The organism is Fervidicella metallireducens AeB, from assembly GCF_000601455.1.
GTDB classification, from domain to species: Bacteria; Bacillota; Clostridia; order Clostridiales; family Caloramatoraceae; genus Fervidicella; species Fervidicella metallireducens.
The window spans coordinates 1-45,146 of sequence record NZ_AZQP01000021.1 but is presented as its reverse complement, the minus strand read 5'-3'; the positions used below and the strand labels follow the sequence as shown (position 1 = coordinate 45,146).

Below are 45,146 nucleotides of genomic sequence, written 5' to 3'. Positions count from 1 at the left end.
CCACTTTTCCTTTGAAAATATTATAATAACTGCCATTAAAATTGTACCTAAAACTACACATATATCTGCAACATTAAAAACTGGCCAATCAAAAATATCCTTTATATAAAAGTGAATAAAATCAACAACATAACCCCTGAAAATTCTATCAATTAAATTTCCTATGGCTCCACCAATTATTAAAATTAAGCTTAACTTAAAGTAATTACTTATGTTTTATTCTTTACTAAATAATAAATCATTAAAATTATTACCACTGAAGTAATTCCAATTAAATAAAATTTTTTCCCTCTGAAAATACCAAAGGCAGCACCCCTGTTTTCTACATAAGTAAATGAAAGTATTCCATTTATAATTTCTATTGAGTTTATTGGAGCTAACTTCATCATAGCTACATACTTAGATATTTGATCTAAAAGAATTATTAAAATTATGAACAAAAATTCCAAGCTATTCACCTCTTTTACTACATTTTTACTATCTAAATCATAAAACAAGACTTGCACTGTTGCAAGTCTTTTATTTTTACTTAAATTGTTTTTTATATTGCTGGTTGCTGACATTATCAATAGCTTCTACTGTTCCACTTATCAAATTGTCATCGTAGTTGTGTGGGCTTCCATTTACCCAATTAAAAGAATCTACTGCTTGTATGGTATCTTCTCCATCATATCCGTTATATTCTTTATCAATATCTTTAAAGCTTCTTCCAAAGGGATATGTAAGCACTCTTTCTTCCACTGGTCTATCGTTATTATACGTATTATAGTCAGGTTTTTTGTTTTCACAATTAATACATGTGTTACAATATGGAAGAAACTCTAACCTTTCAATATCTATATCATTCCCACACAATTCACATTTTCCGTAATTCCCATTCTTTATTCTTTCTAGTGCATCATCAATCTGATGTAAAATGTTTTTTTCATTGTCATATAAAGCAAAATTTTCTTCTTTATTTGTAACTTCAGTAGCCATATCAGCATGGTGGTTGTCGATACTGGAAAGTTCTGATGTATTATCCTTTTCATTTGAATTCAGTCCATGCTCCTTCATTTTTATTATTGTATCTGTTACTTTTTCCTTCTCATGTAAAAGCTTATTTTCAAAATATTGAAGTTTATTACGTTCCATAATTTCACTCCTATCTTATGTTTAACTGTACTAACTTTACAACCTCAGTTATAATGCCACCTATAATAGGTAAATTTAATATTACAAGTCTTTGTAAAAAATACAAAACTACAGCTCCTAGTATTGCAAACCCTACTGCTGCTCCAAAGCCCCTTGCTAAACCTGCAAAGAAATTAAGGGTAATCATTCGTCCAGGGTTTAACATTAAATCCACATATTCTCCCAATCTAGCTTTTTGAAGCTGAATAGCTACTTTTTCCATCTGTTCTTCGTATATCTCGTAATCATTGTTCATTAATACCCCTCCTAATATATTGTGCCTAGTTATATACAAAAATATTTAAGATGTTTTGGGGATTAAATTTTTTATATATAATAAAAAATGGCTATCGCATCAGCAGTTAAAAAATACAAATGCAACAGCCACTTTAAGTTTTTATTAATCTTTAAAACGAAATCTTTATTTTAACTCAGTATTTATAATATTGTATAGTTTAAGTACTTGATGGTAAACATTTTCAAATTCTTTAAAGTTTAATGATTGAAATCCATCTGAAACTGCTTTATCCGGTTCTGGATGAATCTCCAAGATCAATCCATCGGCACCTGCCGATATTGAAGCTAAACTCATAGATTTAACAAGTTCTCTTCTTCCTGTTCCATGACTTGGATCTACTATAATTTTTAAACCCGTTTTTTGTTTTACCACAGGCACACAATTTAAATCCAGAGTATTTCGTGTATAAGTCTCAAATGTTCTAATACCACGCTCACAAAGAATAATATCGTCGTTTCCTTCTAAGGCTATGTATTCAGCTGCATTTAACCATTCCTCAATTGTAGCTGCCATTCCCCTTTTCAACAAAACTTTTTTCTTTGTCTTTCCTACTTCCTTTAATAAAGTATAGTTATACATATTTCTAGAACCTATCTGAATAATATCAATTACATCTAATGCAGAGTCTAAATCTCTTGCGTCCATAATTTCTGAAACTATTTTCAGTCCATACTTTTCTCTTATTTCCTTTAATATATCTATTCCTTCTTCCTTAAGTCCCTGAAAGCTGTAAGGAGAAGTTCTTGGCTTAAAAGCTCCGCCCCTTAAATATTTAACTCCAAGATTAGTCAGAAAAGCTGCTGTCATGTCCATTAATTGGAAATTTTCTACACTGCAAGGACCTGCAATTATAATAGGGTCTACATTGGATTTTTTTATAGTATCTTTTTTAGTTATTTTCTTTAGTTTCACCAGTTTATCACCTACATACAATTAATCATGTTTTTTAATATTCCAATTGAATTACTAATCGCTATATTCTGGAATGTTTGATAATCCATCTGTGCACTTCCATCAGCTTTATCTGATATCGATCTAATTACCACAAAAGGTATATTATTCATAAAACATGCATGCCCGATAGCTGCACCCTCCATTTCAACTGCAAATGCATCAAACTTCTCCCTGAAAAATGTTATTTTTTCATGATTAGCAATAAATTGATCTCCTGATATTATTCTTCCTTTAAACACCTTAAACTTATCCATTTTTTCTGCTGCATTTATTGCTATTTCAACAAGCCTTTCATCTGCCTTAAAAGAGAAGCTTTCCAATCTTGGTACTTGACCTATGTCATAGCCAAAGGCAGTTGCATCAACATCATGATGTACTAAATCTGTTGAAATAACAACGTCTCCAGGATTAATGTTAATATTTACACCACCAGCAATACCTGTATTAATTACCATATCCACATTAAAGTCATCTATTAAGATTTGTGTACAAATTGCAGCATTGACCTTTCCAATTCCGCTTCTAACCACAACTACTTCTTTACCTAAAAATTTACCCATATAGAATTCAAGACCTGCTTTTTTCTCTATCCTATCAACTGCCATTTCCTCTTTTATAGCTTGAACCTCTTCTTCCATTGCGCCTATTATACCAATAACCATTATATCAAAGCCTCCCCTTTAACTCATTTAGACACTCAATTATCTGATCGTTTGTTATATCCGTTGTAATTATAGCATGACCGACTTTGTCAGGCAAAGCAAATTTTATGTTATTTGATATTTTTTTCTTATCCTTTTGCATTATACCAATAATTTCTCCATAATTAATATTTTTATTAAAATAAGGGAGTTTAAAGAATTCTATTAGTTTTCTTAGACTTTCAAGTTCTTCCCATTTTAAATAACCTATTTTGTAAGATAAATATGATTCTAGATACATACCAATTGAAACAGCTTCACCATGTGATAACTGAAAATAGCTTAAACTTTCAATTGCATGACCTATTGTATGACCAAAATTTAAAATCTGTCTTAAATTTAAATCCAATTCATCTCTCTCGACTATGCTTCCCTTAATAGCTGCACTTTTATTAACAATATAAAGCAATTCTTTTGTTTTTCGTTCCTTTATATTAGACTTGTTTTTAAGGATAAATGAAAATAAACTTTCATCACACGCATATCCATATTTAATAATTTCAGATATACCACTTTTAAATTCTCTTTCATTCAATGTTTTCAGGAAATTTATATCTATATATACAAATTTCGGCTGATAGAAGGTACCTATTATATTTTTCAGTCCTTTATAATTAAACCCATTTTTACCACCTATACTACTGTCACATTGAGCCATAAGGGTTGTTGGAACCTGAATAATATTAATTCCTCGCATAAATGTTGAAGCTACAAATCCAGATATATCACCAACAACACCACCTCCTATGGCAGCAATATGTGTTTCCCTGTTGACATTAGCTTTTAACAGCTCATTATAGATACTCACTACAGTATCTAGGGATTTACTCTCTTCCCCAGGCTTTAATATTTTGATTCCAATTGCTCTATCTTTTAATTCATCTATAAACTTTTTATGATTGTTATATACATTTTCGTCGGTAATTATAAAAATGTTTTTTATGCTTTTATCTTCCAATAACAACTTAAAATCAAGACTACAATTACTTATATAAACACTGTATGGCTTTGTTGCATTTACTTTAATTTCATCCATCAATATCCCTTCTCTAAGCAATATGGATAGCATTATATGCTATCCATATTAATTTTGTTATTTTAAATTCTCTACACATTTTGCACATATGGTTGGATGTTCATTATCCATTCCAACAGTCTCACTAAATGTCCAACATCTTTCACATTTTTCTCCCGGTGCTTGTGTCACTACTACTTTAAGCTCTTTATTCATTTCTGAAGCATAAGCATCATTTGGTGCCGAAAGAGTTCCCTTTATAAGTTCAAGCTTTGAAACTATAAATATTGTTTCTAAATAACTTCTGACACTTGTTAAATAGTCGAAAGTCTCTCCATCTGCGTATATTTCTATTTTTGCATTTAACGAACTTCCAATTATTTTATTTGCCCTTGCAGCTTCTAGTGCCTTTGAAACCTCAGCTCTTATATCTATCATTTTATCCCATTTTGCTTCTAATGCTTCGTCTACATATTTATCTATATATTCAGGCCAAGGGGCAAGCAATACACTTTCAAGGGAATCACCTTTGCCATGAGGCATATGTTTCCATATTTCTTCTGATGAGAATGACAATACAGGCGCTATCATTTTAACTAATGCATTTAAAGTTTCATACATAACTGTCTGTGCAGCTCTTCTTTCCTTTGAAGTAGCTTTTGAAGTATACAATCTATCCTTTATTATATCCAGATAAAAGTTACTCATATCTATTACACAGAAATTATGAATATCATGATAAAGAACATGAAATTGATAATTTTCATAAGCCTCAGTTACATCCTTAATTAAGTGTTGCAGCTTAAGTAATGCCCATTTATCAAGTTCATTCATATCCTCATAATTTACCATATCTGTATCTGGGTTAAAATCATAAAGATTTCCAATCATATATCTTCCAGTATTTCTTATTTTTCTGTAAACCTCTGATAACTGTTTTAAAATATCTTTTGAAATTCGAACATCAGTCTTATAATCAGAAGAAGAAACCCATAGTCTTAAAATATCAGCACCATATTCCTTTATTACTTCAAGTGGGTCAATTCCATTACCAAGTGATTTTGACATCTTTCTTCCTTCACCGTCAACAACCATTCCATGGGTAATAACTGTTTTATATGGTGCAGCTCCCCTGGCTGCAACAGCAGTTAAAAGGGATGATTGGAACCATCCTCTATATTGATCATTTCCTTCAAGATATAAATCTGATGGCCAAGTTAATTCTTTTCTCGTTTCAAGTACACCTGCATGACTTGAACCTGAATCAAACCATACATCCATTATGTCACTTTCTTTTCTAAAGTCAGTACAGCCACATGAACATTTTGTTCCTTCAGGCAACAGTTCCTTTGCTGATAATTCATACCATGCATCAGCACCCTTAATTCTAAAAATATCAGCAACCTTCTTTATTGTTTCACTATTTATTATTTCCTTTCCACATTCTTGACAATAAAATATAGGAATTGGAACCCCCCATGTTCTTTGTCTTGAAATGCACCAGTCTCCTCTATCTGCAACCATATTTGCAATTCTTTCTTCACCCCATTCAGGTAACCACTTAACAGTTTTGATTGCTTCTAATGCAGCTTCCTTAAATCCATTAATTGAAGCAAACCATTGCTCAGTTGCCCTGAATATTATTGGTTGTTTACATCTCCAACAATGTGGATAGGAGTGAACTATCTTTTCCTGTGCTAATAAGGCTCCGCTTTCTATCAGGTCTTCAAGAATAACTTTATTTCCTTCTTTATATGTTAAACCTTGATATTTTCCAGCCTGTTCTGTGAATCTACCTCTGGCATCTACAGGATTTAGAACTTCTAATCCGTATTTTTGTCCTATCATAAAGTCCTCTTGACCATGTCCTGGGGCTGTATGCACACAACCAGTTCCTGAATCAAGGGTTACATGCTCTCCATTTATTACTAAAGAATCTCTGTCATAAAATGCATGTTTACAAGTTTGTCCTTCAAGCTCACTACCCTTGAAAGTAGCTAATATTACCTCATTTTCAAGTCCAGCTGCCTTCTTTACGCTCTCAAGCAGTTCCTTTGCAACTATATAAACCTCGTCTTTAAATTGTGCAAGCACATATTCAAAATCTGCACCTAAACATATTGCTAAGTTAGCTGGCAGAGTCCATGTGGTTGTAGTCCATATAACATAGAATACTTTTTCTTTATCGATGTTTAGATTGTCAAACAAACCTTTATCATCTTTCAATCTGAATTTTACATAAATAGAATTTGATTCTTTATCTGCATACTCTATCTCCGCCTCAGCTAACGCAGTTTCACATGAAGTACACCAGTATACAGGTTTTAATCCCTTATATATATATCCTTCTTCGGCCATTTTACCGAATACCTCTATTTGTTTAGCTTCAAATTCTGGGTGAAGTGTAAGATATGGGTTCTCCCAATCTCCAATTACTCCAAGTCTTTTAAACTGCTCTTTCTGTCTTTCCACCTGGCTTAAAGCATATTCTTTACACATCTTTCTAAATTCAACAGGTGATACTTCGTTTTTGTTAACACCTAATTTTTTTATGGCTTGAAGTTCAATTGGCAGCCCATGTGTATCCCAACCTGGAACATATGGTGTGTAGTATCCTCTCATTGTTTTATATTTATTAATAATATCCTTTAATACCTTGTTTAAAGTATGTCCTAAATGTATATCCCCGTTGGCATATGGAGGTCCATCATGCAATACGAATGTAGGCCTTCCAGTATTTTTTTCCAGTGTTTTTTCATAAATATTCTTTTCATCCCACTCCTTTAATATGTTAGGTTCCTTCTGTGGTAAATTTGCTCTCATAGCAAAATCTGTTTGTGGTAAATTCAATGTTTTTCCGTAATCCATCTATCCATACCTCCTGTAATAATATTTTGCAAATAAAAAAGCAGACCTTCCCCCTGGGGCGAAGAAATCTGCTCGCGGTACCACCCAAATTTATAACTTTAATGATAACGGCCATTGGAGAAGGCCGGCACAGCTTACTAAATTCAGCCTGCAACTCAAGGGTGATTTTCAATAGATAATTATTTATGGGCTTTCACCTTTCCCCACTCTCTGTAAAACATACATCTATCTACTCTTCCCTGTCAATGTTTTTAATCTTTAAATATTTATCCATAAATATACTATAAATACAATTACATGTCAACTATTATTGCTTCTCTATACCTAAATCAGTTGCAGATTTTTCAATGGAATCCATTTGAGCTTGCAGTAAGCCAACAAACCTGGATTTAAACATATTAAACTGTTGTTTTAGTATTTCATATTCTTTATTTATTTCTGCAACTCTGTCTTCAGCTTTTTTTATTATCCCTGCGGCTGTTTCCTGTGCATCTTTTATTATAAGTTCAGCTTCCTTTTTTGAAGATTCTTTTGCCTGTTCTGCAGCTGATTGAGCCAATAATAAAGTACTTTGAAGGGTGCTTTCCATATTGGAATAATGTTCAAGTTTTTCATTTAATGCAGCTGCTTTTTCTTTGTTCGTTATATTTTCTTTATAAAGTTTTTCATATTCCTCAACGATCTGCTCTAAAAATTCGTCTACTTCATCTATGTCATACCCTCTAAAAACCTTTTTAAAATCCTTGTTACTTATTTCATTTGGTGTTATAGCCATTTTACCCCTCCTATATGTATTTTTTAATTTGATAAACTAATCTTCCACTTTTTGAAGTCTTTATAAAGCTATGGACTATAAATCTTCCAAATCCTCTTATTGATATTATGTCACCTTCAGATACCTTAAAAGAAGTGTCCTCTATAACGCAATGATTGAGCTTTACATCTCCACTTTTAACCTTACTAGCTGCAAGACTTCTTGACAAACCAGTAATCTCCGACACAAAACAATCTAATCTAGTTGAAGCAACATTAACATTGGTGATCTTAAATTCCTGTACTCTCTCCCTAGCTTCATGTACAGGTATTTTATTTACTTTAACTCCTGTATGTTTAATTTTATTTAAATTTAAGCATACATAATCACTGATTTCTCTACTGATCCAAATTTCAGCTCCATCACTATATACATTTATATCTCCAATTTTTTCCTTTTTTATTCCTAATGATAATAAAGTTCCGAAATAATCTTTATGCTCCAATTTTTCAAACTTCATATTTGCAGTTATCTTAATTACCTCTAAAGGAATATCTCCTTCATATTTGTAACTACTAATAACTGCCATCGCTCTTTCAAAGCATCCCTTGCTACCGAAAAAATTCACACACAAATCTTCAGACTCACACATCTTACTAAGTAATATCTGTTCATCTGGTCCTAAAAAACTGGTGAAAACTGGTTGCCAGCTTTCCTTTGCCCTTTTAATTTTGCCATATAACTGCTTTGTTTTCTCATTTTGTTCTTCGTTTTTTGTTATATACAAATTCATATTTATCTATCCTATCTAAATAAATCTTCTAAAGAATTCAAGAATAAGAAATGCTATCATTGGCGATAGATCAACTGGCAAATTCGGAAAGATCTTGTTTTGCAATTTATAACAGGGATATAGTATCGGATTAACTATTTTTCCTATTGATTCTATTATCCAATGATTTCTAAAATCCGCAAACCAAGATGATAAAACATAAATAAAAATCAATGTTTCAAATAATGATATAAACTTACTTAATAATACCGATAAAGTATATCCCAAGGTTATTCCCCCTTATCAGTTTAGAAATTCAAAAAACCACCATTATTTATCTGTTGCCTTAATTCATTAGATATTTCTACATTATCAGGTGCTATTAGATAAATTGACTTTCCTACCTCTTGGATCACACCATTTAAAGCATAACATGCACCACTAATGCTATCCAGCATTCTCTGGGATAATTTTGCTTCAACTTCAACTATATTCATCACAACAATTCTTCTTGATTTTATACAGTCAATTATTTCCATGACATCCTGCATCTCCGTTGGTTTTTTTAAAACCACCTTAGCCTGTGAATTTGTTTTAATGCTTACTATTTTATTTTTACGAGTGTTCAAAAGCTCTGGTTCTTCAAAATCAGACTCTTCTTCAATAATTTCCTGTCTTTCAATAATTTCATCATCTTCTTCATCTACTAAACCCATAGCACCGAAGACTTTGTTTAATGGTTTCATCAATTTATTTGACATAATTAAACCTCCTTACTATAATTCCTTGAACCAAAAATTCCTGTTCCAACTCTAATAATATTAGCTCCCTCTTCAATGGCTATTTCATAATCTGAAGACATTCCCATTGAAAGGTACTTAATATCAAAGTTACTATAATTATTAACCTTTATTTTATCGAATATTTCCTTCATTCGTTTGAAATATTCTCTCGTCTTATCCTTATTATCGGTTGCAGGAGGAATTGTCATTATACCTGACACTAAAATATTTGAAAACACACTTAATCCCTCCATAAATGAGTAGATATCTTCCTCAAATATCCCCGACTTACTTTCTTCTTTACCTATATTGATTTGTATAAGTACTGGCATTACTTTTTTGATTTTCTCAGCACGTTTATTAATTTCTGCTGCAAGTTCAATACTATCCAGTGAATGTATCATCTCCACTTTATCTATAATATATTTAACCTTATTGCGCTGCAAATGACCTATCAGATGCCATTTTGCATCAGGAACCTTATCATATTTTTCTAATAGCTCTTGAACTTTGTTTTCACCAAAAACATTAACTCCACATTTTTGTGCCTCAAAAACAGCCTCTACTGGATGGGTCTTACTAACTGCAATAAGCATAATATCATCTCTTTTTCTTCCAGATCTTATTGCAGCATTTTCAATATTTTTGAAAACTTCATTTAAATTTCGTGATATATTCATGATACCACCTCTTTATCTAACTTTTTTTCCCGTTTTTAAACCATCAGGATTTATAATAACTTTATCAAATTCTAAAATTTTCTTTCTAGCCTTCAAATTAGGCTTATAACGGCTATGTCATTTCCCTGATAAATAATATCTACTTTTCTAAATTCAGCATATCCATTTTTCTTTATAAAAACACCTTTACTTCCGTCCTCTTCACATACAGCCTCTATTGGCACAATTAAGCCTTATGCCTAGATTTTATTATATACCCAGAAAATGTTCTATGCAAATTCAAAATATCAAAATCACTTCTAAGTTTAAAAACAATAAAATCACCATCTGTATTTTTAACTTTTCTAAAAACTTCAGCCATATAAATTTTTTCATTAACTGATATTTCTTTTACCATACCCCTTTTAAAATATCCACTATCCTCAGGCATCACCTTTACACAAATGTACCATGTACTATTATTTACTATCTTTATGCCTTCACTTAATTCATTATTTTTCATCTTTTTTATTTCTTCTTCTGAAATTTCAGCAATATTGGTTAAATTATATTTATTCTCAAAACCATCAATTTGATAAAGTATCATTCCTGCCTCTGGAGAATTAATGCCATTTGAAATTTCTTTATCTTTTGCTATCCTCTCACCATTTTTATATCTAAGTTTAAAGCCATCTAATTTACCATTATAAACAACGTATTCTTGAGTAAAATAAAAACCATCTATTTGTATCTTTTCCTCATATGTAGAATATCTGACCTCTTCTGTTTTTACATGCTTACCTGCAAAGTTTATAGAAAAGATTAAAAATATTAGTACAAATATTGGAAAGAAACCTCTATATATAAATTTATTTTTCTTCATGATTCACCTCCATCGCTTTACAGAATATATTCTTCAAATATTGCTAATATCCTTCAATTTTTTATCCGCTAATGTCAAAATTTCTTTTTTACTACTTGTGCTTAATTAATTATTTAATTTGATAATTATAGAAATTAGGAAAGTGAAGGAGATTTAAGGAGATTAGAGGAGTCTTAAGGAAAGATTATACCATTTACTTTAATCTCAGATAATTCAGTCTAAATGAGCTTAATTCTATATAAGCAAGTTTGTGTTTTTATATCCACGATGTTATCATATAATTACAGATATATTATTTATCGTTTCAAATTCAGTTAGGAGGTTATACTCATGTTCTCCATATTGGTGGTGACCTTTAATAAAGGAATATTCCACAATTCAGACGAATCATTCACATAGAGCCGTAAACCGAAGCCGAACCAAAATAACAAGAAGGGGAGGATATGTATGGATATCGGTAACATGAAAATGATTAAAGACAATCTTGTAGCAGTTAAAGAAACAAACAAAAATGACAAGAAGGCTTCTGATAATAAACAAGGTTGTATTAAGCTTAACGATTACTTCGCATTCTAATAAAAGAGCCCCAATTGGGGCTCTAATGTTTTTTTGTATGAGTATATAATTAATCTAAAAAGAACCCCAAAAATTAGGGGTTCTTTCTAGATTATAATAAGATACATATTAAGCCGCCATTACCCTCATTTATAACCTTTTGGAGAGTTTTCTGTAATTTATCTTGTACGTCATCCGGCATCTTGTAAACTTTATTCTGCAAACCTTCCTTTACTAATTCTTCAAGTGATTTACCGAACATATTAGACTGCCATAATCTCTGTGGGTCATTTTCAAATTCATCCAGTAGCGACTTAACATAATCTTCACCCTGTTTTTCACTTCCTACAATCGGTGACACTTCTGTTTCTACATTAGCTTTAATTATATGAAGTGATGGTGCACTGGCACGAAGTTTAACTGCTACCCTTCCGCCGTGTCTTACAATTTCTGGTTCTTCAAGTGTTAACTCATCAAGCTGTGGTGGTACAAGTCCATAACCAGTTTCTTTCACATCTTTCAGTGCCATTGCTACTTTATCATATTCCCTTTTAGCAATTGTAAGTTCCCTCATTAACCCAAGTAATCCATATTCACCATCAATTTCATAACCTGATATCTCACCTAAAACTCTATAATAAAGACCATCTTTAACCTTCATCTTGATATTAGCAGTACCTTCCCCTAGTTTAATCTCATTTAAATCTATATCTCCAATAAATTCGTACTGTTTATAACCATTTATAGTCGGTCTAACATCACGCAGTCTATTTAGACTTCCTATAGAATTTTTAATTGCCATTAAGAAATTCTTCTTCAGCCAATGTTCAGCTTCCAATGCTTCCACCCATTGAGGAATACTAATACCTATTTCTCTAACAGGGAATTCATAAAGAACTTTTTCCATAATACCGTTTATGTCTTCAATTCTCATATTTAAAGCATCTATTATATAAATAGGTACACCGTATTTTTCCTCCATATTTTTTCTTAAAGCAATTGTCTCTGGATTATATGGATGAACTGAATTTAAAAGAACAATAAATGGTTTATCTATGCTTTTTAATTCTCTGATAACCTTTTCTTCAGCTTCAACATAACTTTCACGTGGTATCTCAGTTATTGAACCATCTGTTGTAACAACAAGTCCTATAGTTGAATGCTCATTTATAACCTTCTTGGTGCCTACTTCTGCTGCTTGAATAAATGGAATTTCTTCTTCAAACCATGGGGTTTTTACCATTCTTGGCTGCTCGTTTTCCAGATAACCCTGTGCCCCATTTACAATATAACCAACACAGTCAACAAGTCTGACTCTCATTCTGGCATTATCATTTAATGTTATTTCAACAGCCTCTTCATTAGGTATAAATTTTGGTTCAACTGTGGTTATAGTCTTGCCAGAGCCACTCTGTGGAAGTGTATCCTTAGCTCTTTCTCTTTTGTAATTATTATCTATGTTAGGTATTACAAGTAAATCCATAAATCTTCGTATAAATGTCGACTTACCTGTCCTAACTGGGCCAACTACACCTACGTATATATCTCCCTGTGTTCTTTCGGCTATGTCTTTGTATATATCAAATTGCTCCACAGCCCTACCTCCCCATTAAATATTTTTCTTCTACATATATATTTGTCATACTTTTTTTTTTAGAACAAAAAAGATGTGTTTTACCACATCTTTTGTGCAACTTCTTCAATTTCATGGGTTTTATCTCTAAGCATTAATTCTGAAACTGCCACCTTGGCATCTTTATTGTTAAACAATACATTATACAATGCTGTAACTATTGGCATCTCTACATTCATTTTCTTTGCTAATTCATATGTAGATTTTGTTGTATTTATTCCTTCTACTACCATTTTAACTTCAGCAACTGCCTCTTCCATTGTTTTCCCTTGCCCAATTAATATACCTGCTCTCCTGTTTCTTGAATGCATACTTGTACAGGTAACTATCAAATCTCCAATACCTGACAATCCTGCAAAAGTTAAAGGCTCCGCACCTAGAGCAACTCCAAGTCGTGCTATTTCTGCTATTCCTCTTGTCATCAATGCAGCTTTTGTGTTGTCTCCATAGCCTAAACCATCTGAAACACCTGCAGCAAGGGCAATTACGTTTTTAACTGCTCCTCCTAATTCCACTCCAACAATATCAGGGTTTGTATAAATTCTGAATTTAGGAGTTATAAATACATCCTGAATATACTCAGCAATTTCTTTGCTTTTTGATGAAACAGCTATTGTTGTAGGTATGTCCCTTGAAACTTCCTCAGCATGACTAGGGCCAGATAAAACTGCAATTGGATTTGTAGGGAAGAACTCTTCCACCACTTCAGAAATCCTTTTTAACGTTCCTATTTCAATTCCCTTTGCTAAACTAACTAATATCTGTTCCTCTTTTACATAGTTCACCAATTGCTTACATACTATTCTTACAGCCTGTGATGGTATTGCCAGAATTATAAACTCTGCACCAGCTACGCAATCTTCAATTTTCTCAACTGCAGTTACATTTGAAGGAATTAATACCCCTGGTAGATAAGTTAAATTCTCCTTAGATACGTTAATTTGTGGAATAATTTCTTTATTTCTATCCCACATAACTACCTCATATCCTTTTTTGCCTAAAATAATTCCAACAGCTGTCCCCCAACTACCAGCACCAATAATTCCAATTCTCATATTAAAGCCCCCTTATTTTTCATTTTTAGGTCTAAATATCAACCTAATTGGAGTTCCCTCTAGTCCAAAATGCTGTCTTAATTGATTTTCTATATACCTTTGATAAGAAAAATGTACACTTTCAACATAGTTTACAAAAAACACAAATGTCGGCGGCTTTGTTGACACTTGGGTTGCATAATATATTTTAAGTAATTTTCCCTTCTCAATAGGAGGTTGTTTCATCATCACAGCTTCGCTTATTACCTCATTTAAGGCACCGGTTTTTATCCTCATTGAATGTTGATTGGCAACATATTTTATAAGCTCTATCAACCTGTTAACTCTTTGCCCAGTTTTAGCGGAAATAAATACTATTGGAGCATATGATAAATATCCTAAGGCATTTCTTACATTCTTTTCGAATTCAAGAATAGTTTTATCATCTTTTTCAATTAAATCCCATTTATTAACTACAATAACTACCCCTTTTCCTGATTCATGGGCTAGCCCAGCAATTTTTTCATCCTGCTCTGTCACTCCTTCAGTGGCATCAATCATTACAAGACAAACATCTGCCCTTTCAATTGCAGCTATAGATCTAACAACACTATATCTTTCAACTTCTTCATGTATTTTACTCTTTCGTCTAATTCCAGCTGTATCTATAAACAGAAATCTGTCTTCGCCAAATTGAATGTAGCTATCTATGGCATCCCTGGTTGTCCCTGGAATATCACTGACTATTACCCTTTCTTCACCTGCCAGTTTATTTAATAGTGATGATTTACCTGCATTTGGTTTGCCAATTATTGCAACCTTAGTTTCTGAATCTTCATCCTCTTCATCATCTTTATCTTCAAAATGGGACATAATCTCATCAAGCATATCTCCCAGTCCTAATGCCTGACCAGCTGATATGGCAATTGGTTCACCAATTCCAAGGTTATAAAATTCAAATTTGCTTGATTCAAGCTCCATATAGTCTATTTTATTAACTACCAAAACTACCGGTTTTTTGTTTTTCTTAATAGATTAGCTACTTCATAATCTGCTGGAGTTAATCCCTCTTTGCCATCAACCATAAAAACAATTACATCTGCTGTTTCTATTGCAATTTCTGCCTGTCTTCTCATCTGTTGTAAAATAATATCCTCACTCTCAGGCTCAATACCACCTGTATCAATAAGAGTAAATTTTCTATTAAGCCATTCAACTTCACAATAGATCCTATCTCTTGTTACACCAGGTTTATCCTCAACAATTGATATTCTCTCACCTGCAAGTCTGTTAAAAAGAGTAGACTTACCTACATTGGGTCTTCCAACTATCGCAACTATTGGTTTTGACATTCTATCACCTCATCCGTTATTTTCATTACAAAATCTTCTCCTGTATATTTACATACTATTATTCTTGTTTCAAGAACTCTCTCTAATTCACCTACAGTTATATCATCCAGGAAAACATCTTCATATGCCTTTAACATATTAGAAGATATAAGAGTATACTTTTCTTTTATTCTACCTTTTAATTGTTTAATAATATCACCTGCTGTTATTAAACCAGATACCGTTATTTTTTCTCCGAAAAAATTCATTTTTTATAACATATATATTAATTTTTATATTAAATTTTTTCTCTATAACATCACAAATATTCCTAATATATTTTGAACAGGAAGTTCCAGTAATCAAGGCGATTTCTCTACCTTTTCCATCTGCTTCTGTGAAGATTAAATCCTCCAAAACACATCTTTCAAAATATCTTATCATTCCAATTCCATCTTCAAGCTGTTCAAAATCACCATAATGTTCTTCCTCAGGGAGATCTTTTTCAGCCATAATATAAAATTCATCTGCAAGACGGACAAATGGCTCATTTACCTTTTTAATAAATTCATTTTGGAGTTTTGTTACAAGTTTAATTACCCCCAAAGAAGATTGTTTATCATAGCTTTCAATTTTATAAAGACTTTCTCTATATTTTGTTATCCCAATAGGTACTACTGCCACATTGGATACATGTGGATAAAATTGGAACAACTCCTTTAACGTTCTTACCAGTTCATCCCCATCATTAATACCAGGGCATAAAACTATCTGACAATTTAGGCTTATACCTCCTTCTGTCAGCTTTTTTATTTTGTTGATAATATCCCCTGCTTTTTTATTATTCAGCATTTTTACCCTAAGCTCCGGGTTTGTTGTATGTACTGATACATTAATAGGACTTATTCTATATTTTATTATTCTTTCTATATCCTCATCACTCATATTAGTTAGTGTAACAAAATTTCCCTGTAGAAAAGATAATCTTGAATCGTCATCCTTAAAGTATAAACTCTCTCTCATTCCGCCAGGAAGCTGATCTATGAAACAGAATATACATTTGTTGTGACAGCGTCTTGGATTCTCTAAGGCAGGATCATCAAATTCTATTCCTAAATCATCATATGGATCCTTTTCCACTTCAATTTCCCATTCTTCACCATTTGATTTTCTGATTAATAAATTTAAATTTTCATCACAAATAAGAAATCTATATTCTATTGTATCATATATATCATTACCATTTATTTTTAATAATGCATCTCCAACTTCTATTCCAACTTCTTCAGCAATGCTGCCAGGTAAAAGGTTTTTAATTACTATCTCATTTCTATTCATATTCTCACTCCATTATAGATTTCATTTAGTAATGATAACATTTTCAAATATAAATATCAAGTTTGATGAATTTAAAAAATGTCAGCTATATCACATATAACTTTTTTTGATATGGCTATTTGTTGTATATAATAAAAAAAGCAGGTTTAACCAAACCTGCCTGTAATATAATCTTCTGTCCTTTTATCCCTTGGTGCACTAAATATTTTGCTAGTATCATCAAATTCTATAACCTCTCCATTAAGGAAAAAGGCTGTCTTGTCAGATATTCGTCCAGCTTGTTGCATGTTGTGTGTTACAATAACAACAGTATAATTATTTTTCATATTTTCTATTAGTTCCTCTATTTTTAAGGTAGAAATAGGATCAAGGGCTGATGTAGGTTCATCCATTAGTAAAACATCTGGTTCAGTAGCAATAACCCTGGCAATGCATAATCTTTGCTGTTGCCCCCCCGATAAACTGAAACCAGATTCACCTAATCTGTCTTTAACTTCATCCCATAAAGCTGCTTCTTTTAAGCTTTTTTCCACAATCTCATCTAAAGCAGATTTATTATTAATTCCATGGATTCGAGGCCCGTAGGCAACATTATCATATATCGACATAACAAATGGATTAGGTTTTTGAAAAACCATTCCTATCTTTTTTCGTAATACATAAATGTCTACATCATTATATATGTTTTTACCATTATATATAATTTCTCCATCTATTTTTACGTCTTCTATCATGTCATTCATCCTGTTTAAGGTTCTTAAAAAAGTGGATTTTCCACATCCAGAAGGACCAATTAACGCCGTAACTTTATTTTTCTCTATGTTAAGATCCACATTTTTAAGTGCATGATTCTTTCCATAATATAAATTTAATTTTTTCACAGTTATAATATCTTTCAAGGTAAAAACCTCCTTAGGCTATACAAATAGGCAACATGTATATTATAATTCAATTATGTTAATTCTGAGTTAATTACAGGTAAATATATAGTAAAAGTTGTACCTTCACCAACTTTGCTTTTTACCTGAATATCACCATTTAATAACATAACTATATGTTTTACAATAGCTAAGCCTAGACCTGTTCCCCCAGCATCTCTTGATCTTGCCTTATCCACCCTGTAAAATCTTTCAAATAGTCGTGGAATATGTACCTCTGGAATTCCAATACCATTATCAGAAATAGATATTTTTACTTTTCCATTTTCCCCTTCTCCTTTAATTAAAACTTTTCCATGTGGATTAGTATATTTTATTGCATTATCTACCAAATTAATTATCATCTGTTTAAACTTATCTCTATCGCCATTTATAAAAAGGGAATCTTCTTGGCAATTCATTTCTAAGTCGATATTTTTCTCCTTTGCCGCATATTCCATTATGTGAAAGACTTCATCAAGTGTATCAAAAACATCTATTTTCTCTAAATTTAAAGAAATATTTTTATTTTCAAGTTCTGATAAAGATAATATATCGTTAATTAATCTTGTCAATCTTTCAGATTCAACATATATTATATCCAAAAATTTATCTCTAGTTTCCTTATCCTCAACATATTTTAATGTTTCGGAAAAACCTTTTATAGATGTCAATGGTGTCTTTAACTCATGAGATACATTGGCAACAAAATCAGATCTCATTTTCTCTAATGACTTTATTTTCGTTATATCCTGAATAAAAAGCATCACTCCTATGCTTTCTTTGTTAGAATCGTAATTAGTTACCTTTGTTGCTTTTATTCTAAGATACTTAGTCACAGGATATGTAATTGTAATTTCAGTATCTTCGTCAGGTATATTTCTTATTATGTCTTCTATATCATAACTCCTTATAACCTCAATGAAGTGCTTTCCGGCAACATTTTCGCCTATGTTAAACAGTTTCTGTGCAGCTGGGTTTATCAATAACACTTTTTCATTATTATCAACAACAATTACCCCATCATCCATACTCTTTAATATTGAAATTAATTTAGTTCTTTTATCCGATAGATCCACTATTGTTTCTTCTAATCTTCCTGCCATTATATTAAAGGCGTGACCTAATTGACCTATCTCATCATTAGATGTTATATTTATTCTCCTTTCATAATCCCCAAGTGAAATTGTAGTTGCAACACTTGTAAGCTGTCTAATTGGTTTAGTTATCTTATTAAGGTAAACAAAAGCAAGTAATGAACACACCACAACTCCAACAAACATAGCTATTAAAATCAGCCTTAAATAACTTCCCTGCATATCCTTTATGTCATTAAGTTCCATTGCAAGTCTTACTATAAAAATCTGCCCACTTGCTTCAAATTTCTTTGCATAATAAAACTTTAATGTCTTTTCTGTATTACTATATCTCGTTGATACACCTTCACCAAACTTTAATGCATCCCTAATTTCTGGTCTTCCAAGATGATTATCAAGGTATTGATGAGCATATAAAGACTCACCCATAACCTTCCCATCATCTCTTATTATAGTAACCCTTTTATTTAACTTTTTTGATATATCATTGGCAATACTATCAAAATCTGATGTGTTCCCTTTAAATATAATGTAATCAGCTGAAAGATTGCACTCTTCCCTCAATGATTTTTTAAGATTTTTTAAAACTATTTTTCTTGTTGAATTATAAGATAGTGTTCCTGTAATAACTACACCTAAAAACAATATAATAATAAAAAAGCTAAAGAGCCTTTTCCTCATTTAACCACCCTATTCTTTACATTTATATCCGATTCCTCTTACTGTCTCAATATATCTTGGATTTTTATCATCGTCTTCTATTTTTTGTCTAAGATGTCTAACATGAACATCAACAGTTCTTGTTTCGCCATAATATTCATATCCCCAGACTTTATCTAATAAAAAATCCCTGGTTAATACTTTTCCTTTATTGAAAACGAGAAGCTTTAAAAGTTCAAATTCCTTTAGAGTTAAATCTATTTTTCTTCCGCTTTTTGTAACTTCATGCCTATCCATATCAATTTCTAGATTTCCTAATTTAATAATTTTTGATGAATCCTCCTTGACATTCCTCCTTAGCACTACCTTAATTCTAGCAAGAAGCTCCCTTACAGAAAAAGGTTTTGTTATATAATCTTCCGCACCAATTTCTAAGCCCAGAATTTTATCAAACTCCTCACTCTTTGCTGTAAGCATGATTATAGGTATATTTTCAAGCTCCTTTTCTCTTTTTAATGCTTTGCAGACGTCAAAACCATCCATCTCTGGAAGCATTATATCTAACAGAATTAAATCTGGTCTTTTTTCAACAGCTGCTTCAAAACCATTTTTTCCGTTTAGCTCATATATAACTTTATATCCGTTGGCTTCAAGGTTATATTTTAATAATTCTACTATATGCAATTCATCATCTATAATTAAAATCTTTTCACCCGCCATATAATACCCTCCTATACAATTTCTATAAAAGCAGCTAATCTACCGGTATTTCCATTATCCCTACGATAAGAGTAAAATAAGTCATTGTTGCAGTAGGTACACAAATTTGCTATAGCTATATTTTTTTCTAATAATCCCATATTTAAAAGTTGTTTTCTGTTTTCCTTCCATAAATCAACATAAATTTTATTATTTCTTTTTACAGTAAATTCAAATTTGTCAGCTACATCTTCTTTAACTTCAAAGCAGCAAGGACCTATTGAGGGCCCTATAACTGCTAAAACATTTACAGGATTTGTACCCATATTAGCAAACATATGATTTAAAACTCTTTCAGCAATTTTTAAATAAGTCCCCTTCCATCCTGCGTGAACTGCTGCAATTAGTTTGTTCTCTTTATCTACTAAAAGTATGGGAGCACAGTCTGCTGTAAATATACCAATTGGAATTCCCTTTTCTCCTGTTATTATTGCATCCCCAGAAGATTCAACAACACTGCTATAATTTCCATTACTTACAACATAAAACTGATCTCCATGTACTTGTTTGAGAAAAACCAGTTTATCCATATTCATATCAGCAGTTTCAAAAATTTTTTTAAAGTTTAGCTTTATTTTTTCATTATCATCCTCTGTATATAATCCAAGATTTAAGCTTGAGTAATTTCCTGTACTGACTCCACCAACTCTAGTGCTAAAAAAATGTTTAACAAATCCTAAATCCGATAATCCTTCAGAAACAAAATATATAAGTTTATCTTTCTCTATTTTAAATAAATTATTATTCAAAGGTTTCACCACCTACTAAAGATTAAATAATACAACCTCTCCTTTATTTAAACTTCTCTTTACGTCAATGATTCTTTGGTTTTCAGAACCCCTGAATGGTAATTTCAATGTTTTCTTTTTTAAAATAAAGGGACCATCAATTAAAATATCTGTTAGTTCTAAAAGCTTTTTCTTTTTAATGTCACTTACTATTTCTTCAAAGGTAAATCCAGAATAAACTAAAATATTTATCCCTCTTTTTTTCAATTCTTTGGCAATATACTGAAAAGCATCTATTTGAAAAAAGGGATCTCCACCACTTAAAGTAACTCCATCTATATATTGTTTACTATAAATATCCATTAATATCTCATCTGCATCAATTACATATCCACCGTTAAAATCATGGGTTTGTGGATTATGACATCCCTCACATCCATGTTTGCAGCCCTGGGCAAAAATTACATATCTTATTCCAGGACCATCAACCACACTTTCTTTTACAATCCCAGCTATCCTTACATCCATAATATACCTCACTATCAAAAACTAAAAAAATACCTTTTATTTCAATTATAACATATTAAATATTATTTTCATGTAAAGTTTAAATTATAAAATTAACATAAAAATAACAAAAAGTGTTGCGTAATAAAATTTCTATTACGCAGCACCTTTTAATTAGCAATGCTTAACTCTTTGTTCTAATTCTGATTTTTTAGCATCATTAAATCTGTCAACAGTAGAAAGATAACCCGTTATCCTTCTTATTCTTCTTATATCATAACTTCCACACTCAGGGCAGTTATCTTCAGATATTATCCCATTGTGCCCACATGTCTTACATTCATCAATAGGGAAATTAATTCCAGCGTAACCAATGTCACATTTAGCCATCCATTTAAGTATTTTTTCAAAAGCATCTACATTATGTTCCAATGAAGAAGGTAATTCAACATATGAAATATGTCCCCCATTGCATAAGCTATGGAATCTTCCTTCTATTTCAATTTTATCAAAAATACTTATTTCATAATTAACAGGTACATGATAAGAATTTGTATAAAAATCATTATCTGTTACACCTTCAATTAAACCATATTTTTTTCTATCCTGAGGCACGAATCTTCCTGAAGTTCCTTCAGCAGGTGTAGCATATGCAACAAAGTTTAGCATATATTTTTTTGTCATATTATCACAATGTTCTCTAAGATGCTTAACTATATCATAGCCTAATTCTAAAGCTTCCTTTGACTCTCCATGATGTTTTCCAATAAGTGCTTTTAGAGTTTCTGCCAAACCAATAAATCCAATTCCAAGAGTTCCATTTTTAATAGCTTCCCTTATACAATCATCGTCTTTTAGATTTTCAGAACCCATATAAAGCTTCTGTCCCATTAAAAATGGTAAATCCTTAACCTTTAAATTAGCAATAGTTTCGAATCTATGAATAAGCTGTTTTGTACATAATTCCAAAACCTTGTCAAATTCCTTATAAAAACCTTCTATATTTCCTTTTCCTGCTTTTAAGGCAATCCTTGGAAGATTTATTGTAACAGGTGCTATATTACCTCTTCCTGCAGATACCTCCCTTCCATTTACATTTGCAATTGTTCTTGTTCGGCATCCCATATATGAAATTTCATCACCATATTTTGCATTGAAACTTGAATCCATAAAGCTGAAGGTTGGGTTCATTCTATGAGCAGCTACTTTCATTGCAAGTTTAAATAAATCGTAATTAGGATCGCCTTCATCAAAATTAACACCCTTTTTCAACCTGAAAACTAAATTTGGAAAAATAGGACTTTCTCCCTTTCCTAATCCTCTGTCAAAGGCCTCCAACATAGCCTTATTACCATTCTTCCTTCTTCAGTTGTATCAGTACCTATATTTATGCTACTGAAAGGTACTTGAGCTCCAGCCCTTGAATGCATACTATTCAAATTATATACTAAGCCTTCCATGGCTTGATAAATTTCATCGTAATTTGGTTTTACATCTAATCTTCTTATAACTTCTGCTATTGACTTATCAAAATGAGGAAAACTTTGTCCCCCAAACATATCATTTTGATTGCTTTGAAGTATTATGGCAGCAAGTGCAGTGGCAGACGCAATTCTTTTTGGAGGTCTGATATAACCATAACCTGTGTTAAATCCATTAATAAAAAGATTTGTTAAATCTATTTGTAAACAGTTTAGTGTCTTACCATAGAAATCTAAATCATGAATATGTATGTCATAGTTTCTATGAGCATCTGACATTTCTTTAGGAATTACATTGTTCAAATAATATTCTTTACTTGCAGCTGATGCAATTTGTAACATTTTAGCCGATGGTGAGTTTCCAATATTAGCATTTTCTCTGCTAGTTTCCTTTAATATTTCCCTTACCACATCCATTAATTCCGACTTTGCTTCCCTATATCTTGTTCTTTTGTTTCTATAAAGAATAAATGCCTTTGCAGTCTTAGCATGTCCATCTTCAATTAATACCTTTTCTACACAATCCTGAACAAACTCTACATCAGGTATTTCCTGTGACTGCATATTTGTGAGCATGTAATTTATAACCTTATCAGCCAATATTTCAGCAGTATTAAAATCTGACCCTCCAACACCCTGTGCAGCTAAAAATATGGCCCTTGCTATTTTATCCTTACTGAAATTCACAACTCTGCCATCACGTTTTTTTATTTGTGTAAACATATCAAACACTCCTTTATTTTTCCTTAAGTAACTTTGTTAACTCATTCATAAAAGTATTTATATCTTTAAATTGCCTGTATACAGAGGCAAATCTAACGTAAGCCACATCGTCCAATTCCTTCAGCCTTTGCATTACCAATTCTCCAATCAGACTACTTTCTATCTCTTGTTCCATTGTATTGTATATATGTTTTTCTATATTATCAACTAAGGCTTCAATTTCAACCAAAGATATTGCCCTTTTTTCACAGGACTTCAAAATTCCATTTAAAATTTTTCTTTTATTAAACGGCTCTCTAGTACCATCTTTTTTTATTACATACACAGGTATATCTTCAACATTTTCATATGTTGTAAATCTTTTCTGACAGCTTAGACATTCTCTCCTTCTTCTTATGGAAGTATTATCTTCTGTTGGTCTTGAATCCAACACCTTAGTTTCCATATAACCACAAAATGGACATTTCATTAAAGAACACCTCAACTCACTATATTTAGTACCGCATTTTATTATATAGACTATATATAGTTTTGTCCATTATAAAAATCTCTCCAATTAATCATTTATAATTTTCATGTTCCATTATCAATAAATTTCTCCTTCATTCTCTTCATCATTTATTAGTTCTTCATTTGATTTTTGCTTTCCAGTATCAACCAATATTATGTCAACACCAATGACCTTAATTTGATTCCATTTTATATGTATTTCATCTTTTCTTTTAAACAATGATAAAAACCCACTCTCTGGCGGAATTATTATCTCCTCAATTTTTGTTATATCTTCATCAAATACCAAATCTGATATAAATCCAAGTCTTTTTCCTTCAGCAATATCTATAACCTCCATCTGACGTATCTGCCCCAATGTCAAAATATCGTTATTTTGCTTTTTTTCTCTCATTTTTCTCCCTCCCCATCAACATATATATATGCAAAAAATAAAAAAAATAACGGCTCAATGCCGTTATTCTGTATTGATAATATCTATATATATTTTCTCATATGACTGAGGGCAGTTTTTTCAAGTCTTGATACCTGAGCCTGAGATATTCCTATCTCATCTGCAACTTCCATCTGAGTTTTGCCTTCAAAAAACCTTAAGGTTAAAATCAATTTTTCTCTTTTGTTTAGCTTATGAAGTGCCTGTTTTATAGAAATATTTTCTATCCAACTATCATCTAAATTTTTATTATCACTAATTTGATCCATAACAAATATAGCATCTCCGCCGTCATGGTATATTGGTTCAAAGAGTGAAATGGGATCCTGAATAGCATCCAGAGCAAAAACAACATCTTCTCTTGGTATTTTCAATTCTTTTGCTATATCTGAAATTGTAGGTTCTTTATTGTTTTTACTGATCAATTTATCTCTAACCTGAAGGGCTTTATAGGCTATATCCCTAAGGGATCTGCTTACTCTTATTGAATTGTTGTCTCTTAGATAACGTCTTATCTCTCCAATTACCATTGGAACCGCATATGTAGAAAATCTCACATTCTGATTTAAATCAAAATTATCTATAGCTTTAATCAATCCAATACACCCTACCTGAAATAAGTCATCGACATTCTCTCCTCTATTATTAAATCTTTGAATTACACTTAAAACCAGTCTTAAATTGCCCTTTATAAACTTTTCCCGTGCTGAATTATCTCCGTTCCTCATCTGGACAATAAGTTCTCGCATTTCTTCGTTTTTCAAAACTGGAAGTTTTGCTGTATTTACTCCACAAATTTCTACTTTATTTGATATCATGTCAATTCATCCCCTTCAGAATAGTTGTATTAAAATTATTTCCGAGGGGTGTTTTTTTTATTCATTTGTTACCAAAATATGTTTTACATTAATATAACATACTTGGATTAAAAAGCCCACCTTTGTGCCTTAAAGTAAAAGATAAAAATTAAATTTTTTAATTATTTAAATCATCCTGTTTATATCACGCCTTAATCTTTTAATTATTCTCTTTTCTAACCTGGATATATAGGATTGAGAAATTCCTAATATATCTGCAACCTCCTTCTGGGTTTTCTCTCCATCACCACACAAACCAAATCTAAGCTCCATTATTTGTTTCTCTCTCTTATTTAAATGTCCCATTGCATTTCTTAATAATTCCCTTTCAACCTCATCCTCTATATGATGATATATTAAATCGTTATCAGTTCCTAATATATCAGAAAGAAGCAGCTCGTTTCCATCCCAATCAACGTTTAAAGGCTCATCAAAGGATATTTCTGCTCTCACTTTACTGTTTCTTCTCAAATACATTAAAATTTCATTTTCAATACAACGTGAAGCATATGTGGCTAATTTAATTTTCTTTTCAGGATCGAAGGTATTAACTGCCTTTATAAGTCCTATTGTTCCAATTGAAATCAAATCTTCAATGCTTATTCCAGTGTTTTCAAATTTTCTCGCAATATACACAACAAGTCTGAGATTTCTTTCAATTAGGATAGTTCTAACTTCTTCATTACCGTTTCTCAGCTGATCAACTAAATTTTTCTCCTCTTCCACGCTTAAAGGTGGTGGTAAAGCTTCGCTGCCCCCAATATAAAAAATATCGTTTGTCTTAAAAATCCTCCACTGTATATAAGATAACAGGTTTTTAATTTTAGAAACGAGCTTCTTAATATTTTTACCCAACCCAAACAATCAAACTCCCCCTTTTAATAATTCTGGATAAGCTAAAGCCTGATAACTTCCTTCCCTTGAGATAGGCTGTGTATATAAAGCAATTAGCGTCCCTTTTAGTACTGCATAATGAGATTTATACCTTATGGCAACCTTATCTACTCTGATTCCTGTAAGAAGTCCGTTTTCCACCCCTAAAGCCTTATATGGAATTAATCTTATTCTTGTTTTTAAAGATGAATCCATAATTTTTTTCATAATAACATCGTTATTCTGTTCATTGATTATTTCTGCCAGGAGTTCATCAGGTAATATTTGAAAAATTGGTTTCATATAAACTACTATAACAGGTTCATTAGTAATTGGGTCTCTCAGGGAATTCCCTGTATCAATCAAAGCTGTTATTTTACATGATTTATTGCTGAGATGTATTTCCATTTCAATTTTGTTTTTCTCAGTTAAATAATAAGTTTCAAAATAATCAAAACCTATTTTCACGAAGAAAATTGCTATAATTATGCCGATGATAATAAATTTTGATGGTACTACTATTGCCCCTGAAATTAAAACTACATCCTTTTGAGTTAAAAATAATACTGCAAAGATACAGCCCCCTACAATAAAACTTGTCAAAAAGAATAATATCCAAAGTTTTATAAACTCTTTTATTTTATACGGCATAAAAGCAATAGTTACCATTATTATTGATATAGCTATTCTCATTGGAACAGAGTACATTGCAGTAAATTCTGGTAGAAAAAGAACTATTACATACATCCCTCCAAAAAGAGCTGCAGCTGTAATTCTTAAGGTTTTTATTTTAATCTTAGAATATCTCCCTACAATATACAAAAGTAAAAAATTCATAAGGAAATTTTCCAATAACAAAACATCTACATATATAACATCTATCATGAGCCCACCTCCGTGGACATCTTCTTTATTACTATTATAAATCCATTTATATGTAAAATTTGTCATTTTATAACCAATCTTTTTGAAAATTATTTTTCATATTTTTCCATAATATTTCATTTTGAATACAAAAAAGAGGGTTAAAACCCTCTTTCATAAACATAAACAGATTTATCTTCTTGGTCTTTGATTTCTAAAGAATGGTGGAATATCTAAATTACCCATATCAACATCCATATCCGCTGGCTTTGCAACAATAGGTTCTTCCTCTGGTGCCTCATTCTTAACAACCTTTTCCTCCGCTTTGTCAAACCCCGTAGCAATAACTGTTATTACAATGTCATCCCCTAGGTCTTCGTTTATTACTGCTCCAAAAATAATATTTGCATCTGGATCTGCTGCTTGTTTAACCTGATCAGCAGCTTCGTTTACCTCAAATAGAGTCAAGTTCATTCCACCTGTTATATTTAATAACACACCAGTTGCTCCATTTATTGTGGTTTCAAGAAGTGGACTTGATATTGCCTGTTTAGCCGCTTCAATAGCTCTATTTTCACCTGAAGCCCTTCCAATACCCATATGTGCAAGTCCAGTATCAAGCATAATAGTTTTAACGTCAGCAAAATCAAGATTTATAAGTCCTGGAATGGTAATAAGGTCTGAAATACCCTGAACCCCTTGTCTTAAAACATCATCAGCTACCCTGAAAGCTTCAGTAATTGGAGTCTTTTTATCTACAACCTGAAGCAGTCTATCATTTGGTATAGTTACTAATGTATCTACCCTTTCCTTTAACTTTGCTATTCCCTGCTCAGCATGTACCATTCTTTTTCTACCTTCGAATAAGAATGGTTTAGTTACTACTCCTACCGTTAAAATTCCTAATTCCTTAGCAACCTGTGCAACAACTGGAGCAGCTCCTGTTCCAGTTCCACCACCCATTCCAGCTGTTATAAAAACCAGATCAGCTCCCTTTAGGCTTGTACTATTTCTTCCCTGCTCTCTTCAGCAGCTTTCTCACCAATCTCAGGGTTTGCACCAGCGCCAAGTCCTCTTGTTAACTTATCTCCTAACTGAATTTTTTGTCCCGCCTTTGACAAATAAAGTGCCTGTTTATCAGTATTAACAGAAATAAACTCAACACCCCTAAGGCCTGAATCTATCATTCTATTTACGGCATTGTTTCCTCCACCGCCAACACCTACAACTTTTATTTGCGCATTTTGGTCAATATCAAATTCAAAATCTAGCACAGTACTACCTCCTCCACATTTTAAAAAAAGTCTGCAAAAAATTCTTTAATTTTTTCTATTATGCCCGGTTTTGCTTCAAGGCTATATTCATCATCAATTTCTACCGCAGCCTCATCTGAAACATTCACACTTTTACTTGAAATAGAGCTTGTCCTTTTCTGTTTCAAAGAATATATTGCAATTCCAGTAGCAGCAGCATAAGTTGGATTAGCAACACCTATATAATTAGGATAACCCAGTCTAACTGGAACATCAAAATAGGATTGAGCTACGTCTTGTATACCCTTAATATTAAACAAGCCCCCACCAGTTATTACAACTCCTGCCGATAATGAAGCTAACATATTGTTTTCTTCAAGCTGCTTTCTAATTAAAAATAATATCTCAGAAATTCTGGCATCCATTATCTGAGCAACATCAGATAAGTGAATTTCTTTCTCACCTTTGCCAGCAATGTTGTTTATTTTTATTATATCATCATTCTTTACTAGTTTAACAGATGCAACTCCATATTGTTTTTTAATTTTTTCTGCATCTGAAGATGATATCTTACTTATAATTGAAATGTCATTAGTTATATGATTTCCTCCAACAGGAATGACCTTTGTAAAAACCAGTGATCCTTTTTTAAATACAGAAATATCTGTAGTTTCTGCTCCAACATCTACTAGTGCAACTCCAAGTTCCATTTCATCTTCATTTAATATAGCAGCTGCCGTACCAAGTGGTTCAAGAACTATTCCATCTAATGTCAAACCAGCTTTTTGAATGCTCCTTCTGATATTTTGAACTGATGTGCAAGAAGCAACAACTAGATTAGCATCCACTTCTAACCTTACCCCAACCATACCAATAGGATCCCTTATCTCTTCGTATCCATCAACTATAAATTGTTCAGGTATAATATCTATAATCTCCTTATCCGCAGGAACCGCCACAACTTTAGCTGCCTGCATAACTCTCTTAACATCCTCAGCAGTAATTTCTCTATCTTCCCTTGTTACTGCAATTACACCCTTATTCCTATAAAGATTTGCATATCCTCCACAAATGTTAACGTATACGGATTTTATCTCTCTGTTTGACATCTGTTCTGCCTGCTTTACAGCGTTTTTAATTGCATCAACAGTCGAATCAATATCAACAATAATACCCTTTTTTACACCTTTACATTCGGAGGTTCCAACACCTAATATATTAAACTGCTTTTTGTTTAATTCAGCAATTAATACGCAAACTTTTGAAGAGCCGATATCTAATGAAACAACTATATTGCTCATTTACTTAATAACCTCCCTAAAAATCATCATCACTATTTATATTCAACGTAAATTTCATTTTCCCTCTTAAAATAATAACTTTATTTAATAAATTTGTCGTATTTTAATATAAAGAACTTTACAACTACTGAAAATATTTTTATTTCCATTTTTATCTATTTTTATAAGTAATGCTTTTTGCAAGAAAAAGGTCTTGTTTAAAATAAATATCTTACATACTTATTTCAAACATGACCTAACAAAACTACTTTAGCCTTTCATCTTTATAACTGGTGCCAACATAAGCTTCTGGTATTATAACTTTATCCATCTTCTTAAAGCTTATTTTAAGCCTGCGCATATCTTTCAGATAGTTATAATAACTTTCATTTACAGACAGGGAATACTCAAATGCATCTGGATTTCCAATTGCAGTTATTTCAAAAGGTGGTACAACATACCTATTATTAATCATTGTAATTGGTCCTTCACAGGTAATTGCTGTATTTGCAGTTATCCTCTCCCCATTAATTGCAATAGCTTCAGCTCCTGCATTCCTTAACTCATTTACCATACTTAATAAATCATAATTATGGGTTATTCTCATCAATAAATCCTCATCATTATCTCCTAAGGAAAAATGCCTATCATCAATAATTACTATTATTCCAGGGCCTTTTACAGGTGTTAGTCCATAAAATAGCTTTACCTCATCTAATTCTTTTTTTATCGTATCGTTGATACTTTTATCCTTATTATCTGACCTTTGATATTTCCTTAATTTTTTCGTTAATATTTCATAATCATTTGTAAGACCCTTAATTTCTAATTTCAAAGAATTAACTTCATTGTTCATGTTTTTGTATTCATTATAAGTTATGAATTTTGTCTGTTTAAAGGATGTACTAAAAATAAATGATGTTATTACTACACCGGTTAATATTCCTGATAACAAAAGGAGAACCTTTCCTTCATCAAATTTCATTTTTATTCCTCCCTTTGTTTAACCTTTCTCCTGCCTTTTTCGATTAAAAGTCTTCTTATAATTGCAAAGTTATTAAATAATCTGCTGCCGAAGACTAAAACAGCTGCAAGATACATTGGTACTCCCAGTCTATCACCAAGATATGTTAAACCAGCTGCAATAATTATGTTACTAAAAAAACCAGAAATAAATATTTCAGTGTCAAACTTATTTTCTATACCAGCTCTAACACCACCAAATACTGAATCAAGTGCAGCTAATATTGCAACTGGAAAATATGTTGTATATGAAGCAGGGATATCTATTTTTAAAAAAATACCTAAAATTATACCAATTAAAAGTCCTATAAATGGAATCATAATATCACCTTCCTTCCTTTACATATTCATAGCTGGGAACTTTATTATATTTTAATATTTTAACATTCTCCATCTGCTTAAATTTTACTTCATCTCCCTGTTGTTCCATTATTTCAACTATGCTTTCAGGGATTTTAAAAGCTCCCTCTAAAATTGAAGGGTTTCCTATAGCCTTTACAACAAATTTTTCAGTAGGGTCAAACTTTGTATCATTTATTTTAATAGCCACACCAGCAGTTACAATTTGTGTTCTGCTTACATATCTTTCATCATTTATCGATATAGCTTCAGCCCCCGCTGAATTCAGGCTATTTACAATTTCTATCAAACAATAATCCAATGGATATCCTTCTCCCATTTTCCCTACCGCAGGTGTTATCTCAATTTGAATTCCTCTACCTTCCACATCAGTTAAACCCGCTAGTTTTCGTACCCTATCTAATTCATCTTTCATCTGCTTTGCTACATTATCTCCAGCTGTAACTGCCTTTTCATAGTCATCAACAATTTTTTGATATTCCTGAACTTTTTTTTCTAAATTATCCTTTTGTGTTTTCAAATCATCAAGCTGCTGAGAAATATCCATGATTTTTTTATTGGTTAACAAATTCTGGTTATTGCTATTTGATTTAAATTGTATAGAAATCATTAATCCTAAAATTACACAAACAATTCCTAACGATAATTGAGAGTATTTTCGTTTCATTTATTTTTCACCTCCTTGGTTTTAAAAATGACAGTACCATCCTCAGCCATAACCTCAAGTACCCCTGTTTTCCCATTTAAAGCAGGATTTTTCATAGCATAATATGCTAGTTCTAATTTATACTGCATATTGTTCCAGTCTCCGATATATATTTCCATTTTATTTATTGTTGTAAGTTTTATATTAAAAGGATCTGAAATATTTATGCTGTATATTAATTTCTTGTATTCCTTATAATCAGTTAATGTTAATACACTTTTTAACGCCTTAAGTTTGTTTTCATCCCGACCTATGATACTTTTATTAGGTTCATATTCCTCCAGCTTTACACCTTCTATCAAAGGTAGCTTACAATTAGGAAACTGATTAACAATCTGAATCATGTTTCCTTCCCCATCTACGTTTATAAAACTGTTTTTTAATTTTATAAGACCTTTTATATCTTTCTCTTTAATATCTATTATTACCTCATCAGGGAGACTCCTTTGTATTTTAACTTCTTTAACATAAGGGTTATTGGCTATATTTTCCGTAATCTTCTTTTTGTTAATCAAAAAAATATTTTCTCCTCTGACATTTGCTAAGGTAACAATTTCGTCCTTAGATACAATGTAATTGTTTTTTACCTCTACATTTTTAATTTCAAAAAAACTTGTCTTTAAAAATATTACTGCTAATATTCCCAAAAAAATTATTATTAAACTAAATCGAAAAGATGATTTTCTTCTAGTTATTTTTGTTTCCAATTTATCCTTTGTCATTGGCATAACCTCTTACCCTTTTAATAAATTTATCCCCCTGATTATAAAACATTTCAAGGGGAATATTTTAAATTCAAAATGCAGATTAAATTACTTCTGAATCATTTCAAATATCTTGTCAGCTGCGTCTAATACAGCTAGTCTCTTTGAATTTACAGACATTTTTAATAATGTTTCATGATTATTTATAATGTTCAATATTTGTTCACTAAAAATATCCTCTTTAAGCTGTGTTTCCTTTATAATTATCGCTGCACCGTTCTCTTCCAGAGCCAGTGCATTAAATTCCTGATGATTATTTGCAACATATGGTGAAGGTATTAATATTGCAGGCAAACCTATGGCAGTTATTTCTGATAATATCGTAGCCCCTGCTCTGCTGACTATTAAGTCACATGCCCCTAAAGCGTCCTGCATATTAAATACATATGGCATAATCTTTATACCCTTTAAAGACTTTAATTCAATATTTTTATCTTTAAGTTTTTCAATAACTTCATCATATTGATTTTCACCGGTAATGAATAATAGCTGTATTCCCCTATTATTTAAAGTAGGTATTATATCAACAACAGCATTGTTTATATTTTTTGCTCCACGACTACCGCCAACCACAAGAAGAAGTGGTTTGTTTTTATCGAATCCCCAAAATTCTCTAGCTTTGTCCTTATTTACTTTTAAAATATTATTTCTTACTGGATTACCAGTAAAAACAGTCTTGCTTTTAGGAAAATACTTTTCTGATGCCTTAAAGCTTATAGCTATTTTTGTGACAAATCTAGATAAAATTTTATTTGTCATACCTGGTATTGCATTCTGCTCATGTATTATTGTAGGTATTCCTTTAAAAGCCGCCGTTAAGACCACAGGTCCACAAACATAACCCCCAGTACCAATAACTACATCAGGTTTAAAATCCTTTATTATTTTACTGGCCTGAAAATATCCTTTAAATGCCTTCCCAATGGAAGAAAAAGTTTCAATAGAGAATTTTTTATTCAATCCTTCAACGGTAATTAATTTAATGTTAAATCCTTCTTTAGGCACAAGTTTTTTCTCAAGCCCCTTGTGGCTCCCTATAAAAAGTATTTCCGCTTTTGGTTCTTTCTCTTTTATTTTTTTTGCAATCGCAACTCCTGGGTATATATGTCCCCCAGTTCCACCTCCAGATATAATAACTTTCATATTATTCAACTCCATTCTTCACCGTATAGCGTGATATATTCAGCAATATACCAAGCAAAGCCATCGTAAAAACAAGTGAGGAACCTCCATAACTTATTAAAGGTAAAGGAACTCCAGTTACAGGCATAAAAGAAGCCACTACTAAAAAATTTATACTGGATTGAACTGCCATCAGACTCGTTATTCCTGCAGCAACTAATGTTCCAAACTTATCCCGGCTTGTTACTGCAATTTTTAGTCCTCTCCATACCAATACTACAAATAATATTATAACAAATAATGCACCTATATAGCCAAGTTCTTCACAAATAATTGAAAAAATAAAATCGTTCTGCGCTTCAGGAATATAATGCCATTTCTGTCTTGACTGACCTAATCCCATTCCAAAAAGTCCACCTGACCCTAAAGCATACAGAGATTGTATCGCTTGATATCCTGTATCTAAAGGATCCTTAAAAGGGTCTATAAAACCCGTTAATCTTCTCATTCTATAAGGTTCAATGATAATTCCTACAGCAGCTACCGCAACTCCTAATAACACAATCCCTGCTAACTGCTGAATTTTAGCTCCTCCAACAAATAAAAGACTAAAGGCAACAGCCATAATTATAACTGTTGTACTCATATTAGGTTCCAGTATTATTAATAAGGCGAAAAAAGAAGCAATTATTAATACTGGCAGAACACCCTTTGTAAAACTCTTGATTTTTTCACCTTTTCTGACAATATTGTCAGATAGATAAATAATTAGCATCATTTTTGCTAATTCAGATGGTTGTATACTGGCACCACCAATTCCTATCCATCTGGTTGCACCTTTTCTTGCTGGCATAAATAATACTATTATCAACAACGCAATTGTTATCAGCATTCCAAACACTAAAATCTTTTTATTTCTGAGTTTTCGATAATCGAAATTTGCCATAAACATCATAGCAAAAATTCCAAGAAAAGCCCATAGTATTTGTTTCTTTAAATGATAATAAGTGTCATTATATATTTTATAATCTTCAACCATACTTGCACTGAAAACCATTACTACTCCAATACTGAGCAATATTAATATAGTAATAAACAAAGGGAAATCAATAGGACCTCTTTTTTTTGACATAATAGCCCCCCTAGAAACTAATAGCTAAAAAACCTATTAAACAAAATATAGCTGTAAAAATAGAAAACCACGCAACAATCTTAGTTTCATGCCAGCCTTCCTGCTCAAAATGATGATGCAAAGGTGCCATTTTAAATACTCTTTTACCAGTTAATTTAAATGAAACTACTTGGATAATAACTGATAAAGTTTCCGCTACATAAATTGCGCCAACAATAATCAATATAAATGGCATTTTCAATAAGACTGCAAGTGCTGAAATTGCACCACCAAGTGCTAATGAGCCTGTATCACCCATAAAAACCTGTGCAGGGTAGGAGTTGTACTTTAAAAATCCTAAAAGTCCTCCTACTAAGGCTCCACAAAATAATGACAGATCCGTTGCTCCTAAGCCATAGGCTACTACTGCAAAGAATACACAGACAATCAAGGTAACCCCTGAAGCCAATCCATCAAGTCCATCAGTAAGATTGACCGCATTTGTAACACCAACTATAACAAATACCATAAAGGGAATATACCAAATACCAAGATCTAACATTTTATCGGTAAATGGTATGTGGACCATACTGCCGATTTTATCGTTGGTATAGGCAAAATAAGCTAAAATTAGGGCAAAAGATATTTGGCCAATCAGCTTTTGATATGCTCTTAGCCCTAAATTCCTCTTTCTTTTGATTTTTAAGCTATCATCTAAAAGCCCTATAAGTCCGTAACCGGCTGTTGTAATCAAAGCAATCCACAATGATGATGTTATTTTTGATGTTATAATGAAAGTTGTGATAATTATGCTTATAATAAACATTACTCCACCCATTGTTGGTGTTCCTGTTTTTTTAAGATGACTCTGTGGTCCATCCTCCCTTATGCTTTGACCGAACTTAAACCTTTTTAATGCAGGTATAATTACTGGCCCAATTAATAACACTATTAAAAATGATATAATTGTTGAATATATTGTTATTTGCATTTAAATACCCCTCTTCCTACCTTCAGTAATGCAGTTAGTAATGTATTCCATCTTCATGCCCCTTGAAGCCTTTATTAATATTACATCTTTATCTTTAATCTCAGTATTTAAAAATCGGCATGCTTCCTCTTTAGTTTTAAAATAAATACTTGTTATACTTTTATTTGATTCTTCAAATATAAACCTTGCATCATTACCAACCGCAATAAGTAAATCGCATTTATCCTTTGCGTAACTTCCAACTTCTTTATGTGCCTTTTCAGAAAAACTTCCAAGTTCAAACATATCTCCAAGGACAGCAATTCTTCTGTTATTTTTGTAGTCTCCAAGAACATCAAGAGCTGCTTTCATGGAATCCAGATTAGCATTGTAGCAGTCGTTAATTATTTTTATTCCATTCTCTAAATTAATAATATCCATCCTTAGCTTTCCTGGTTTAAAATTGATAATGCCATTTATAACTTCATCCACTGTTAAATTATAAATATCAGCTATTGCAATTGCAACAAGAGCATTATATACATTATGAATTCCTGGAACAATTATTCTAAAATCATGGATTTTTCCTTTATAGTTACACTTAAATTCAACTCCATTTTCACCTAAATTCACAATGTCTACTGCATTATAATCTCCTCTGCCCTTTGTAGAAACTTTTATTAATTTAAATGGAAGATTCTCTAAAGTTGATAAATACTCATCATCTCCATTTACTATTAGTGTATTTTTATTATCGAAAAATGATGTTATTTCCATTTTAGCTTTCATTATATTTTCTCTGCTTCCTAAATTTTCTATATGAGCAGTACCTATATTTGTTATAACACCAATTGTTGGTCTGGCAATGTAGGCTAACCTTTCTATCTCACCTAAATTATTCATACCCATTTCAAGGACAGAAATCTCATGCTCCTTTTCTAACTCAAACAAAGTAAGTGGCAAGCCAATTTCATTATTAAAATTTTGCTTTGTTTTATGGACATTAAATTTCTCTTTCAGCACCGAAGCTATCATTTCTTTCGTGCTGGTCTTTCCTGTGCTGCCTGTCACAGCTATTATAGGTGTTTTAAATTTATCTCTATAATATCTTGCTATTTCCCTTAATGCAGCTAAAGTATCATTAACTATTATTTGTGGGCAATCTACATCTACTTTTTTTGAAACTAAAACAGCTGCTGCACCTCTTTCGTAACATGATTGCACAAATTCATGACCATCAAATTTTTGCCCTATAAGCGCAATAAATAAATCTCCATCCTTAATATTTCTGCTGTCAGTAGAAATACCCTTTATCAAAAAGTCCTCCTTGAAATCACAGGTACAGTGTTCAAGACATTGGACTATTTCTTGAAAATGCATTGCTATCATTGTAGTTCCTCCTTAAGAAAGTCGTTAACAATTTCTCTTTCATCAAAATGTATAGTTTTATCTTTTAAAATCTGATATGTTTCATGTCCTTTTCCAGCTATTACAATAACATCTCCTTTATTTCCATTATCCATAGCATATTTTATTGCTTGTTTTCTATCCTCTATTACAATATATGGACACTTAGTTTTTTCTACTCCTGGTAGTATATCCTTAATTATTCCATGTGGATCTTCACTTCTTGGGTTGTCAGATGTAACAACACAAAAATCAGCAAGCTCACCAGCGGCTTCACCCATTATTGGTCGTTTTGTTTTATCTCTGTCTCCCCCGCAACCAAAGACAATTACAAGCCTGCCTCTTGTATATTCTCTTGCAGATTTCAGTATATTTATGATGCCATCAGGTGTATGAGCATAATCTATTACAACTGTATACCCTCTCTTAGAAAGTATTTTTTCACTTCTTCCTGGAACATTTGCTAAAGACTCTAATCCGTCTTTTATAACATCAAAAGAAAGCCCCAAAGCTATACCTGCGGCTGCACATCCTAAAGCATTATACACATTGAATTTTCCTGGAAGATGAATATTTATTTCTTTCTCTATACCATTATAGCATAAAATAAAATTCGTCCCGCTTTCATTTATTGAAATGTTTTTTGCCATAACATCAGCTGCATTTTCTATTCCAAATGTCAATATTTTATTGCTTACCAATTTCAAAGCTTTTTTTCCGTATTCATCATCTACGTTTATGACTCCATATTCACACTTGTCAAAAATCTTCAATTTAGCCTTAAAATAATTCTCCATGTTCTTATGGAAATCCAAATGATCTTGAGTAAGGTTTGTAAAAATGCCCACCTTAAAGCTCAACCCAAATGTCCTTTTTAATTCAAGGGAATGGGATGAAACTTCCATAACACAATAGTTTAAACTGTTGTCATTCATTTTTGAAAAATTTTCTGCAAATCCATGGATTCAGGGGTTGTTCTTTTTGACTCTTCAATTGTATCTCCATAAATATTGTAGATTGTTCCTATTAAACCTGTGTTAAACTTAGCTTTATCTAGAATTGATTTCATCATAAATGTTGAAGTAGTCTTTCCGTTTGTACCTGTAATTCCAATAATATCTAATTTATTTGTAGGATTATTAAAATAATTTGCAGAAATTAACGCCATAGCTTCCCTTGTATCATCAACATATATTTTTGTTACATCTCCCTTAACCTCAACTTCTTTGCTTACAATTAAAGCTGTTGCACCATTATCTACTGCACTCTGAGCAAAACTATGTCCATCAGTTTTAGATCCTTGTATACAAAAAAACATGCTATCTTTAGTTACCTCTTGATGATTATAATGCAAATTCTTTATTTCTCTATCTTTTCCTTCTATTTTTTTGTAATTGACATTTTTTAATAAATCTAAAATCTTCAACAATAACCCTCCTTAATATTTTATAGCACAATACGACCATCAAGCGGTCATATTGTGCTAATATCAATCTTCTGGTTGCTCTAAAATTATTTCAATTTCCGTTGATTTGTCAATTTCAGTTCCTGGCTGCAAACTCTGAGATACCCCAATACCATCTCCTAAGTATGACACTTTTATTCCTAATGACTTAGCAAGTTCATTTATCTCCTTCTTTGTCATACCTGTAAAATTAGGCACTGCAACCTTTTCATTTTTATTTTTATCCATACCAAGATAAAGTGTAATCTTAGTATTTTCTCTAACTGTAACACCAGGTGTTGGACTCACATCATATATTATACTACCGTTTCCCTGAGTTTCAAAATTAAGTTTGTTATTTCTAAGAATTTTGTTTGCTTCTTCAACAGTTAAACCTCTTATCTCAGGAATAACAACCTCTCTTACAGCTTCTTTATTTGCTGTAGCATCAGGAGGAATATTTCTATATCTGAAAATATCCTCTATTATTTGTTTTGTGAGTGGTGCTGCAGTACTTCCTGAATAATAGTTTGATGGATCAGGCTCATCAATAGACAATATTATCACAAATTCTGGATTGCTACATGGAGCCATTGATGCAAATGATGAAATATACTTGCCATTAGCATATACACCATTTATAACTTTTTGAGCTGTCCCCGTTTTACCACCAACATGATATCCTTCTAAATATGCTTTTTTTCCGGCGCCTACTGAAACAACGGTTTCTAATATAGCTCTTAACTTTCTTGCAGACTCAGCAGACATAACCTGCTTTAATACTTTGGGTTTATACTCCTTTACTATTGAAGTATTGCCATTTTCGTCTGTATATAATACCTGCTTCAGCAAATGTGGCTGCATCATTTTTCCATCATTTGCTACAGCCGCCAGTGCTGTAAGATATTGTATCATCGTTACCGAAATCCCCTGTCCAAAGGCCTGATTTACAAGTTCAACCTTATTTACTCTTTCAATAGGTCTTATAATACCATTTTCTTCCCCTGGAAAATCTATATTTGTTTTCTTACCAAAACCAAATAAATTCCAGTATTTATAAAGCTTTTCCTTACCTAATCTCTCACCCAATTCCATAAAACCAACATTACATGAATTTTGGAGTATCTGGGCAAAATTTTGTGTTCCATGTCCTGTTCTTTTCCAACAATGTATTATTCTATCTGCGACTTTTTTAGAACCATGACATACAAATCTATCTTCATCGCTAACAATATTTTCTTCTATTGCCGCCGCAGCAGTTATTACCTTCAAAACTGATCCCGGTTCAAAAACATCATTAACAGCTCTGTTTCTCCATTTTTTTATTGATTCAGATACATCACCAGTAACTGGATTATTAGGATCATAATCAGGTTTATTTGCCATTGCTAATATTTCGCCTGTTTTAGGGTCCATAACTATTGCAGATATCTGCTTGGCTTTATATTCCACCAATCCCCTTTCTAATTGTTTCTCAACAAAATATTGAATTGATTGGTCAATTGTCAGTACAATGTCATTACCATTCTTTGGAGCAACATAGTTTGCCATAGAATATGGCATTTCTCTATGGTACGCATCAGTCTCACCCATAAATCTTCCTGGTGTTCCCTTTAACTCTTCATTATATTGCAATTCTATTCCAGCTCTTCCATCACCATCTATGTTTGTATTTCCAAGAACATGCGCCAAAAAATTGCCGTTGGGATAGTATCTCTTTGTATCTTCTGTTATTACTATCCCTGGCAATTTAAGCTCTCTTATCTTATTCCCCTGTTCCTTCTCTATTCTTCTTATTATCGTTACACTGGACAATGGAAGTCCATTTGGAAGCCTTTTGTTTAGTTTTTTAAGAATAGCTTCCTTTGTCATACCAATTATAGGAGAAAGTTTCTCTGCAATTTCTTCCTTTGTTATTTTTTTATTTTTAACTGCCTCATTAATATCCTTCATAAAGGCATCTACTCTTTCAACATTACCACTAACTGCTAATGGAGAACCATTTCTATCTAAAATTTTTCCCCTTTTTGCATCAATTTTTGTATCGTTTGTCCATTGTTCCACAGCCCATTTTTGAAGTTGTGGAGACCATACTATCTGAACCCATGCATATCTAAGCATTATAACAAACTGTACTGCTAGTATGATTAACAACATATAGACAACTCTCTTTTTAACAAGCATATTCGTTTTCTGATTGGAGCTCAATAATATATCCCTCCTAATAAATTAGTCCTAATACACGCTGGATCATATGAAAAGCTGTTTCCTTTTGATTTGTATTTGAAACTGCTGTTAAAGGTTCAACCTTCATAAAAACAGTATTTTCACTTTCAACTGCGACCATACCGTATTTTTTAGTTGCCAGCATTTCAATTTGTTTTATATTATCTTTCTTTGCAATTTCAACTCTTATGTTTTCATTATCTTTCTGCAAAGAAACTACTTCCGCTCTAACTTTTCTAATTTCATTGGAAAGATTAACAATTGTAGCAAATCTACATAACGTTATAAAGCTTACAATAAAAAGTATCCCAACAGCTGACATTAATTTCAATTTTTTAGCTAGACTATTTTTTTTCTTTTTAGTTATTATAACCCTTTTTTTAGTAGGTTTTTTAACTCTTGGTTTAACATCATAAGCAACATTACCATACATATATGTATTTCTACTTCTTTGATTTTTTGCCATTACCAATTTATTCACCTCCACCCCATATTAGAACTATATTTTTTCAGCTATTCTAAGTTTTGCACTTCTTGAACGGGGATTATAATCCAGCTCTTCCTTTGAAGGAGCAATAGGTTTTTTAGTTATTATCTTAATATCACCTTTTTTGTTACACACACACACAGGAAACTTGGAGGACAAGTACAAGGGTTTTCCCTTTGTTTATATACATTTTTTACAATTCTATCTTCCAGAGAATGAAATGTAATTATGCACAATCTGCCTCCTTTATTCAGTTTATCCAAACAATCATTTACCGCTTTTTCTAAAAGTTCAATTTCCCTGTTTACTTCAATCCTTATAGCCTGAAAGGTTCTTTTTGCCGGATGTGGTCCCTCTCTTCTTGCAGAAGCAGGAATAGCAGCCTTAATAATATTAACCAGCTCATAGGTTGTATTTATATTACTTTTACTTCTTTCTGCAACTATGAATTCCGCAATTCTAGATGCCCATTTTTCCTCTCCATATTCCCTTATAATGCGTTCTAACTCTAATTTGCTATATCCATTTACTACATCCCATGCTGAAAAAGAACTATCCCTATTCATCCTCATATCTAAAGGTGCATCGTGCATGTAACTGAATCCTCTTTCTGGCACATCCAGCTGATGAGATGAAACTCCTAAATCTAGAAGTATTCCATCTACCCCATCAATTTTAAGTTCACTTAATATATCTTTGATATTGGAAAAATTATTCCTTACAAAAGTTACATTATTGAACTCCTGGAGTCTTTCTTTAGACGCATTGATTGCATTTAAATCCTGGTCAATTCCGATCAGTCTTCCACCTTCACCCAGTCTTTTTGCTATTTCAATTGAGTGTCCTGCTCCTCCCATTGTCCCATCAACGTAAATTCCATTCGTCTTTATTTCAAGTCCATTGATACATTCTTCTAATAAAACTGATACATGTTTAAATTCCATAATCTTCACCCTCTACTACTATATACCTAACTCTGACATTTTTTCAGCTATCTCATTATAATCAATATTCTGGTCATTATATTCCTGCCATTTATCTTTACTCCAGATTTCAATCCTTGTTGAAACTCCTATACTTACTATGTCCTTTTGTATTTGTGCATATTCAATAAGGTTTTGTGGTAACAATGCCCTTCCTTGTTTATCGATTTCAATTTCAGCAGCTCCAGAAAAAAAGAATCTGACAAAAGCTCTGGCATCCTTGTTTGTTAAAGGAAGTGTTTTAAGCTTTTCCTCAAGTCTTCTCCATTCATCCATTGGAAAAGCATATAGACATCCATCTAAACCTTTTGTCATAACAAAAACAGAATTCAGTTGTTCTCTGAATTTAGCTGGTACTATTATTCTGTTTTTTGAATCAAGAGCATGCTGATATTCTCCAATAAACATTTCTTGCACCACAACCTTACTCCACTTTACTCCACTTTCCACCACTACAACTAATATTCTATATGAAATTTAAAATTCCTGCTACTAAAAAATAAAAGTCAGAAATTTTTTTAAAATTTCTGACTTTGTTTTAATATGATTTTTAATAAAATTAAAAATTCTATATGCTCTCTCGATAAAACTTTACAAGCAATTCATCTAGCTCCTGACTTATGGATATAATCTCCTCTCGACTTCCGTTTCGGAGAATTTCGTATAATTTATCTCTTATCATATCTATTTCGTCTTTTAGTAACATAATATCACCTACAAATAGAAATTTGTGGTGGAAAGTGGAGTATCTTTATTTTACATCCATTGTTAATATATGTCAATATTTACATTATATATATTTTTTATTCTTTAATTATCAAATTTCGACTACATTTTTAATTATTCTTTGTTTTAATTCTACATTGTCCTTATAGCCTGAATAACTTGAAAAACACATAAAATATTATTTATATAACGAACTTGAGTTTTTATTTTATTAGTTTATAACAGGATTGAATAACATCAATCTTAGCTCTTCCTAATCTAGCATGCAACTCATTTACTACTTCATCATCTATTCTATCTGTATTTCCCAATATTTTATTACATATCAAGGCACTCTCATTTGTAAATCTATTGTTGTCCACGTAATTAATGATTTCTCCAACCATCGTTTTGTTATGCATAAAAACACCTCCAAATATATTTTTCCCCTATTTTCATCATGTATGACTAGATTTTCTTTACATTAAACTAAATTATATCGAAACTTGCAGCCAATCCAACAATAGTTTATAATTGATTTGATATTTACAGGAAAGGAAGATAGCACATGAAATTAGGTATAGTAGGATTACCAAATGTGGGTAAAAGCACATTGTTTAATGCAATAACTCAAGCCGGTGCAGAATCTGCAAACTATCCGTTCTGTACTATAGAACCAAATGTTGGTGTTGTAGCGGTACCAGATCATAGATTAGAAAAATTAAAAGAAATATATAACTCAGAAAAAATAATACCTGCAGTTATTGAATTTTATGATATTGCAGGTCTTGTCAGAGGTGCCAGCAAAGGTGAAGGACTTGGAAATAAATTTTTGTCACATATAAGAGAAGTAGAAGCTATTGTTCATGTAGTTAGATGTTTCGAAGATTCTAATATAGTACATGTTGATGGATCAGTTGACCCAATAAGAGATATTGAAACTATAAATTTAGAACTGATTTTCTCAGATATAGAAACCCTAGAGAGAAGAATGGAACGAACAAAAAAAGCTGCACGTTCTGGTGATAAGAATGCTAATCAGGAAATGGTTTTTATGGAAAAATTAAAGGCTCATCTTGAAAATAGTAAACCTGCCAGAACTCTTGAAATGACTGATGATGAAAGGGACATTTTAAAACAATTGTTCTTACTAACTTCAAAACCAGTAATATATGCTGCAAATTTATCTGAAGATGATATAGTAAACGGATATGAAAACAATATTTATTTAAATAAAGTAATTGAATTTGCTTCCTCAGAAGAATCTCAGGTTATTCCAATCTGCGCCAAGATTGAAGAAGAAATATCAGCCTTAGAGGATGATGAAAAACAAGCATTTCTTGAAGATTACGGTCTTGAAGAATCAGGACTTAACAGACTTATTAAGGCAAGTTATAAACTTCTTGGTCTTATGAGTTTCTTGACTGCAGGACCAAAGGAAGTTAGAGCTTGGACGATTAAAATAGGTACTAAAGCTCCTCAAGCTGGGGGAAAAATTCATTCTGATATTGAAAGAGGCTTCATTCGTGCTGAAGTAATATCCTTCGATGTTCTAGTTAAGTGTGGTTCAGAAGCTGCTGCTAAAGAAAAGGGATTATATAGACTTGAAGGTAAAGATTATATAATGCAAGATGGAGATGTTGTTTTCTTTAGATTTAATGTTTAATGTAAAATTAACAGGAGGATAAGTTATATCCTCCTGTTTTTTAAAGTAAAAGGGACATGCTTTAAGGGACATATACTTACTGTCCTATTCATTTTTTATATTTAACCGAATCTGATTTGTACATAAATGTCTTTTCTAAATAAAATGAAATTTGTTTTTTATTTAATATAACTATCCTTTTTTATTGTTTTCTTAATTCTTCATATGCTTGTCCAACTTTTATCATAAACAAATAAACCTAAAACAAATCAACTTCACTTATACTCCTTGCCATTACATGGAAAATGGCATCTTCTTTTTTCTGACGTGCGATTCTTGGCATAAATAACATCTCCCTTCAAAGTTTACTCTGAAAATAGTATTTCCTTTGAAGGGAGATGTTATTCATTGGTTCTGAACAACACTTATCTGTCCCATATTGTTTAATCGGTTCATTGTGACAGTAAGTATATAGATTCAAACTAAGTGGGTCTTTCCTAT

At 31.9% G+C, this 45,146-nt stretch carries 43 protein-coding genes, 6 pseudogenes and 1 other annotated feature; of the genes and pseudogenes, 2 read left to right on the top strand and 47 right to left on the bottom strand.

Annotated features, from left to right (window positions below):
* From Q428_RS16355 to Q428_RS07730, 15 genes are all read right to left on the bottom strand, one after another.
* On the bottom strand, positions 1 to 153 hold a 153-nt coding region (locus tag Q428_RS16355), incomplete at its 3' end, for a signal peptidase II (protein WP_278244886.1).
* Between the two features lie 56 nt (positions 154 to 209).
* Complete coding sequence (locus tag Q428_RS16350; RefSeq protein ID WP_278244885.1) at positions 210 to 563, bottom strand: signal peptidase II; 354 nt, start codon at positions 561 to 563, stop codon at positions 210 to 212.
* Positions 526 to 1,134: a TraR/DksA C4-type zinc finger protein gene (locus tag Q428_RS07785; protein WP_035379763.1), complete on the bottom strand. Its 609-nt coding sequence runs from the start codon at positions 1,132 to 1,134 to the stop codon at positions 526 to 528. Before Q428_RS07785 ends, Q428_RS16350 begins: the two co-directional genes overlap by 38 nt.
* A 10-nt stretch (positions 1,135 to 1,144) precedes the next feature.
* The gene (locus Q428_RS07780; protein WP_035379762.1) at positions 1,145 to 1,429 is read right to left on the bottom strand and encodes a DUF5665 domain-containing protein; all 285 of its coding nucleotides are present in this window, start codon (positions 1,427 to 1,429) and stop codon (positions 1,145 to 1,147) included.
* Positions 1,430 to 1,594: 165 nt separating this feature from the next.
* Entirely contained in the window at positions 1,595 to 2,383 is a 789-nt protein-coding gene (gene aroF, locus Q428_RS07775) for a 3-deoxy-7-phosphoheptulonate synthase (RefSeq protein ID WP_242847800.1), read from the bottom strand.
* 11 nt (positions 2,384 to 2,394) lie between these two features.
* A complete protein-coding gene (locus Q428_RS07770; protein WP_035379758.1) occupies positions 2,395 to 3,087 on the bottom strand; it encodes a 5'-methylthioadenosine/adenosylhomocysteine nucleosidase in 693 nt (230 codons plus the stop codon).
* Between the two features lie 4 nt (positions 3,088 to 3,091).
* Complete coding sequence (aroB, locus tag Q428_RS07765) at positions 3,092 to 4,162, bottom strand: 3-dehydroquinate synthase (RefSeq protein WP_035379756.1); 1,071 nt, start codon at positions 4,160 to 4,162, stop codon at positions 3,092 to 3,094.
* A gap of 57 nt (positions 4,163 to 4,219) precedes the next feature.
* Complete coding sequence (gene ileS, locus Q428_RS07760) at positions 4,220 to 7,009, bottom strand: isoleucine--tRNA ligase (RefSeq protein ID WP_035379754.1); 2,790 nt, start codon at positions 7,007 to 7,009, stop codon at positions 4,220 to 4,222.
* A 51-nt stretch (positions 7,010 to 7,060) separates the two neighbouring features.
* Positions 7,061 to 7,264, bottom strand: a binding site (T-box leader).
* Positions 7,265 to 7,316: 52 nt separating this feature from the next.
* A complete protein-coding gene (locus Q428_RS07755; RefSeq protein WP_035379752.1) occupies positions 7,317 to 7,784 on the bottom strand; it encodes a DivIVA domain-containing protein in 468 nt (155 codons plus the stop codon).
* A gap of 10 nt (positions 7,785 to 7,794) precedes the next feature.
* Positions 7,795 to 8,556, bottom strand: coding sequence for a YlmH family RNA-binding protein (locus Q428_RS07750; RefSeq protein ID WP_051515044.1), 762 nt, complete (start codon positions 8,554 to 8,556; stop codon positions 7,795 to 7,797).
* Positions 8,557 to 8,571: 15 nt separating this feature from the next.
* Positions 8,572 to 8,823 (bottom strand): YggT family protein, encoded by a 252-nt coding sequence (locus Q428_RS16655; RefSeq protein ID WP_035379750.1) that lies wholly within the window; start codon positions 8,821 to 8,823, stop codon positions 8,572 to 8,574.
* A 20-nt stretch (positions 8,824 to 8,843) separates the two neighbouring features.
* A complete protein-coding gene (locus Q428_RS07740; protein WP_051515043.1) occupies positions 8,844 to 9,296 on the bottom strand; it encodes a cell division protein SepF in 453 nt (150 codons plus the stop codon).
* 2 nt (positions 9,297 to 9,298) lie between these two features.
* Positions 9,299 to 9,997: a YggS family pyridoxal phosphate-dependent enzyme gene (locus Q428_RS07735; RefSeq protein ID WP_035379748.1), complete on the bottom strand. Its 699-nt coding sequence runs from the start codon at positions 9,995 to 9,997 to the stop codon at positions 9,299 to 9,301.
* Positions 9,998 to 10,089: 92 nt separating this feature from the next.
* Positions 10,090 to 10,221: a hypothetical protein gene (locus Q428_RS16345; protein WP_161633607.1), complete on the bottom strand. Its 132-nt coding sequence runs from the start codon at positions 10,219 to 10,221 to the stop codon at positions 10,090 to 10,092.
* Positions 10,222 to 10,223: 2 nt separating this feature from the next.
* A complete protein-coding gene (locus Q428_RS07730; RefSeq protein ID WP_035379746.1) occupies positions 10,224 to 10,859 on the bottom strand; it encodes a biotin/lipoyl attachment domain-containing protein in 636 nt (211 codons plus the stop codon).
* Positions 10,860 to 11,306: 447 nt separating this feature from the next.
* Between Q428_RS07730 and Q428_RS16340 the strand changes: the two genes are divergently transcribed.
* A complete protein-coding gene (locus Q428_RS16340) occupies positions 11,307 to 11,435 on the top strand; it encodes a hypothetical protein (RefSeq protein ID WP_278244884.1) in 129 nt (42 codons plus the stop codon).
* Positions 11,436 to 11,526: 91 nt separating this feature from the next.
* On the opposite strand, the gene spoIVA is transcribed toward Q428_RS16340, so the two are convergent.
* The 32 genes and pseudogenes from spoIVA to Q428_RS07575 form a co-directional block, all read right to left on the bottom strand.
* Positions 11,527 to 13,008 carry a stage IV sporulation protein A gene (gene spoIVA / locus Q428_RS07725; protein WP_035379744.1) on the bottom strand — a complete coding sequence of 494 codons (1,482 nt, stop codon included), beginning with the start codon at positions 13,006 to 13,008 and terminating at the stop codon, positions 11,527 to 11,529.
* Between the two features lie 80 nt (positions 13,009 to 13,088).
* A complete protein-coding gene (locus tag Q428_RS07720) occupies positions 13,089 to 14,102 on the bottom strand; it encodes an NAD(P)H-dependent glycerol-3-phosphate dehydrogenase (RefSeq protein WP_035379742.1) in 1,014 nt (337 codons plus the stop codon).
* A 12-nt stretch (positions 14,103 to 14,114) separates the two neighbouring features.
* Positions 14,115 to 15,433 (bottom strand): annotated as a pseudogene (der, locus tag Q428_RS07715) (ribosome biogenesis GTPase Der).
* Positions 15,418 to 16,750: pseudogene (locus Q428_RS07710) on the bottom strand (DUF512 domain-containing protein). The pseudogenes der and Q428_RS07710 overlap by 16 nt, the downstream one beginning before the upstream one ends.
* Before the next feature lie 146 nt (positions 16,751 to 16,896).
* Complete coding sequence (gene pstB / locus Q428_RS07705; RefSeq protein ID WP_084478212.1) at positions 16,897 to 17,649, bottom strand: phosphate ABC transporter ATP-binding protein PstB; 753 nt, start codon at positions 17,647 to 17,649, stop codon at positions 16,897 to 16,899.
* Between the two features lie 53 nt (positions 17,650 to 17,702).
* Complete coding sequence (gene pnpS, locus Q428_RS07700) at positions 17,703 to 19,445, bottom strand: two-component system histidine kinase PnpS (RefSeq protein WP_035379740.1); 1,743 nt, start codon at positions 19,443 to 19,445, stop codon at positions 17,703 to 17,705.
* Positions 19,446 to 19,454: 9 nt separating this feature from the next.
* Positions 19,455 to 20,144, bottom strand: coding sequence for a response regulator transcription factor (locus Q428_RS07695; RefSeq protein ID WP_035379738.1), 690 nt, complete (start codon positions 20,142 to 20,144; stop codon positions 19,455 to 19,457).
* Positions 20,145 to 20,155: 11 nt separating this feature from the next.
* A complete protein-coding gene (gene pgeF, locus Q428_RS07690; protein WP_035379737.1) occupies positions 20,156 to 20,932 on the bottom strand; it encodes a peptidoglycan editing factor PgeF in 777 nt (258 codons plus the stop codon).
* 15 nt (positions 20,933 to 20,947) lie between these two features.
* Complete coding sequence (gene nrdG, locus Q428_RS07685) at positions 20,948 to 21,439, bottom strand: anaerobic ribonucleoside-triphosphate reductase activating protein (RefSeq protein ID WP_035379735.1); 492 nt, start codon at positions 21,437 to 21,439, stop codon at positions 20,948 to 20,950.
* 153 nt (positions 21,440 to 21,592) lie between these two features.
* A pseudogene (nrdD, locus tag Q428_RS07680) lies at positions 21,593 to 23,622 on the bottom strand (anaerobic ribonucleoside-triphosphate reductase).
* A 13-nt stretch (positions 23,623 to 23,635) separates the two neighbouring features.
* Positions 23,636 to 24,091 carry a transcriptional regulator NrdR gene (nrdR, locus tag Q428_RS07675; protein WP_035379733.1) on the bottom strand — a complete coding sequence of 152 codons (456 nt, stop codon included), beginning with the start codon at positions 24,089 to 24,091 and terminating at the stop codon, positions 23,636 to 23,638.
* A gap of 117 nt (positions 24,092 to 24,208) precedes the next feature.
* Positions 24,209 to 24,526: a YlmC/YmxH family sporulation protein gene (locus Q428_RS07670; protein WP_035379731.1), complete on the bottom strand. Its 318-nt coding sequence runs from the start codon at positions 24,524 to 24,526 to the stop codon at positions 24,209 to 24,211.
* 83 nt (positions 24,527 to 24,609) lie between these two features.
* Entirely contained in the window at positions 24,610 to 25,383 is a 774-nt protein-coding gene (sigG, locus tag Q428_RS07665; RefSeq protein ID WP_035379730.1) for an RNA polymerase sporulation sigma factor SigG, read from the bottom strand.
* Between the two features lie 165 nt (positions 25,384 to 25,548).
* A complete protein-coding gene (gene sigE / locus Q428_RS07660; protein ID WP_051515045.1) occupies positions 25,549 to 26,265 on the bottom strand; it encodes an RNA polymerase sporulation sigma factor SigE in 717 nt (238 codons plus the stop codon).
* A 21-nt stretch (positions 26,266 to 26,286) separates the two neighbouring features.
* Entirely contained in the window at positions 26,287 to 27,180 is an 894-nt protein-coding gene (gene spoIIGA, locus Q428_RS07655; protein ID WP_035379728.1) for a sigma-E processing peptidase SpoIIGA, read from the bottom strand.
* A 171-nt stretch (positions 27,181 to 27,351) separates the two neighbouring features.
* Positions 27,352 to 28,433, bottom strand: a pseudogene (gene ftsZ, locus Q428_RS07650) (cell division protein FtsZ).
* A 20-nt stretch (positions 28,434 to 28,453) separates the two neighbouring features.
* A complete protein-coding gene (gene ftsA / locus Q428_RS07645; RefSeq protein ID WP_035379725.1) occupies positions 28,454 to 29,713 on the bottom strand; it encodes a cell division protein FtsA in 1,260 nt (419 codons plus the stop codon).
* 244 nt (positions 29,714 to 29,957) lie between these two features.
* On the bottom strand, positions 29,958 to 30,677 hold the full coding sequence (locus tag Q428_RS07640) for a DUF881 domain-containing protein (RefSeq protein ID WP_051515042.1): 720 nt from the start codon (positions 30,675 to 30,677) through the stop codon (positions 29,958 to 29,960).
* 2 nt (positions 30,678 to 30,679) lie between these two features.
* On the bottom strand, positions 30,680 to 31,036 hold the full coding sequence (locus Q428_RS07635) for a small basic family protein (protein WP_035379723.1): 357 nt from the start codon (positions 31,034 to 31,036) through the stop codon (positions 30,680 to 30,682).
* A gap of 4 nt (positions 31,037 to 31,040) precedes the next feature.
* Positions 31,041 to 31,742 carry a DUF881 domain-containing protein gene (locus tag Q428_RS07630; protein ID WP_035379721.1) on the bottom strand — a complete coding sequence of 234 codons (702 nt, stop codon included), beginning with the start codon at positions 31,740 to 31,742 and terminating at the stop codon, positions 31,041 to 31,043.
* On the bottom strand, positions 31,739 to 32,503 hold the full coding sequence (locus tag Q428_RS07625) for a cell division protein FtsQ/DivIB (RefSeq protein WP_161633606.1): 765 nt from the start codon (positions 32,501 to 32,503) through the stop codon (positions 31,739 to 31,741). The genes Q428_RS07630 and Q428_RS07625 overlap by 4 nt, the downstream gene beginning before the upstream one ends.
* Before the next feature lie 90 nt (positions 32,504 to 32,593).
* Positions 32,594 to 33,688, bottom strand: coding sequence for an undecaprenyldiphospho-muramoylpentapeptide beta-N-acetylglucosaminyltransferase (murG, locus tag Q428_RS07620; RefSeq protein ID WP_035379717.1), 1,095 nt, complete (start codon positions 33,686 to 33,688; stop codon positions 32,594 to 32,596).
* Position 33,689: 1 nt separating this feature from the next.
* The gene (gene ftsW / locus Q428_RS07615) at positions 33,690 to 34,799 is read right to left on the bottom strand and encodes a putative lipid II flippase FtsW (protein WP_035379715.1); all 1,110 of its coding nucleotides are present in this window, start codon (positions 34,797 to 34,799) and stop codon (positions 33,690 to 33,692) included.
* A gap of 10 nt (positions 34,800 to 34,809) precedes the next feature.
* A complete protein-coding gene (gene mraY / locus Q428_RS07610) occupies positions 34,810 to 35,769 on the bottom strand; it encodes a phospho-N-acetylmuramoyl-pentapeptide-transferase (protein WP_035379713.1) in 960 nt (319 codons plus the stop codon).
* On the bottom strand, positions 35,770 to 37,137 hold the full coding sequence (locus Q428_RS07605) for a UDP-N-acetylmuramoyl-tripeptide--D-alanyl-D-alanine ligase (protein WP_035379711.1): 1,368 nt from the start codon (positions 37,135 to 37,137) through the stop codon (positions 35,770 to 35,772). It lies immediately after the preceding gene.
* A pseudogene (locus Q428_RS07600) lies at positions 37,134 to 38,581 on the bottom strand (UDP-N-acetylmuramoyl-L-alanyl-D-glutamate--2,6-diaminopimelate ligase). Before Q428_RS07600 ends, Q428_RS07605 begins: the two are co-directional and overlap by 4 nt.
* 63 nt (positions 38,582 to 38,644) lie before the next feature.
* Entirely contained in the window at positions 38,645 to 40,807 is a 2,163-nt protein-coding gene (locus tag Q428_RS07595) for a stage V sporulation protein D (protein WP_242847799.1), read from the bottom strand.
* Between the two features lie 13 nt (positions 40,808 to 40,820).
* Entirely contained in the window at positions 40,821 to 41,297 is a 477-nt protein-coding gene (locus tag Q428_RS07590; protein WP_035379707.1) for a hypothetical protein, read from the bottom strand.
* 27 nt (positions 41,298 to 41,324) lie between these two features.
* Positions 41,325 to 42,256, bottom strand: a pseudogene (gene rsmH, locus Q428_RS07585) (16S rRNA (cytosine(1402)-N(4))-methyltransferase RsmH).
* 18 nt (positions 42,257 to 42,274) lie between these two features.
* Entirely contained in the window at positions 42,275 to 42,703 is a 429-nt protein-coding gene (gene mraZ / locus Q428_RS07580) for a division/cell wall cluster transcriptional repressor MraZ (RefSeq protein WP_035379764.1), read from the bottom strand.
* Between the two features lie 160 nt (positions 42,704 to 42,863).
* Positions 42,864 to 43,001: an aspartyl-phosphate phosphatase Spo0E family protein gene (locus Q428_RS14860; protein WP_084478204.1), complete on the bottom strand. Its 138-nt coding sequence runs from the start codon at positions 42,999 to 43,001 to the stop codon at positions 42,864 to 42,866.
* 223 nt (positions 43,002 to 43,224) lie between these two features.
* Positions 43,225 to 43,422 carry a hypothetical protein gene (locus Q428_RS07575; protein ID WP_035379705.1) on the bottom strand — a complete coding sequence of 66 codons (198 nt, stop codon included), beginning with the start codon at positions 43,420 to 43,422 and terminating at the stop codon, positions 43,225 to 43,227.
* A 146-nt stretch (positions 43,423 to 43,568) separates the two neighbouring features.
* Between Q428_RS07575 and ychF the strand changes: the two genes are divergently transcribed.
* Entirely contained in the window at positions 43,569 to 44,666 is a 1,098-nt protein-coding gene (gene ychF, locus Q428_RS07570) for a redox-regulated ATPase YchF (RefSeq protein ID WP_035379703.1), read from the top strand.
* Positions 44,667 to 45,146: the final 480 nt, after the last annotated feature.

Coding starts and splice junctions, on each gene's coding strand:
- Q428_RS16350 (WP_278244885.1), bottom strand. CDS start 563: ATGTCAGCAACCAGCAATATAAAAAACAATTTAAGTAAAAATAAAAGA.
- Q428_RS07785 (WP_035379763.1), bottom strand. CDS start 1,134: ATGGAACGTAATAAACTTCAATATTTTGAAAATAAGCTTTTACATGAG.
- Q428_RS07780 (WP_035379762.1), bottom strand. CDS start 1,429: ATGAACAATGATTACGAGATATACGAAGAACAGATGGAAAAAGTAGCT.
- Q428_RS07770 (WP_035379758.1), bottom strand. CDS start 3,087: ATGGTTATTGGTATAATAGGCGCAATGGAAGAAGAGGTTCAAGCTATA.
- aroB (WP_035379756.1), bottom strand. CDS start 4,162: ATGGATGAAATTAAAGTAAATGCAACAAAGCCATACAGTGTTTATATA.
- ileS (WP_035379754.1), bottom strand. CDS start 7,009: ATGGATTACGGAAAAACATTGAATTTACCACAAACAGATTTTGCTATG.
- Q428_RS07755 (WP_035379752.1), bottom strand. CDS start 7,784: ATGGCTATAACACCAAATGAAATAAGTAACAAGGATTTTAAAAAGGTT.
- Q428_RS07750 (WP_051515044.1), bottom strand. CDS start 8,556: ATGAATTTGTATATAACAAAAAACGAAGAACAAAATGAGAAAACAAAG.
- Q428_RS07740 (WP_051515043.1), bottom strand. CDS start 9,296: ATGTCAAATAAATTGATGAAACCATTAAACAAAGTCTTCGGTGCTATG.
- Q428_RS07735 (WP_035379748.1), bottom strand. CDS start 9,997: ATGAATATATCACGAAATTTAAATGAAGTTTTCAAAAATATTGAAAAT.
- Q428_RS07730 (WP_035379746.1), bottom strand. CDS start 10,859: ATGAAGAAAAATAAATTTATATATAGAGGTTTCTTTCCAATATTTGTA.
- Q428_RS16340 (WP_278244884.1), top strand. CDS start 11,307: ATGGATATCGGTAACATGAAAATGATTAAAGACAATCTTGTAGCAGTT.
- Q428_RS07720 (WP_035379742.1), bottom strand. CDS start 14,102: ATGAGAATTGGAATTATTGGTGCTGGTAGTTGGGGGACAGCTGTTGGA.
- pnpS (WP_035379740.1), bottom strand. CDS start 19,445: ATGAGGAAAAGGCTCTTTAGCTTTTTTATTATTATATTGTTTTTAGGT.
- Q428_RS07695 (WP_035379738.1), bottom strand. CDS start 20,144: ATGGCGGGTGAAAAGATTTTAATTATAGATGATGAATTGCATATAGTA.
- nrdG (WP_035379735.1), bottom strand. CDS start 21,439: ATGGATGTAAGGATAGCTGGGATTGTAAAAGAAAGTGTGGTTGATGGT.
- nrdR (WP_035379733.1), bottom strand. CDS start 24,091: ATGAAATGTCCATTTTGTGGTTATATGGAAACTAAGGTGTTGGATTCA.
- Q428_RS07670 (WP_035379731.1), bottom strand. CDS start 24,526: ATGAGAGAAAAAAAGCAAAATAACGATATTTTGACATTGGGGCAGATA.
- sigG (WP_035379730.1), bottom strand. CDS start 25,383: ATGATATCAAATAAAGTAGAAATTTGTGGAGTAAATACAGCAAAACTT.
- spoIIGA (WP_035379728.1), bottom strand. CDS start 27,180: ATGATAGATGTTATATATGTAGATGTTTTGTTATTGGAAAATTTCCTT.
- ftsA (WP_035379725.1), bottom strand. CDS start 29,713: ATGAGCAATATAGTTGTTTCATTAGATATCGGCTCTTCAAAAGTTTGC.
- Q428_RS07640 (WP_051515042.1), bottom strand. CDS start 30,677: ATGAAATTTGATGAAGGAAAGGTTCTCCTTTTGTTATCAGGAATATTA.
- Q428_RS07635 (WP_035379723.1), bottom strand. CDS start 31,036: ATGATTCCATTTATAGGACTTTTAATTGGTATAATTTTAGGTATTTTT.
- Q428_RS07630 (WP_035379721.1), bottom strand. CDS start 31,742: ATGAAACGAAAATACTCTCAATTATCGTTAGGAATTGTTTGTGTAATT.
- Q428_RS07625 (WP_161633606.1), bottom strand. CDS start 32,503: ATGACAAAGGATAAATTGGAAACAAAAATAACTAGAAGAAAATCATCT.
- murG (WP_035379717.1), bottom strand. CDS start 33,688: ATGAAAGTTATTATATCTGGAGGTGGAACTGGGGGACATATATACCCA.
- ftsW (WP_035379715.1), bottom strand. CDS start 34,799: ATGTCAAAAAAAAGAGGTCCTATTGATTTCCCTTTGTTTATTACTATA.
- mraY (WP_035379713.1), bottom strand. CDS start 35,769: ATGCAAATAACAATATATTCAACAATTATATCATTTTTAATAGTGTTA.
- Q428_RS07605 (WP_035379711.1), bottom strand. CDS start 37,137: ATGATAGCAATGCATTTTCAAGAAATAGTCCAATGTCTTGAACACTGT.
- mraZ (WP_035379764.1), bottom strand. CDS start 42,703: ATGTTTATTGGAGAATATCAGCATGCTCTTGATTCAAAAAACAGAATA.
- Q428_RS14860 (WP_084478204.1), bottom strand. CDS start 43,001: ATGTTACTAAAAGACGAAATAGATATGATAAGAGATAAATTATACGAA.
- Q428_RS07575 (WP_035379705.1), bottom strand. CDS start 43,422: ATGCATAACAAAACGATGGTTGGAGAAATCATTAATTACGTGGACAAC.
- ychF (WP_035379703.1), top strand. CDS start 43,569: ATGAAATTAGGTATAGTAGGATTACCAAATGTGGGTAAAAGCACATTG.